Below are 57671 nucleotides of genomic sequence, written 5' to 3' on the forward strand. Positions count from 1 at the left end.
TAGCTGATGCTAAGCCTGTAGTAGCTATAGATATCACGATTAATAAAATCATTTTTTTTCATGAGATTAAAATTTGTAAGTTAATATTATTTGATTAGTTCATTGCAAATATATAAGAATCAAAACAAATATGCAACATGAAACATACTACTATCTATAATTTATAATAAAAAATATAAAATTATATTGTGTAAATGGTAAAATAAATAGCTAAATATAAGGTAATTAATAATAAAACGAAACTAAATTCATGAATAAATAGCAAATGAAAATACTTAAAAAATAAATAATAATAATTAAACTCAATACAAAAAATATTTTGAAAATTTTGTGTTTTAGTTGCTTTATTTTAGTTTTATTGTGTAAAAAATATCAATGTGTTACATTTCATAGTTGAATATACCCATTGGTTATGCTTTTGAGCATCTTATGAAGGGTATAGTTATTTTTACTACTTTTGTAGATCGAAATTTTTTATAATGCAGAACTATTTAGAGTTTAATTTTCAGATTAATCCATTGACCCCTTGGAATGAAATCTTAATGGCAGAGCTTATTACCGTAGGTTTTGATAGCTTTACGGAAACCAATGAAGGTATCCTCGGCTATATACAAAAAGAGCTTTTTCAGGAAAAAGATTTGGAGCAGTTACATATTTTCGGAATGGAAGAAGTAGAAATCTCTTATATTTTTTCCGAAATGCCTAATATCAACTGGAATGAAGAATGGGAGAAAAATTTTTCGCCTATAAATGTGGAAAATAGAGTTCAAATACGGGCAGAGTTTCACGCTTCCGAAAATTTGGATTATGAAATTATTATTCAGCCAAAGATGTCTTTTGGAACGGGGCATCACGCTACTACCTACCTTATGATTCAGCAAATGCTGGATATGGATTTCAGAGGTAAAAAAGTTTTGGATATGGGCTGCGGTACAGGGATTTTGGCTATTTTCTCAAAGATGAAAGGGGCAGGAGATACCCTTGCCATAGATATAGACGAATGGTCTGTGGAGAATGCAAAAGAAAATGCTGAGGGTAACCACACCGAATTTCGCATAGAGCAAGGAACGGCAGAAAATTTAGGCAACGAAACTTTTGACATTATTCTTGCAAATATTAATAGAAATATCCTTATGTCCGACATTTCTAAGTATGTATCGGTTTTGGAAGAGGGCGGAAGTTTGCTTCTTTCGGGGTTGTGTTTCTTTGATGTAGATGATATATTGGAGGTTTGCACGGCTCAGAAATTAACCTTGAAAAAGAAATATCAGCGTGAGGAATGGGTAAGTCTTCTTTTGCAGAAATAGGTTAGATTAACTATAAAATCATTACTTTTGGAGAAAATTTTAATGTCATTATGAAAAACAAAATCATAGTCGCTTGTTTGGGGCTTTTGCTTCTCACTTCTTGTAACAAGGATAAGGAAATCATCAGTAGTCTTCAGGATTACAATACTTCTATGGAGGTGAAAGGCTATCACCATGGAGATGCTATTGCGTTGCCAAAAGAAGTAACGGATAATGCGGAGAGTGTTGAAATTAGTTTCGGAGATACGCAGACTTCGGATTTGAAGATAGATGCCAAATATTTTCAGTTGGGGAATAACGAGATTACTTTTGTGATAAAGACCAAAGGCGGGAAAACGCTTTATCAAGACGCTACCATCAATGTTTATGCTAAAGCGCCTGAGCAAAATATGTCCTATGAGATTGTGAAAACATACCCACACGATACTAATAATTTTGTAGAAGGTTTTTTACTTGATGCCAATACCATCTATGAAAGTGATGGACAAAACGGAGCTTCTCAGATTATAAAATACGAATTGGGCAGTACTACGCCTTCGGCGGTAATCAAGCAGCCTCAGCAGATTTTTTCCGAAGGTTGTGCCATAGCGGGAGACAAAGTGTTTCAATTAACTTGGCACAGCAAAAAAGGATTTGTCTATGAAAAAGCCAATCTACAGCAGGTAGGAGATTTTGATATGCCGAGTGAAATGAAAGAAGGCTGGGGAATGACTTATGATGGTAAAAATCTCATTGCCTCAGATGGTTCCAATACTTTGTATTTTATCGACCCTGCTAATCCTTCCAAAATCGTTCGCACGATAGGTGTGGCTGGTAATAGTACGGTATACGACCAATTGAATGAACTAGAATACCACGATGGCTATATCTATTCCAATGTATGGCGTACACCTTATATTTTGAAAATAAATCCTGTAAATGGTGCAGTAGTAGGAAAATTTGATTTTTCGGATTTGGTTAAAGAAAATACACACGGAGAAGATGATGTGCTGAATGGAATAGCTTTCAAAGGGAATAATATGCTGGTAACGGGTAAAAATTGGCCTACAATCTATGAAGTTAAAATAAAATAGTAATACCCTTTCGTTGAAATCTTTTTTTGCCATATTGCTGTTTATGAGTGTCTTTTGTCCTGCACAAAAAATCATTCCTATAGAAGGGCATACTTTAGAGAATGTTACAGACGCATTTTTAGACGATTATGGCGGCGTATATCTCTATAATTCTAAGAATTTTTCTCTTACGAAATACAATGAAGAAGGGGAAGAGCGAGATGAAATTCTCGTTACCTTTCCGTTCAAAGTGCAGTCGGTGAATAACCCTCTGAGCATCATTGCTTTTTCCGAAAATATGCAGCAAATAGAGTTTTTAGACCAAAATCTTAATCAAATTCAACAGATACCTCTTTCGTCTGTTGGCTATGCTAATATGGGTTATGCTGAAAATCTTCAGAGTATCTGGGTAATCAATGAGTCCAACAAGCAGCTGTATAAGTATAATTTCCGAGACGGAAGCATTTATGCCCATTATTACTTAGATATTCCGCTTGGTAATCTAAAGGATATGTTGGTATATAGCGATAAAGTTTTTTTGTTAATAGATGATAGATTGCTTGTATATCATTATCATACGGGAAAGAAAGTCTCCGAAGCGTCTGTTCCTTTGGCAAAAAAAATAAGAAGAGAGGGGAGAGAGATCTTTGTGATTTCTCGGGAGGCTGTTTATCAATACGGTGTAATGTCTGTCAAAAAGGTTTTTGTAAAGGCTAATGCTAGAATTGTGGAAAAAAACAACAGTAATTATTTGGCTCTGATTGATAACAAGCTATATCTTTACCCAATCAAAACAAATAACAATTAAAATTATGCATATTGCAGTTACAGGAAACATAGGTGCTGGAAAAACCACGCTTACCAAAATGCTGGCAAAAAGCTATGGCTGGGAGGCGCAGTTTGAAGATGTAGATCACAACCCTTACTTAGATGACTTCTATCACGATATGTCCAAATGGTCTTTTGCATTGCAGATTTATTTTCTGGGGAGCCGTTTTAGGCAGATAAAAGAAATTCGAGAAAGCGGCAAGAACATTATCCAAGACCGTACCATCTATGAAGACGCTCATATTTTTGCTGCCAATCTCTACGAGATGGGATTGTTGGCAGAACGGGATTTTCAAAACTACAAATCATTATTTCACCTGATGACATCTTTTGTCTCTGCACCGGATTTGTTGATTTATTTAAGAGCTTCTATTTCCAAATTAGTAGGGCAGATTGCCAAAAGAGGACGGGATTACGAAGCAGAAATAAGTATAGATTATTTATCAAAACTCAATAGTAAGTACGAAGAGTGGATTAAAAATTACAAAGAAGGAAAACTGTTGATTATAGATGTAGATAATCTTGATTTTGTGGAGAAACCAGAAGATTATGGTTTTATAATGGACAGAATAAATGTAGAAATTAACGGACTTTTTTAATTAAAATATAATGATTAAACTATACCACAACAACCGCTGTTCCAAATCCAGATGTGCACTTGAGTATTTAGAAGAGCAACACAAAGATTTTGAAGTAGTAGATTTATTGAAAGAAAAATTATCAAAATCGGATTTGGAAGAATTATTGAAATTATTAGATATGAGGTCTTCGGAGTTAATCCGTAAAGAAGATGCTTTTTTCAAAGAAAACTTTGGAGGAAAAAATTATACAGAAGAAGAGTATTTAGATATAATGCTGAAAAACCCTCGTTTGATACAAAGACCGATTGTTGTGAAAAATGGAAAAGCAGTGATAGGGAGGCCTTTGGAGAATGTAGAGCAGCTGTTAGGCTAAAAAAAGCGTTATTTTCTTTGATTTTCAGTTAGATAGATCTTGTTTTACTTTTTTAGCTTAAAAAAAATAGGTTAGTAGAAAAATCTTATTGTGAAAATCATAATAATATAGCTTGTAATTTTTTATCTTTGCAAAAATATTTTTATCTTAAAAATTAGAATTATATAAACAATAATCTCGACTTTTGGTCATAGAAAGAGATGCAGACTGTCATTTTACAAAAAATTCGTTACAAACTAAAGCATTCTTTTGATAGCATTCAAAACGAGCGGTTGAAAAACAATTTATTACAGGCTATTCCTTTTTGGGTATCTGCTATACTTACGGGGTTTGCCGCTGTGATGTATGCAAAGGCTTTTGCTTATGCAGAAGATGGATTGTTTTGGGTTTTAGAGGGTAGAAAATGGATGATTTTTATTTTAGCTCCTATAGGCTTTGTTTTGTCTTGGTGGTTAGTGAAGAAATACGCACCTTATTCCAAGGGGAGCGGTATTCCTCAGATTATGGCTGCGGTAGAGCTTTCTGTGCCTAAAGAAAGACGGAAGATAAAATCTCTTTTAGGGCTCAGAATTATAGTAGTTAAAGTCATTTCTAGTGTTATTTTAGCTTTTGGAGGAGGTGCCATAGGCAGGGAAGGTCCTACTATCCAGATATCAAGTTCTATCTTTAAGTTTATTAATCAAATTCTGCCTAAGTGGTGGCCGAAGGTTTCCAATAAGAATATGATTATGACTGGTGCGGCGGCAGGGCTCTCGGCGGCATTCAATACGCCGATAGGAGGGATAGTATTCGCCATAGAGGAACTCACGAAAACACATATGAGCTATTTCAAGACAGCACTGTTTGCGGGAGTTATTATATCGGGGCTTACCGCACAATTTTTAGCAGGACCTTATCTTTATATAGACTCTCCTAGAATAGAGGGGATAGGCTATGCTGTAGTATGGCCCGTATTATTGATTTCGTTTTTTTGCGGTATCACAAGTAGTTATAGCTCTAAATTGATGTTGGGGATAAATCGTTTCAGAAAAACAAAACTTAAAAATGATTTTCAGCAAGTTTTGTTCTTGGTATGTATAGCGACATTTATTGCAAGTTGTTACTATTTTATTTACGACTGTCAGATTTTAGGTTCGGGTAAAGAAATAATGACGACTTCGCTTAATAAACATTTCTATTACGAATGGTACACGCCGTTTTTTAGAATGATAGGCTCTGCGTTATCATTTACGAGTGGCGGTGCAGGAGGGGTCTTTGCACCGGCATTAAGTGCAGGAGCCAGCAGCGGAGCAACACTTTCACAGTTGATGTATCTGAGTCCTCGTGAAGCCAATGTGGTTATTTTGGCAGGAATGGTTGCATTTCTTACAGGTATTACTAGGGCTCCGTTTACTTCTACTATGCTGGTATTGGAGATGACACACCAAGATTCGTTAATTTTCTTCTTGATGCTGGCTGGTATTTTTTCATCATTAGTAGGGCATATAGTGAGTAAACATTCCCTTTATGAAGAACTTAAAATAGGGTATATGGAAGAATTGGAAGAACAATATGAGGATAGAACACTCAAAAGGAAAGTTAATCTGTCGGATTTGGTTAAAAGCAATCAAGAAATATCAAAATGATAAAAAGATATTGCGTAAGTAAAAAATAATTTATACCTTTGCAAATCTAAATAAATAACTAATTTTTAATATTATGAACAATTACGAAACTGTTTTCATTTTAACTCCCGTTCTATCTGATTCTCAGGTGGAGGAAGCAGTGAAAAAATTCGAAGATCTTTTGAAAGATCGAAACTGTGAAATCGTTGCCAAAGAAAATTGGGGACTTAAAAAATTGGCTTACCCTATCCAATTGAAAAAAAATGGATTCTATACACTTATAGAATTTAAAGGAGAGGGAAGCGTAGTAGCAGATTTGGAACTTGCTTTCAAACGCGACGAAAGAGTAATCCGCTATCTTACTACAAAATTAGATAAGCATGGCGTAGAGTATGCAGCGCAAAGAAGAGCTAAACTAAAATCTGAAAAAAAATCTTAATTTTTAACCCTTAAAGAAAAGAAAAATGGCAATAGACGAAATGGCACAACAAGCCGCACAAGGCGGTGAATCTGAGGTGAAATTCCTTACTCCTATTGATATCAATACAAAATCTGAAAAGAAATATTGTAGATTCAAAAAATATGGAATTAAATATGTAGATTACAAAGATCCAAATTTCCTTCTTCAGTTCGTAAATGAACAAGGTAAGATTTTACCAAGAAGATATACAGGGACTTCCCTTAAATATCAAAGAAAAATTTCTGCAGCTATTAAAAGAGCTAGGCATTTAGCGTTGATTCCTTATGTGGCTGATGGGCTAAAATAAGCACTTAGGATAGCATAACAAGAATGAAATAGACTTTGTTTATTCAAATTTATTAAAAACTCTTGTTGCTGAATTATTTTAATTTAAAATTCTAACTAAAAAAGGACAACAACAAAATGGAAATTATTCTAAAAAAAGATGTAGAAAACTTAGGACTTGAGTTTGATACTGTAAATGTGAAGCCAGGCTATGCCAGAAACTTCCTTATTCCTCAGGGGTTTGCAGTTTTGGCAACACCTAAAAATAGAGCAATACTTGCAGAAACTTTAGAGGTGAGAAGAGAAGAAGAAGCGAAACTAATTGCTGAAGCTAACAAAATCGTGGAAGCTCTTAAGAAAACAACTGTTTCTATCGCGGCTAAAGTGGGTACAGGAGATAGATTATTTGGTTCTATCAACAACCACAATCTTGCTGAAGCTTTGGAAAAAGCAGGTGTGAATGTAGAAAGAAAATACATTAAAATACCGGGAAATACCATTAAAAGACTTGGTAAATTTACAGCTAAAATCCGTCTTCACAGAGAAGTGGAATACGACTATGAATTTGATGTAGTTCCAGACGCCCCGGTGGTAGAGGAACCAAAAGCAGAGAAAAAAGAAGAACCAAAAGCAGAAGCTTAAATAACTTTTTAACTCTTAATATATAAAATCCTATTCCATATGGAGTAGGATTTTTGTTTGAAATTTACCTTAAAAGAATAAGGCACGGTAGCGAATATTACGGCTTTTTTTATTATTTTTGCAATCTATCAGTATTAAAAAATGGAAAGGAAAACAATAAAAGATCTTCTTACAGATTATAAAACCATCTTGCATCACGATATTACGGTAATGGGATGGGTAAGAGCGTTTCGCTCAAAACGATTTATTGCACTCAATGACGGCTCTACTATTGATAATATTCAGGTAGTAGTAGATTTTGAGAATTTTGATGAAAATCTTATCAAAAATATCAATACAGCATCTTCGATAAAGGTAAGCGGAGAGTTAGTGGAAAGTCAAGGTGCAGGGCAGTCGGTAGAGATTATTGCTAAAAAAATAGAACTTTTAGGAGATAACTTCTTCGAAGAATTACAATCTACTATTTTGCAGCCTAAAAAACACTCTTTGGAGAAACTTCGCGAACAAGCACATTTGAGATTTCGTACGAACCTTTTTGGTGCTGTGTTCAGAGTAAGGAGTGCAATAAGTTTTGCAATTCATCAGTTCTTTAACCAAAATCAATTCTTTTATCTTAATACCCCTCTTATTACAGGAGCCGATGCAGAGGGGGCCGGAGAGATGTTTGGAGTAACAGCTTTTGATTTGGACCAAATTCCCAAAGATGAGAATGGAGATATAGACTATACACAAGATTTCTTTGGTAAAAAGACCAATCTTACGGTATCAGGTCAGTTGGAAGCAGAAACAGCAGCAATGGGATTAGGTAGGGTATATACCTTTGGGCCTACTTTCCGTGCAGAAAATTCTAATACTACAAGACACCTCGCAGAGTTTTGGATGGTAGAGCCGGAAGTGGCTTTTAATAATCTTGAAGATAATATAGATCTTGCAGAGAATTTCTTGAAATATGTTATTCAGTATGTTTTGGAGCATTGTAAAACCGATTTGCAGTTTTTAGACAAACGCTTTGCAGAAGAACAAAAACAAAAGCCTGAAAAAGATAGAGCCAAGGAAGGTTTAATAGAAAAGCTGGAAAATATTGTTAAAAAACGCTTCAAAAGGGTTAGCTATACCGAAGCTATAGAGATATTGATGAACTCTAAAGAAAATAAGAAGGGTAAATTCCAATTCCCTGTAGAAAGCTGGGGGGCAGATTTGCAATCTGAACACGAGCGTTATCTTGTAGAGAAACATTTTGGCTGCCCTGTCGTCCTTTTTGATTATCCAAAGGAAATCAAGGCTTTTTATATGAGATTAAATGATGACGGTAAAACTGTAGCAGCTATGGATGTACTGTTTTCAGGCATTGGAGAGATTATCGGTGGTTCGCAGAGAGAAGAACGCATAGATGTATTACGCCAAAAAATGAAAGAAATGAATGTAGATGAAGAGGAGCTTTGGTGGTATATAGACACGCGTAAGTTTGGTTCTGTACCACACGCCGGATTTGGTTTAGGGTTAGAAAGATTAGTATTATTTGTGACAGGAATGAGTAATATTAGAGATGTGATTCCTTTCCCAAGAACACCTAAAAATGCAGAGTTTTAGACATTATGCTTAAACAATCTCAACAATTAAAAACAGTACAAAAACTTGCACCACAGCAGATTCAGCTGATGAAACTCATTCAGCTCCACACTCTTGATTTTGAAAAAGAAGTAGAAAAAGAATTGGAGGAAAATCCTGCTTTAGAGCGTGTAGAAAATGAACAAATAAAAGAAGAGGAGTTTTCGGAATTAGATAAAATGAATGACGAGGATGCTGAAATAATTGACACAGAGTTCGATGTAGATGAATATCTCTATGATGATGAGCCTTCTTACAAAACGGTATCAAGTAATTATTCTACTGATGATGAGGATTTTGATAATGAAAGTCTGCTCACCGAAGGTCAAACGATGTATGATTATTTAATTGAGCAAATACACCTCAGAAGAATAGAAGGAGAAGCACTGAAAATAGCAGAATATATCATCGGTACATTGGATAATGATGGATATCTGCGAAGAGAAATAAAGTCTGTGGTTGATGATTTGGCATTTTCTCAAGGTATCTATACCGATGAAAAAAAGGTAGGAGAGGTTCTTGTCAATTATGTTCAAAAGCTTGATCCTGCGGGGGTGGGAGCCAGAGATTTGAGGGAGTGTTTATTGCTTCAGATTAAATACAGAAATCAAAATCATTCTGATGCTTATTCAGAGCTTGCAGAGAAAATTTTAGAGAAGTATTTTGAAGCTCTAAGCAATAAGCATTATAAAAAAATAATTCAGCGTTTAGGTTGTACAGAGGAATCACTGAAAAAGGCAGTAGATATCATTAGCCATCTTTCACCAAGATTGGGTGGAAGTTTTGATACTCAGACGATTACTATTAACCACGAGATTATCCCAGACTTTACAATACAAGTGAAGGATAAGAAGGTTATTCCATTGCTCAACGGCAGAAATGCCCCGCAACTAAGGGTTTCTGATGAATACAAAGAAGTACTCTCCACCTATTCACACGATAAAGAGTCTAAAGACCATAAACAAGCGGCTCTTTTTGTAAAGCAAAAATTAGATGCAGCGAAATGGTACATTGATGCTGTTAACCAAAGACAAAACACACTGATGGCAACAATCAAAGCCATAGTGAAAATTCAGCACGAATATTTCCTAACAGGAGATGACAAGTCGTTAAAACCAATGATTCTAAAAGATGTTTCTGAAGAAACAGGCTATGATATTTCCACAATTTCCAGAGTCGTAAAAAGTAAATATGCCGATACGCCTAATGGTATTGTCCTGCTGAAAGATTTGTTTTCTGACAGCCTTACCAATGACGATGGTGAGGAAGTGTCTACCAAAGAAGTGAAAACCTATCTGCAAGATGTCGTGGATAAAGAAAACAAAAGAAAACCATACACAGATGATGCTTTAGTGAAAATATTGAAAGACAAGGGATACAACATTGCTCGTAGAACAGTAGCTAAATACAGAGACCAGCTGAATATTCCTGTAGCAAGACTAAGGAAAGAGCTCTAATAATAATAACATAATATCATTTAATGGGAAAGTATAAAGGGAAATTTATATTAAACACACAAGGCGTTCTGATAATACTCTTTACTTATTTAGTTGTTAATTTATTTTTAACGGGGATAGGTATGGTTGTAGGAATAGAGTATATGCAGGATGCTTATTTTCAGGCAGGTTCTTATTTCCTTTTGTTTGGTTTGATTATTTGTTCGTTTGACTACTTCGTTGTTCTAAAAGAAACGGGCAAACATTTTTCTCCCGACTTAAAAAAAGTGCCGCTCAAAACCTATTTGCTTATATTCCCAATGGTGATTGGAATGATGTTAATTTCTGATTATTTTGTAGCGTTAATCCCAACTAATAAAGGTATTCTCAAAGATTGGTATAATGCAATGGTACAAGCTATTAATGTACTTCAGCAAAAAGAATACATACTCATTCTTGTTACTGTTATTTTAGCCCCAATATTAGAGGAAATACTTTTCCGAGGCATCGTGATGAAAGGGCTTATAAATAGAGGGATAAATCCAAAATCTGCTATACTGATGTCTGCACTGGCATTCGGTATTACACACGCTAATCCTTGGCAATCCGCAGGGGCTTTTCTTATGGGGCTTGCCTTAGGTTTGGTTTATTACAAAACAGAGTCTATCTACGCTTCTATACTGCTACATAGTTTTAATAATCTCATCTCTGTCCTAATGATGATTTATAGCCCAAACTCCAATACTTATTCTAAACTATTTAACATCCCGAATTGGTGGATTTTAGCAATAGGAGTACTCTTGTTCAGTGTATTTTATTATCTTTTTATGCATAGAGAATCCTCCATAAAACAAATAAAATAAAAAAATGAAATTAGAACATAGAAACTTACTATTAGGGATACACTCCGCATTAGACGATACTTTTTTTGGGGAAAACAAATACGCCGATAAAGTTTTAGAAAGACTACTGAAAACACAAAAAAAATGGGGCAGCCAAGACAGAGCTGTAGTTTCCGAAATATTTTACAATATTATCCGTTGGAAAAAGCGTTTGGAGTATTATATGGGGGAAGGTGTAAAACCCGGTAATCTTTATAAACTAATTTTAGTATATTTGATTTGGAGTGAAACCGAATATCGAAGATTTGAAGAATTTCAAGGGATAAAAATAGCAGACAGCATTGCTAAGATAAAAAAAAGGAATTTCCCTAATAAAGCTATAGAATATTCTATACCCGAATGGCTGGTTAATCAATTTCAGACAGAGCTTCCGAATGTTTGGGAGAGAGAAATGAACATACTGAACGAGCAAGCACCTTTGGTATTGCGGACCAATGCGCTGAAAACAACACCGGAAGAGCTGTGTGAAGCTCTAAGAGAAAGGAATGTGGCGTGTCATACCCTTAGGGGGTATCCAGATGCTGTGGAGCTTGAAGAAAAGAAAAATGTATTTTTGACGGAAAGTTTCAAAAATGGCTGGTTTGAAGTTCAAGATGCAAGTTCGCAGCTGATTGCGTATTATCTGGACATTCAATCAGGAATGCGTGTGGTAGATGCGTGTGCCGGTGCCGGCGGAAAAACTTTACACTTAGCGGCATTGATGCAAAACAAAGGACAAATCATAGCATTAGATATTCATCAATGGAAATTGACAGAACTAAAACGAAGAGCTAAAAGAGCCGGAGCTCATAATATTGAAACCCGTCTTATTACTGATAATAAAGTGATTAAAAGACTTTACAACTCTGCTGACAGGCTTCTGATAGATGCACCTTGTTCAGGTTTAGGGGTATTGAAAAGGAATCCGGATGCCAAATGGAAACTAAACGATGATTTTCTTTCAAGAATAAAAATAGAACAAGAAAATATCCTTCAAGATTATTCAAAAATACTGAAAAAAGGAGGGAAAATGGTCTATGCTACTTGCTCTATATTGCCATCGGAGAATCAAAACCAAGTAGAGAAATTTCTTAGCAAAAATACAAACTTTCGCCTCATTAAAGAGCAAAGCATAATGCCTTCTGAGGGCTATGATGGCTTTTATATGGCTCTTATAGAAAGAGAAAATGAATAATAATGCTAATCTTCTTTATTATTGAATACATATATAAGCATCAGCTTTTATAACTATAAAAATTGTTAATAATGATGTGTTATTTATAAATATTCTAAATTCCGTTTTCAATATTTTGCATTTTAATTTTTGTAAATTTGCGACGATTTTAAATTTTATGTGAACTAAAATTTGAGTATTTTGGTTTTTCAAAAATTTAAATTGATAAGATTTTAAAATTAGTTAGAACTTCAAAAAGTACAATTATATAAAAATAAAAAATTCTATATGAGTATTTATCAAGATTATATTAAAGAAATAGAAGAGAGAAAGGAGCAGGGACTACATCCGAAACCTATTGACGGGGCGGAGTTACTCAGCGAAATCATTTCTAATATTAGAGATGCAAATAATCCCAACAGGAAAGATCCTCTCCATTTTTTTATCTATAATACATTACCGGGTACAACGCCTGCTGCAGGTGTCAAGTCCGAGTTTTTGAAAGACATTATATTGAGCAAAGTGGTAGTGCCCGAAATTACGCTGGATTATGCTTTTGAGCTTTTGTCGCATATGAAGGGAGGACCGTCTATAAGGGTGCTTTTGGATTTGGCACTCGGCGATAATCACGATATAGCAAAAAAAGCCGCCGCTGTGCTAAAAACGCAGGTATTCTTATACGATGCTGATACTTCTCGCCTTAAAGAGGCTTACGAAAAAGGAAATGTCATAGCAAAAGAAATTTTAGAAAGCTACGCTAAAGCAGAATTCTTCACAAAACTACCCGAAGTACCCGAAGAAATAAAAGTGGTAACTTATGTAGCAGGTGAGGGTGATATCTCTACGGACTTGCTTTCACCGGGTAACCAAGCACACTCTCGTTCGGATCGCGAATTGCACGGGAAGTGTATGATTAGTTCAAAAGCACAAGAAGAAATTAGAGCTTTGCAGGCACAGCATCCAGATTGCAGCGTGATGCTGGTTGCAGAGAAAGGAACAATGGGAGTAGGGTCTTCGAGGATGTCAGGGGTGAACAATGTGGCACTTTGGACTGGAAAACAAGCCAGCCCTTATGTTCCGTTTATCAATATTGCACCGATAGTTGCGGGGACTAATGGTATTTCGCCTATATTCTTGACGACGGTAGATGTAACGGGTGGTATCGGGATAGACCTTAAAAACTGGGTGAAAAAACAAGATAAATATGGCAATGTTGTATTAAACGACAAAGGAGAACCGGTTTTGGAGGAAGTGTATTCTGTAGCTACAGGGACTATCTTGACTATTAATACGAAAAAGAAAAAACTATATAACGAAGACAGAGAATTGATAGATATTTCCAAATCTCTGACTCCTCAAAAATTAGAATTCATAAGAGCAGGCGGTTCTTATGCCGTTGTATTCGGAAAAAAAATACAGACTTTTGCCGCAGAAGTTTTGGGCGTAGAGCCAACGCCAGTATTCGCAAAATCAAAAGAAATTTCCAATGAAAATCAAGGACTTACTGCCGTAGAGAAAATATTTAACAAAAATGCAATAGGTAAAACTCCGGGCAAAGTATTGCACGCAGGATCTGATGTTCGCGTGAAAGTAAATATTGTAGGTTCGCAAGATACAACAGGTCTGATGACGGCACAAGAGCTTGAATCTATGGCTGCAACAGTGATTGCCCCTTCGGTAGATGCCGGATATCAGTCGGGCTGTCATACCGCTTCAGTTTGGGATAAAAAGGCACAGGCTAATATTCCCAAGCTGATGAAATTTATGAATGATTTTGGCTTGATTACCGGAAGAGACCCTAAGAGTGTTTATCCGCCAATGACCGATGTTATCCACAAAGTATTGAACGACCTTACCGTAGACGAATGGGCGATTATTATCGGTGGAGACTCTCACACAAGAATGTCCAAAGGGGTAGCTTTCGGTGCCGATTCGGGTACTGTAGCACTTGCTTTGGCTACGGGAGAAGCTTCTATGCCTATTCCAGAGTCTGTAAAAGTAACCTTTAAGGGGGAGATGAAAGAGTATATGGATTTCCGAGATGTGGTACACGCGACTCAAGCACAGATGCTTCATCAGTTTGACGGAGAAAATGTATTCCAAGGCAGAATCATCGAGGTTCATATCGGTACATTATTGGCCGACCAAGCCTTTACATTTACCGACTGGACTGCCGAAATGAAAGCCAAAGCGTCTATCTGTATCTCTCAAGATGATACCTTAATCCAGTCATTGGAAATTGCGAAAAGCCGTATCCAGATTATGATTGACAAGGGTATGGATAATGACAAAAAGGTACTTCACAGGTTGATAGAAAAAGCAGACAAGAGAATAGCTCAGATAAAATCGGGAGAAAAACCGGCATTGAGACCGGACGAAAATGCGAAGTATTATGCAGAAGTAGTGATAGACCTTGATGCTATAGCAGAGCCAATGATTGCCGACCCGGATGTGAATAACGAAGATGTATCCAAAAGATATACCCACGACACCATTAGAGGATTGTCTTATTATGGTGGAACCAAAAAGGTAGATTTGGGATTTGTAGGGTCTTGTATGGTTCACAAAGGTGATTTGAAGATTCTCTCCCATATGTTGAAAAATTTAGAAGAGCAGTACGGAGAAGTAAAGTTCAACGCACCTTTGGTAGTTGCTGCACCTACTTATAACATTATTGATGAATTAAAAGCAGAGGGCGACTGGGAATTGTTAGAAAAGTATTCAGGATTTGAGTTTAATGATGCGGCTCCGAAAAATGCGGCACGCACCGAATATGAGAATGTATTGTATCTGGAGCGTCCGGGATGCAATCTCTGTATGGGTAATCAAGAGAAAGCGGAAAAAGGAGATACTGTAATGTCTACATCTACGCGTCTTTTCCAAGGCAGAGTAGTAGAGGACTCTGAGCGTAAGAAAGGGGAGTCGCTATTGGCTTCTACGCCGGTGGTGGTACTTTCTGCCATCTTAGGAAGAATTCCGACTCTGGAAGAATACGAAAAAGCTGTAAAAGGCATTGAGCTTACGAAATTCAAACCATCTAATAGACAGTTGGTTCATTAGTAAATTATATATGAATTTTGAAAAGGAGCGGAAGTCTTAAATTTTTAGGCTTCCGTTTTTTAGTAATATATAAAATATGTTCTTAAAGACTTTTTGTAAGGATATGTGATAAATAGTATAAAAAAAACTATATAAAACCTAAGTTCAAATATAAAAAGCGACAAATGAGATAAAAGTTTTATTTCTATTAAGAGGATTCTTTTAAAAGAAATAGAGAAAAACAAAAAATCTTTCTCTCGTAAAGTTGAATGTTAGACCTTTATTTTCCGAACAAAAATAAAATGGGTTCATTAACGACCCCCTCCCAAAAAGTGTGTAAACTAAAAAGCAAGGGCTTGGAATTATATTCTGAGCCTTTGTTCAAAAATAAGCATAAATTGATTCAAAATCAAGCCCCAGCTTCTGATCGGCATCAACCATTTTTTTGTGGCCTCTCGTATGGCTAAATACACCGATTTTGTAACTGCTTCATCTGTAGGGAATGACATTTTATTTTTAGTGTATTTCCTAATCTTTCCGTTCAGATTTTCGATTAAATTGGTGGTGTAAATAATTTTTCTAATTTCAATAGAAAAATCAAAAAATACGATCTTTCCAAACCATATATCGGCAAGCGTTTCGTATCTGTTCATTTGTTTTTTTATGGTTTTTTAAAGGTATTCACGAATGCTCTGCATTTGATGCACCAAACAAATCTGCAGGGAAAACAGAGCGTATCATTTGGGTAAATCCGTTTAAATTATAAGTGCGGTAATGAGGATATCTTCTACACCCCAAGCCTTTAAATCGGTTAAAACATTCATCCAAAAAGCTGAGCTTTCATTCTTTTCAAGCCACATGCCGAGCACCTCTTTCTTATCCGAACGATTTAAGCCTACGACAAGATAAATGGTTTTATGAATGATTTTTTGAATTTTCTCTGACTTTAAACACCATGCGTCCATCCAAACGATTAAATATAAATCCTCTAAGGGGTGATTTTGCCAGGCAACCATCTCGGAGACCACCGCATTAGTGATGCGCGAAATGGTGGAGGCGGACACCTCAAAATCATACAAATCCTTAATTTGTTTTCATTATCCAGATGAGCGTCTAGCTCTGCTGAAAGCATGTGTTCTACTGCTTTTTTTGTACAGTTCTTTGAAGAAGGAATTAAGGTCTTCTCTATTTTTAAAGGACTTGTAGAAATCCTTGTTGTTTAATAGTTCTTTTTTGTTCATAACTATGTAAGTTTAATTAAAGTATTTTTAATCATTAAAGTTATTTCTGAAAATTTTTAGTTTATATAGTTCGTGGGATAGTACTATTTCTAAAACAATTCCCCTGGCTTAAGAGGTCTATTGATATTCAGGTGTTGGTATGCCTTTTCTGTTACCTCACGCCCTCTCGGTGTACGGATAATAAAACCTTCTTGTATCAAAAACGGTTCATAGACTTCTTCCAATGTTTCGGGATTTTCCCCTATGGAGGTTGCCAGAGCGGATATTCCCACAGGTTTACCCTTGAAATTTTCTATCATTACCCTCATTATTTTATTGTCCATATCGTCTAGCCCAAATTCATCTACATTCAGAGAATTTAAGGCGTATTTGGTAATGTTGATTTCCACTTCTCCGTTGCCTTTTATTTCTGCGAAATCTCTCACACGGCGGAGCAAGGCATTGGCTATTCTCGGCGTCCCCCTGCTTCTTCGTGCTATTTCCAATGCCGCATCTTCATATATAGGTACACCCAAAACCCTCGCACTACGCTCGATAATCATACCCAAAAGCTCTACATTGTAGTATTCCAATCTTGCTTGTATCCCAAATCTCGCCAGCATAGGTTTGGTAAGCATTCCGCTGCGGGTAGTCGCTCCTACAAGAGTAAAAGGATTAAGCCCTATCTGTACGCTTCTCGCATTGGGTCCGGTTTCCAGCATTATATCTATTTTGAAGTCTTCCATTGCAGAATAAAGATACTCTTCTACTACAGGTGAAAGTCTATGTATTTCATCGATAAAGAGGACATCGTTCTCCTCAAGATTCGTAAGCAATCCTGCCAAACTTCCGGGCTTATCAAGAACAGGCCCCGAAGTTACTTTGCAGCCAACGCCTAATTCATTTGCGATAATATGTGCCAATGTCGTTTTTCCCAGTCCAGGAGGACCGTGCAGAAGAGTATGGTCTAAAGCTCTTCCTCTGTTTTTGGCTGCTGCTACAAAAACTTCTAAATTATCAAGTGTTTTCCTCTGTCCTGCAAAATCTCTAAAACTTTGCGGGCGGATTTTTTCCTCCTGGTTTAGTTCCTCTTTGGAATAATTTTCTTTATCGGGGTGTAAAAAATCAGGCATAATTAAATTATCATCAGTGCCAAAGATAAGAGTTTTTGCCGAAATATAAAATGAAATTCGTATTTTAGCAAAATGAAATTGATAGGACCTTTCAAACAGATCGTTACCTTGGCAGGGCTTCCCCTGAGAGGTAAAATAAACGACGAGCAATTAGAAATTCTCTCGGATGCAGGGATATTGACAAACAACGGTAAAATAAAATCTGTGGCAGATTATTCTACCCTGAAAAAACAAAATCCTACCGCCGAGCTGGAAATAATACACGGAGAAAAAGTAGTGCTTCCTGCCTATACAGACAGCCATACACACATTTGTTTTGGTGGTAGCAGGGCTCAGGATTTCGCTATGAGAAATGCCGGGAAAACTTACCTTGAAATAGCAGAAAAAGGTGGCGGCATATGGAGCTCCGTAGTAGATACGAGAGAGGCTTCTGAAGAATGTTTAGTAGAAACCCTCAAAACTCGCATAGATTATCTTGTTTCATTAGGAATCACGACGATAGAAATAAAGAGCGGCTACGGACTAAACCTTGAAAGCGAACTAAAAATGCTTAGAGCTATTGATAAAGTAAAAACGTTTACAAAAGCTGTCATTGTACCTACATGCTTGTCGGCTCATACCAAACCTAAGGATTTTGAAGGGGATAACCAAGATTATTTGAACTATATATTAGAGGAAATTTTACCTGTCGTAAAGTCCGAAAACCTCGCTAAAAGGGTAGATATATTCATTGAGAAATCCGCTTTTCAGCCTGATGAAAGTAGAGATTTTTTATTAAAAGCAAAGACAATGGGCTTTGAGCTGACGGTACATGCCGACCAATTTACCCCTGGCAGTTCCCGCATTGCAGTGGAAGTAGGAGCTAAATCTGCCGACCATTTAGAAGCTACCGCAAATGAGGATATTGAATTCTTGGCACAGTCCGATACCGTAGCCACAGTGCTGCCCGGTGCCAGTTTAGGGCTTGGCGAGCCGTTTGCCCCGACACGAAAATTATTAGACGCCGGAGCCATATTGGCAATAGCCAGTGATTGGAACCCCGGCTCTGCACCTATGGGCGACCTCATTACGCAAGCCTCTGTTTTGGCGACTTTTCAAAAGCTTTCTACCGCCGAGATATTGGCAGGAATTACATTTCGCTCTGCTTACGCTCTGGGGGTAGAGGATGTGGGTATTTTGGCAGTAGGTAAAAGAGCGGACTTTGTAGTCTATGATACCAACGATTTTAGAAATATCCTCTATTATCAAGGGCGACTTAAACCCACACAAATCTACATATCTGCCGAGAAACTATGACTTTCAAATAGTATTAAATTCTGGCTGATGTTGATACTATATGACAAAAGTATTGGGGTAATATGTTAAAAGTATTGTTTATATCTTTAATACAAGATGAAGTTCATTGAAATAGATACTACAACCCTAAGATTGGTTTCTCATAACTGAAGATCCAATGAGATTAGCCGACAACAATCCTATACTATACGGATATGTGGTCGACAACGATTTGTGAATTAATCTTTTCTAGCTGAATGTTATTATAGAATCTTTAAAATCTTATTCTACGAAACAATAAGGGTATATCAAGGGATAAGTATACAAATACAGGATAAGCAAAAAAGAAAAAGACCGATGTATAGAAAATAATTTATTACTTATGTTAAAGGAAAACAAATCCTTAGAAAATAGAACTTTTTTTATATTTTAGTTTACGAAAATAAATTAGATAACGATATATGTATCATAAATTATTGTATTCTTTAAGTTATCTTTCGGTTATAGGGAGAAGGTATGATTTTATATCAACTTTATGTATCCAGAGAAGAGTTTTAATCTTGTTGAACCAGTTGTTGCAATGCTGCTAATTTGTTTGAGATTTTTTTACATCCCGAAGAATGGCAAGAATAGCTGAATGAAACAGATGTTATCATATATAGTGTATTAAAAGAGATTTTTTTGTAAAATTGATAATTATATGATAGTGTACTATATTGATATGCGAATATCTGGATAAAATTTGAATTTAATATAATTTCATTTCATGCAAATTCTTAAAATTTAATTTTTAAACAAACTCTAAAAGAAAGCGGAGGTATTTCAAATTTCGTTATCAATTTAAAAATAATTTTTATCTTTACAACATATTATTAAAGTTATATCAATGAAAAATATTTCTACGGCGCTGTTCTACGCTTCTTTGGCGTGCTGTGCAGTGTCTTGCAGTACGATGAAAACAGCAAAAGATATGGCGGAAATTCTTGTGCCTGCGGGAAATCCGTTTTTACAAAAAAGTCCGCTTCAGGATCAAGCGCCTCAGTTTGATAAGATCAAGGACTCGGACTTCAAGCCGGCTTTTGATTATGGATTGAAAGTCCAAGATTTAGAGATTAAGAAAATTGCGGATAATCCTATGCCTGCCACTTTTGAGAATACCGTTTTGGCATTGGAAAAAAGCGGAAGGGTACTGAAACGGGCGCAGATTACTTTTGATAATCTTACAAGTGCCAATACCAATGATGCTTTGCAGAAGTTACAAGAAGAATACGCCCCAATCTTTGCGGCGCATAACGATAATATTTACCTCAATTCCAAACTCTACAACCGCATCAAAAAAGTTTATGAAAACAGAGTCGGTTTAGATCCGGAAAGCAAACGCTTGGTAGAGTATTTCAAACAAGAGTTTGAGACCGCGGGAGCTAATCTCTCGGACAGCAAAAAAGACGAACTCAAGAAAATCAATGCGGAATTGGCATCGTTATCTTCTTTGTACGCTAATAAATTGCTTTTAGCCAGAAAAAATGGCGGTGTTTTGATAAAAGATGTAAAAGAATTGGACGGGCTTTCCCCTGACGAAATAGCGGCAACGGCAGCCGATGCCAAAGCGGCAGGATACCCGGGTGAATACCTTATTGCACTGCAAAATACTACGCAGCAACCATTGCTTAAAAATCTTAAGAATAGAGAAACAAGGAAAAAACTCTTTATGGCTTCCGTAGAGAGAGCCCAGAAAGGTGATGGCGGCGATACGCGTGAAACGATAGAGAAAATCATCAAACTCAGATTGAAAAAAGCGCAGCTTTTGGGTAAAGATTCTTATGCCGCTTGGTCGCTTCAAGACCAGATGGCGAGAACACCGGATGCTGTTTTCAAACTTCTTTCGGAATTGGGCAAACCAGCGATAGAACAAGCCAATCGTGAGGCGGTTGATATTCAGAAAGTCATAGATGCACAGAACGGCGGCTTCAAAGTAGAGCCGTGGGACTGGAATTACTATGCAGAGCAAGTACGCAAACAGAAGTTTAACCTTGATGAAAACGAGATTAAGCCTTACTTTGAGCTTAAAGCGGTTTTGGAAAAAGGGGTATTCTTCGCCGCCAATAAATTCTACGGAATTAGCTTTAAGCAAAGAACGGATTTGCCGGTTTACAATCTCGATGTATGGACTTACGAGATTTTCGATAAAGACGGGAAGTCTTTGGGGCTTTACTATGTAGATTATTTTACCAGAGACAATAAAAACGGAGGGGCTTGGATGACAAATTTGGTAAACCAGTCTAAGCTTTTGGGGCAAAAACCGGTGATCATCAATGTATGTAATTTCCAAAAACCGGCACCTGGGAAGCCGGCACTCATCAGCTTTGATGATGTTATTACAATGTTCCACGAGTTCGGACATATGCTTCATGGATTGTTTGCCGATGAGAAATATGAAACACTGTCCGGAACCAGCGTTCCGAGGGATTTTGTGGAGTTTCCGTCTCAGTTTAACGAGAATTTTGCACTCGTTCCAGAGGTATTGAAAAACTATGCTGTCCATTACGAAACTCACCAGCCGATACCTCAGTCTTTGGTTGATAAAATCAAAAAGGCGGTTACCTTTAATCAAGGCTATGCGACTACGGAGGTGATGTCTTCTGCCACATTGGATATGGCATTGCATTCCATCAAAAATGAAGCTCAGTTTAAGCCGGTATTAGAGCTTGAAAAAGAGGCGTTGCAGAAGTACGGATTTTTAGTGCCGCAGGTACCGCCGCGTTATCATACGCCTTATTTTGCCCATATTTTCGGAGGAGGCTATGCCGCAGGTTATTATGCATATATTTGGACGGCGCTTCTACAGGCAGATGCGTGGGACTGGGTGATGCATCACGGCGGAATGACAAGAGAAAACGGAGACCGATACCGAAAATATATTTTGTCAATCGGTAATACCAAAGACCTCAACGAAGCCTACCGCGAGTTTTCGGGTAGAAATCCTGAGATCACCTCACTTCTTAGAAAAAAAGGTTTTGTAAAATAATTAAATTAAAATCCTCTTTTTAGGGGATTTTTTTATTCAAAAAAATGATGAGCAAGAAAATTTACGGACTGATAGGGAGGAATATAGCTTACTCTTTCTCTCAAAAATATTTTGAACAAAAATTTCAAAAATTATTTCTAAAAGAATGTCAATATCATATTTTTGATATAGAAGAAATTTCGGAAGTAGATCGGGTTTTCCAAAGAGAAGGCTTAGCAGGATTTAATGTTACAATTCCTTACAAAGTACAGATAATGGATTACTTAGACCTTGTAAACGAAGAGGCTGAAGCGGTAGGTGCTGTAAATACCGTAGCCCTAAAAAGAGATAAGAGAATAGGTTATAATACGGATGTTTTCGGTTTTTCCAGAACTTTGGATGTTCATCTGAAACCTTCGCATAAGAGTGCTGTCATATTAGGAGACGGCGGTGCGGCAAAGGCAGTAAGATACGTGTTAGAGCAAAGAAATATTCCTTATCTTGTGGTTTCTAGAGGTGGAGATTTTCGTTTTGAAGATTTGACGAAAGAGGAAGTCGCCATGCATTCCTTGATAATTCAATGTACGCCTGTGGGCACTTTCCCTAAGGTGGACGATTGTCTCGACTTTCCGTTTGAAGGTTTGTCGGATAAGCATTTGGTAGTGGATTTGGTGTATAATCCGGAGCAGACGGCATTTATGAAAAAATCGATAAAACAGAATGCCAAGATGGTCAATGGTTTTTTTATGCTGGAACAGCAAGCAGAGAAATCTTGGCAAATTTGGAATGACGAATAAAAAGAATCTTCTCATTATTAAATATTTATTTGATGGGAATATTGTTTTATAAAACAAACTTGTGTATATTTGCAAGGCGGTGCATCAGGACGATGCTTTTTTCAAAAATATAGAAATAAATAGAGGGGATTCCTTATAATTAAACTCATTTAGTGATGATTAAAGATTCAGAAAACTTAGAAAAAAAAGATTTAGACGTTGCACATCAGAATTTTGATGCCTCCGGAGCAGAGGCTGCCGGCGATGATTCTATAGAAGTTCAGGAAGAGCATGACGAGGAGGAGCAGGAAGAAAATGAAAAACTTTCCGTAGAACAGCTTGTAGATAAAATGGAAAAGCTGGTCAATCAAGCCAATGCCGGAGAACTTTACAAAAAAATCAACGCTCTGAGAGAGCACATTGAGGCAAAATTAAAAGATATTTTCCAGACTAAAGAAGAAGAGTACGAAGCAGAAAATGAAGATGCTTCGGCATTTAATTACGAGCATCCTTTGCAGTCTAAGTTTTCGTTTTTGGTTAATCATTTCAAAGAAAAACAAGACGAGTTTCACAAAAAACAAGATGAGGAACACGCAGAAAACCTTGTAAAAAGACAAGATATCATAGAACGCCTAAAAGGGCTTTATATCAACCCTGAGCCGGGGATAGATTTGTTTAAAGCTATTCGCAGAATAAAAGAAGAATGGGCTAATGCCGGCTTTGTGGCAAAATCGGAATTCAAGAACCTGTATAATAATTACTATTATCACCTCAATGGGTTCTACAAAATGCTTGATCTTAACAAGGAATATAGAGAGCAAGAGTACGCATATAACCTTGCAAAAAGGCAGCATATCATAGCCCGTGCCAAGGAACTTTTGGAAGAACCGAAAATCCAAAAGGCACTCAATGAGTTACAATTTTTACATAAACTTTGGAAAGAAGAGGGTGAGCCTGTGGCAGAGGAATTTAGAGATTCTACTTGGGACGAGTTCAAGGAAGTGTCTGATAAAATTCACGGGCGTAAAGCCGAACTTCTGGTGCAAGTAGAGGCACAGCAAAAAGAAAATCTGGAGAAGAAAAATGCAATTATAGAACAAATCAAAAAACTGACTTCTCCCGATAAATCGCCTAATCACAATTATTGGCAGCAATCCATCAAAAAAGTAGAGACACTGAGAGAGGATTTTTTGAAATTGGGAAGTGTTCCCAAAAAATTATCCAACCAGAATTGGACAGAATTTAAGCAAGTATTGAGAGCCTTTAATTCCACTAAAAATAATTTCTACAAGAGCCTTAAAAATATTCAAATAAAAAATTTGGAGGAAAAGCAGAAGTTGATAAAAATCGCTCAAGATAACCAAAACTCAGAAGATTGGGAAACTATGGTGCCGTTTTTCAAAAAACTGCAAAATGATTGGAAAGCGATTGGGCATGTGCCGAGAAATCAGACTAATACTATCTGGGATCAATTCCGTGAGGCGTGTAACCACTTTTTTGATAATTATCGCGAAAAAGGAGATGCGGCAGGAGATGATTGGAATGACAACTACAAGAACAAAAAATCACTCTTGGATGAGCTGAAAGCCGTAGAACAAGGGGAAGACAGCGTTAAAATAATTGAAGATATTAAGAATAAATGGAATACCATCGGGAAAGTGCCAAAGAATAAAATTGGTATCAATAACGAATTTAATAGAACTCTAAAAGAGAAACTCAGACTGAACAACCTGAATGAATTTGATTTGAAAGAGGAGGGATTGTCTGAATCTCAAATAACGGATAGAGCAAGAAAACTGAAAAATCAAATAATGGATTTGGAAGCAGAGATTGTGAAATTGGAAAACAACCTTTCGTTCTTTAACAATCCTACCAGAGACAATCCGCTTCTTAAGGACTCTTATGATAAGATAGACGACAAGAAAGCGCAGCTGGAAAGCCTCAAATCTACACTTCATCAGATGATTTCCAAATCTTAAGATGAATAGAACTATATTCGAAATGATTTTATAATTACAAGGCTTTGTTAAAGTTTGTTTTTAAGAATAATAATGAATATAGACGAAAAATACATATACCGCTGTATAGAGCTTGCTTCTAAAGCCAAAGGAGATACTTATCCTAATCCTATGGTGGGAGCAGTTATTGTACATTGCGGAAAAATTATAGGAGAGGGCTATCATAAAAAAGCCGGACAGCCACACGCAGAAATCAATGCCATCGCTTCTGTACAAGATAAATCTTTGCTTTCGGAGAGTACTATTTATGTTTCTTTGGAGCCGTGTTCGCATTTTGGGAAGACACCGCCTTGTGCTTTGGAACTTAGAGTGTTGAATTTCAAAAAAGTAGTGATAGGAACTATGGATACCAACGAGAAAGTAAGCGGCAGAGGAAAAAGGATTTTGGAAGAAGCCGGTATAGAAGTAGTTTCGGATATATTAGGGAAAGAATGCCGAGAGCTGAACAAACGCTTTTTTACTTTTCATGAGAAAAAAAGACCTTATATTATTCTGAAATGGACAGAGTCCGCAGACGGATTTTTGGATAAAGATTTTCAGCCTACGCAGATTTCCAATGCTTTGGCAAGCCAATGGGTGCACAAGATGAGAAGTGAGGAACACGCTATTTTGGTAGGGACAAAGACGGCTCTTAATGATAATCCAAGCCTTACGACGAGACATTATAAAGGAAGAAATCCCATTCGTATTTTGGTAGATTATGATTTGAAAGTACCGGTGGATTTTAATATTTATGATGATGCCTCGGATACCATTATTATCAATAGCCATAAAGACGATATTCAGAATTTGGGAAGGGTTAAAAATGTGTTTGTTCGAGCATATCGTGACAGTGGTGTGCTGGGAATGATGGAGGTATTGTATAAGCAGCAGATACAATCGCTCATTGTAGAAGGGGGACGTTTTACATTGCAGGAGTTCTTGGCTGCCGGATTGTGGGATGAGATGGTCGTCATCAGAAATAAAAATTTGATGCTCGGTAGCGGAACACCGGTACCTCGTATTGAGGCTGTGCCTCAGGAGATTAAAACCATTGGAGACAACGAAATCGCTTTTTATTATCAATAAAAATGATTTACGAATACCAGACCATAAAAGCACCGGTAGAAGGCATTTTGCTAAAAGAAAAAGGGAGCAAGTTTTTGGGCTATGCCTATCCTATAAAAGATGAAGATGAGCTGAAAGAATGCTTGGAAAAAATAAAAGAAGAGCATCCGAAGGCGACGCATCATTGCTATGCATACAGATTAGGATTAAAGGGCGAAATGTATCGTGCAAATGATGACGGAGAGCCGAGTGGTAGCGCAGGATTGCCTATTTATAATCAGCTTATATCAAAGGATTTGACTAATGTTCTTTTGTTGGTAGTAAGGTATTACGGAGGTGTAAAGCTGGGCGTAGGAAATCTCGTGAGAGTATATAAAGAAACGGCTAAAAGTACCTTGGAGGAAGCGGAATTTGTAGTAAAAGAATTAGAGTCTAAGATAAAGATCAATTTTCCTTTTAGTTTGCAAAATATCGTATTTGCTATTTTGAATAAATATGATGCTAAAATCTTGGATTTTAAGGCACAGACGCAATGCGAAATTTCGGCGGTGATAAAGACTTCACAGAAAGAAAATTTTTTAGAAGCCCTTTCGGAAATTCATCAGGTGGTATATTCTGTAGTTGAATAGGGGCTTTGGCTGAGGTTTGAGACTCTGTGTTTGTTGGGTTGGGAGATATTTTGAAAATTCCATTGGATTTTCTTTACGAAAGGCTTTTTCCTCATTGGGCAGTCTATTTGGCAGAGTTCGCAGGAGAAAGGTTTGCAGTCATCCATATGGAAGTTAAACTCTATATTTCTATCGCTGTGTTCTACAATTATTTTTATTACTTTTTCCATTTCGCTATGAGCGGCTTTTAGCTCGTAATAGTAGGGAAGTGTGATATGGGCATCTATGTGGAGATTAGCACCGAACTGTTGTACTTTCATATTGTGAATATCTATCCACTCTTTTTGCCGATGGGTTTCCAGTACATTGACAATGTCTATAAGAAGGTTTTCATCTTTTTCGTCCATTATGCCGCTCAGGGCTTTTCTTACAATTTTGTAGCCTGTAAAAATAATATAACCACCGAATAGTAGAGCCACCAAAGTATCTATCCAAAACATTTGGGTAAGGTGAACCAAAATCAAACTCAACACAACCCCAAAAGTGGTAATCGTATCGCTCTGGAGGTGTTTTCCGGAGCTTATCATCACCAAGGAATTTTCTCTTTTTCCCTTGATAAGGGAGATGGTTCCCATCAAGTAATTGGCAATCGCCGTAAGGGCTACGATGATAATCCCCCAATCTATTTGCTCTATTTTTTTATGATGAATAAATGATAATCCGGACTGTATAATAATGATAATTCCGGCAAAAATGATTAGAGCGCCCTCTATGCCAGCTGTGATGAATTCTACTTTTCCGTGTCCGTAGGGGTGGTCGTAGTCTTTTGGTTTAGCAGCAAGAAATAACGCATAAAGCCCCATAAATGCGGAGATGATATTGACAATGCTTTCCATAGCATCGGAAAAAATGGCATCGGAATCCGTAATCTGCCACGCATAGATTTTTCCAATAAACAGCAATACGCCTATAATAGCAATGTTCCTTTGGAACAAAAATTTATTCTGCTTATCAGCCATTTTCAAAGATTAGTTATCAAGGGGCAAAATTAAGAAAATTTAATATTAAGAAAATATTAAATTAAGATGCTGATAAGAAGAAATAAGTTTATTTTTATTAAATTTGAGGCAGTAATCTTACGAAAAAATAAAAATGAAAAATAAAAAAATACTTTTGATAGATGATGAGCCGGATATTTTGGAAATTTTACAGTATAATCTTGAGAAAGAAGGTTATACGGTTTATAAGGCTTCTGATTCTGATTCGGGAATAGAGATGGCAAAAGAAATTATTCCGGATTTAATACTCTTGGATGTGATGATGCCCAATAGAGACGGTATAGAGACTTGTCAGGAATTAAGAAAAATAACGGAACTCAAGCGTACTCTTATCGTATTTTTATCGGCAAGAGGGGAAGAATTTTCACAACTGGCAGGCTATGAGGCGGGTGGAAATGATTATATAGTGAAAGTCATCAAACCGAAAATTCTTATCTCTAAAATCAATGCTTTGATACAGCTTACTAACCAAGTGGAAGATATGGGTAAATGTATACAAGTAGGAAATCTAAAAATAGACAGAGATTCTTTTCGGGTATCCAAAGGCGAGCAGCAATTTTTATTACCAAAGAAAGAGTTTGATTTACTCCATCTATTGGCATCTAATACCGATAAAGTATTCAAAAGAGAGGAAATACTGGAGAAAGTTTGGGGTAATGATGTAGTCGTGGGAGAGCGTACTATAGATGTACATATTCGGAGGCTGAGAGAAAAATTAGGAATAAATAGTATAGAAACCATAAAAGGCGTAGGATACAAATTGATGGTTTGATTGTCTGAATATGAAAATGAGTAAGCTAACTGCTATTGCAGCTTTTCTGTTAACAATTTCTATGGGGGGGATTGTATTGTCTTTCAATTATCTGGCAGATGTTTATCTTGTTGAAAACGATTTTTTCTATGTATTCACAGTAGCCAGTCTGCTGATTGCTTTTGGAATAAACTATATTGTGATAGAGCGGTTGTTCAGTTATTATGGCAAAAGAAAAATCAGGCAGATTTCAGATAAATTATCAAATGAGATTGTTTCTGATAACGAGGAGATTAACTTTAGACAATTAGGGGAAAGAATACAAAAAACCACTTCCGAAATCGATATGATGAAAGAAATGGAAACCTACCGAAAAGAATACATTGGGAATATATCCCACGAGCTTAAAACACCACTTTTTACTATACAGGGTTATGTGGAAACGCTTCAAGACGGAGGTGTGGAGGACCTTAGTATTAGAGATAAATATTTAGAGCGAATAAGTAAATCATTAGACCGTTTGCTCAATATTGTAAAGGATTTGGATATGATAAACCGTTTCGAGAGCGGTGAAATTACATTGGCATATTCCAGATTTGACATTAATGCCTTAATTAAGGAGATTTTTGATTTTATGGACTTAGAAGTCCAAAAGAAAGGAGCCAAGTTATTATTCAAAGGAACGGGAGCATTGTATGTATTGGCAGATAAACAGAAAATTTCTCAAGTCCTTATAAATTTGATATCCAATTCTATACATTACTCTAATAGGACAGAGGCTACTATTACGGTTACCACCAAAGATTTAGAAAATAGAATTTCTGTGGAAGTGCAAGATAATGGAATGGGAATAAAACCTGAAATTTTGCCTCGTATTTTCGAGCGTTTCTACCGTGTAGAGAGCAGCCGGAGTAGGAGAGAGGGTGGTTCAGGGCTGGGGCTTGCTATTGTAAAACACATTATGGAGGCCCATTATCAAAGTGTTGAAGTATATAGCGAATACCTCGAAGGAGCTTGTTTTACTTTCTATTTGGATAAGGGCTGAGGACCACGGGTTCTCAAAAAAATGGCTTAAATTTGTTACCTTTGTGTTCTATAGCTTAAAAATATGAAAAATATGAGTTCAAAAATAAAATTATTTTTGTTGCCGATAGGGATAGTCACTCTTTATACATTTTTTTTATTATACAACTTTAAGAGCCTTCCGGATAAGATCTCTGTATATGGGTACGGAGATAAAGTGAAATTTGGAAGGAAAATATTTGTTTTTTTTCCGATATTGCTGAATTATCTGTTTTTAATATTTATTGGTTTTTTAATCAAAAATCCAAACAAGCTGAATTTACCAATAAAAATAGATGATGATAAAGAGCGTATTTATGCAAAAGTACAAATAAGCTTAGTTGTTTTGTGTTTGTTGTTTGTAGATGTTTTGTGTGTTTCTCTCTAAATATTTTATGGGACAAAATTATCTTGTTTTTTAATTTTTTATTACTTTTGCATTCAGTTTTTAGAGCAAATGAAGTAACAAGATGAGTAATGTTTATGATAATATTCTCGATTTGATAGGGAATACACCTTTGATAAAATTAAATCGAGTAACAGAAAGTATTCCGGCTAGTGTCTATGCTAAGATAGAGTCGGTAAATCCGGGACACTCAACTAAAGATAGAATAGCTCTTCATATTATAGAACAAGCTGAAAAAAAAGGTATTCTGAAACCTGGTGCGACCATAGTAGAAACAACTTCCGGAAATACAGGGTTTTCAATAGCAATGGTCAGTATAATCAAGGGGTATAAATGTATTTTGTCTGTTAGTGATAAGACAAAACCGGAAAAAATTGCTTATCTAAAAGCCTTGGGGGCTACGGTATTCGTTTGTCCTGCCAGTGTGCCGGCAGACGATCCCCGCTCTTACTACGAAGTGGCTAAACGAATTGCGAGGGAAACGCCTAATTCTATTTATATAAATCAGTATTTCAATGAATTGAATATTGATGCTCACTACAATACTACAGGTCCTGAAATTTGGGAGCAAACACAAGGTAAGATTACTCATTTAATAGCTTGTACAGGGACTGGAGGAACGCTCTCCGGATCTGCTAAATTCTTAAAAGAAAAGAATCCAAATATAAAAATTATTGGTGTAGATGCCGATGGTTCTATCCTAAAAACTTATCATGAGACAAAAAGTATTAACGAAGAAGAAATCCATTCTTATCAGATAGAGGGCTTGGGCAAAAATTTGATTCCATCTGCACTTTTATTTGATTTAATCGATGAGTTTGTAAGAGTGGATGATGAAAATAGTGCTTATAGAACAAGAGAAATAGCATTAAAAGAAGGGATTATGGCAGGATATACTTCAGGGGCTGCTACACAAGCTCTTTTACAGTATGCTAGAGAATATGCTTTTAAGGAGAGTGATGTTGTAGTTGTTATTTTTCCGGATCATGGTTCTCGTTATATATCCAAAGTTTATAGTGATGAATGGATGAAGGAACAAGGATTTGTAAATGAACCTTTGCATAGCTATGATGATGTTTGTAAAACAGAGTATATTAAGTAATTCGGTGAAAAATTTTATATTTGGTTGCTTTTTTTTGAGTAGCTTTTTTGTTTAGGGTATCTAATGTTTATTTTAGAATTTATTAAAAAAACTAATAAATTAATTGGTATTTAATTAATGTAGTAGCAATAAATTCGAAAGAAAATAACAGGTTTTTATTTTTATTTGATGATATGGCAATTAAATTACATTATATAAATTTGATTTTTTTTGTTTTAATAGTATAAGTATTTAATATTATTTTATTGTTTTCTGTAAAATTTTATATCCTGCAAACAAAAGTATAAGATTTTTTATTACACAGAACGATTTTTAACGGCACAAAAAAAGGAGTACTCAGAAGAGTACTCCTTTTTTATCATAGATATATTATTAATTATTTAGATAAGGTTCATTAGCTACACGTCCTGCCTGTAACTTTCTCCAGTTATAGCTTCCATCTTGAGAAGCATCACCACCTGTGAAAACACAAGCTTCAAAAAATCCTCCTCGGCTTGTTGTTACATAAATAATAGTCCCTTGGTTTACTCTACCACATTGATTCTCCCGTGGAGTAGTATTCCCCTGCAATCTAATCCCTTCAGGATTCACATGAAACTTAGCGGTTGCTGAAGCTGCATTAATATCAGGATCTGCTTCCAAATTATCAATACCTACCCCTACTTTTCCACTCGCTACAACAGTAAAAGCATCCTTTTTATTAGTAGGCAACCCAGCACCTACAGTAAATAAACGATTTGAACCCGTTGTATTATACTTACCGACTGCCACAGAGTAACTACTACCTTGGGTTGAAGTACCTTGCCCCATGGCTACTGAAAATGATCCCGCAGATGTTGTTCCAAAGCCCATAGCAACTGAATTATTCCCAGTTGCCCCAGTTCCTGGAGTAATAGCTCTACTTAAATCTACGGCATTTTCACCTAAAACACCATGTTCAACACTGCTATCACTTCTTCCAATGATAGATAATCCGTTTGAGCCACTTGCTTTTTCCAAACCTGTTCTAGAGATAACATTCCCTGCTATCGTGATACCAGTGCCTGCTGTATAGCTGGTGCCTCCGGCTGTTTTTACCCATTTTGTACCATTATAGAAATAATAGCCTTTTTCTGTAATGTCTGCAACAGTAGCTCCTGATCCGGCAGAAACGTCATTAACATAGACCAATGTACCCTCTACTGGAGTGCTTATATTAGCAACTCTCTGTTTGGTAAGTATAGGAACGATTATCCCCTCGTTGGTAGTTCCGTTGGAATCTTTTGCTTCTACTTGCAAAGTTGCTTTTGGGCTTTCTGTATTTATCCCTACTTTTCCCTGCTGTGCAGAAACTGACGCTGCAACAAATAAACCAATAGCCATTAAACCTGGCTTCAAAAATGTTTTCTTCATTTAATTAAAATTTTTGTATAATATGTCCTTGTTAATTCAATTACATTACTAATGGAAACTTAGCAAACTAAAGACTCAATCACCTAAAATTTGATGCAATGACATCTAATTGAGTCTTTATAATTTTCAATTCCAATCTGCAAATATATTAAAAATATTTTATTTCACTATTTTTTTTCAATTTTTAATGTAGTGTATTTAAGATCATTATTAAATATATAATCACAAGTATTTGTTTCTTGAAGGCAATAAATTATTTTAAAAAAGTTTTACATGAAGTCTTATTTTTTTCTTATATTCGCAGACTATTTTAATTCAAATTATTAATAGATGAAAAATTTCAATGAATATAACGGTCTGGATTTAATAAGTATAGCCCAAGATGTAGAGAGGTTTTGGAAAAAGAATGACACTTTCAAAAAATCTATGGAGATCAGGAAAGGAAATCCTGAATTTGTATTCTATGAAGGACCACCTTCCGCTAATGGTATGCCCGGAATCCACCATGTGATGGCAAGAACTATAAAAGATATCTTCTGCCGTTACCAAACCCAAAATGGGAAATTGGTGTTTAGAAAAGCTGGCTGGGATACGCACGGCCTGCCGGTAGAATTGGGGGTGGAGAAAGAACTGGGTATTGTGAAAGAGGATATTGGTAAAAAAATTTCTGTAGAAGATTATAACCAAGCTTGCCGTGATGCCGTGATGCGTTATACTGATGTTTGGAATAATCTTACCGAGAAGATAGGTTATTGGGTAGATTTGGAAAACCCTTATATCACCTACAAATCCAAATATATGGAAAGCGTGTGGTGGTTGCTGAAAGAGCTATATAAAAAAGGATTGATTTATAAAGGCTATACGATACAGCCTTATTCTCCAAAAGCAGGAACAGGGCTGTCTTCCCACGAGCTTAATCAGCCTGGTACTTATAGAGATGTTTCGGATACGACGATTGTAGCACAGTTCAAGGTAGAAAAAGAATCTACGGCATTGTTCAATGATGTGGACGGCGATGTACATATCTTAGCATGGACAACTACCCCTTGGACGCTACCTTCCAATACAGCTTTGACCATAGGAAAACACATTGACTATGTCTTAGTGAAAACCTTCAACCAATATACAGGTGAGCCTGTGAATGTGGTTTTGGCAAAAGTCTTATTGAATAAAAACTTTGGTAAAAAATACTTTGAGGGCAGCGATGAGCAACTGAGCCAATACAAGCTGGAGGACAAAACCATTCCGTATAAAATTTTTAAAGAATTTAGAGGAGCAGAATTAGTAGGAACTAAGTACGAGCAGCTTGTGCCTTGGTTTACTCCTGATGAGGGTGCAGAAAAAGCATTCCGCGTGATACCGGGAGACTTTGTAACCACCGAAGACGGAACGGGTGTCGTACATACTGCTCCTACTTTTGGTGCAGATGATGCCAGAGTAGCGAAAGAGAACGGAATCCCGCCAATGCTTGTAAGAGATGAAAGAGATAATTTGGTTCCGCTGGTGGATTTGCAGGGTAAATTTATTTCGGGAGAACGAGTACCGGAGCTTTTTGCCAATAAATATATTAAAAACGAATATTATACAGAAAACGCACCCGAAAAATCTTGGGATGTGGAGCTTGCCATATTGCTGAAAACAGAAAATAAAGCCTTTAAGGTAGAGAAATATACCCACTCTTATCCTCACTGTTGGCGTACGGATAAGCCTATTCTTTATTATCCGATGGACTCGTGGTTTGTAAAAATGACCACCGTAAAAGAGCGTTTGGTAGAGCTTAACAGAGAGGTGAATTGGAAGCCTAAGGCGACAGGAGAAGGGCGTTTTGCCAATTGGCTGGAGAATGTAAATGATTGGAATTTATCGCGTTCCAGATACTGGGGTATCCCTCTTCCGATATGGAGAACCGAAGATTTGAAAGAAGAAAAAATCATCGGCTCGGTAGAGGAATTTATTCAAGAAATAGATAAAGCCGTAGAGGCAGGCGTAATGGCAGAAAATCCTTATAAAGGTTTCCAAGTAGGAGATATGTCGGAGGAGAATTACGACAAAATAGACCTTCACAAAAATATAGTGGACGAGGTTATTTTAGTCTCTGATAGCGGAAAACCGATGAAACGCGAAACAGACCTTATAGATGTGTGGTTTGACTCTGGCTCTATGCCTTATGCCCAGCTGCATTATCCGTTTGAAAACAAATCTCTAATAGATGAGGGGGAAGCTTTTCCTGCGGATTTTATAGCGGAGGGCGTAGACCAGACAAGAGGATGGTTCTACACGCTTCATGCTATTGCCACTACGGTATTTGACTCTGTGGCTTACAAAAATGTAGTGTCAAACGGCTTGGTATTGGATAAGAACGGACAAAAAATGTCCAAGCGTCTTGGTAATGCAGTAGATCCTTTTGCCACATTAGAAAAATACGGTCCGGATGCTACCCGCTGGTATATGATTTCTAATGCCAATCCTTGGGAAAACTTAAAATTTGATATAGACGGAATAGACGAGATTAGGCGTAAATTCTTTGGGACATTGTACAATACTTACTCGTTCTTCGCCCTTTATGCCAATGTAGACGGTTTCCGATACGAAGAAAAAGAAGTAGAAAACCGCCCTGAGATAGACCGTTGGATTTTGTCGGAGCTTAATCTTCTTATCAAAGAAGTAAAAACGTTTTATGAAGATTATGAACCAACTAAGGCTACGCGTATTATCAATACTTTTGTTAATGACAATCTTAGTAATTGGTATGTAAGACTTTGCCGTCGTCGTTTCTGGAAAGGCGATTATACGGAAGATAAAATCTCTGCATACCAAACGCTTTATACTTGCTTAGAAACGGTGGCAAAACTATCTGCACCGGTAGCACCGTTTTTTATGGACAGACTTTATCAAGATTTGAATGATGTTACAAGCAGAGACCATGCAGAGAGCGTACACCTTACGGATTTTCCTATCGCAAATGATGCCCTGATAGACCAAGAATTGGTGGATAAAACGCATCTCGCACAGCAGATTACTTCTATGGTATTTTCGCTAAGAAAAAAAGAAAATCTAAAAGTAAGACAGCCATTGCAAAAAGTGATGATTCCTATTCTTGACAAGAAAATAGAATCTCAGATTTTAGATATTGCAGACCTTATAAAACAAGAGGTGAATGTGAAAGAGATAGAGCTTATAAATGCAGATGAGGCAAAAGACCTTATTGTGAAGCAAGTGAAACCAAACTTTAAGGCTCTTGGTCCTAAGCTCGGAAAAGATATGAAGATGGTGGGCAGTGCGATACAGAATCTATCTGCCGAGGCTATCGCACAGCTTGAAAATGAAGGGAAAATAAGCGTAGAAGGCTACGAAATAGGAATAGAAGATGTGGAAATATCGGCTAAAGACATTCCGGGCTGGACGATCGCTTCCGAGGGTAAAATTACTGTAGCTTTGGACTTGACTCTTACCGATGAATTAAGGGCAGAAGGTGTAGCGAGAGAGTTTATCAATAGAATCCAAAATTTGAGAAAAGAAAGCGATTTTGAGCTTACGGATAAAATTAAAATTCAGTTAACAAAAAATTGTCCATATTTGACCGCAATTTTGAACAATGAAAATTATATCTCATCTGAAGTGCTTTCATCTAAGATCGAAACAGTAGAAAACTTAGCCCAAGCCCACGAGATAGAAATAGACGAACAAAAATTTAGTGTAAATATAGAAGTAGTTTAACCCCTGTGGATACGCTGTGAAAGTAGCGTATCCAATTACAAAAAGCACACAAATATGAAAACAGAAAGACAACGATACAGTGATGAAGAATTACAGGAGTTTAAGGAGCTTATAGAAAATAAAATAGAAAAAGCAGAGAAAGATTTGGCACTCATTAAACAAAATTTTATTAATGACCAAAATAATGGTACAGACGACACTTCGCCTACTTTCAAAGCGTTTGAAGAAGGAGCAGAGACGCTTAGCAAAGAGCAAAATGCTATACTTGCGGGGCGTCAGGAAAAATTTATCAGAGATCTGAAATTGGCCTTAGTGAGAATAGAAAACAAAACCTATGGTGTATGCCGCGTAACAGGAAAGCTAATCAATAAAGAACGCTTGAAAGCAGTGCCTCACGCTACGCTGAGCATAGAAGCAAAAAATAAACAGAGATAGTTTGAAGAGGTGTCCTATGTAGAATATAGGATATCTTCTTTTTTAATTATGATTTTTTATAAATAAGAATGAAAAAAATAGCATTCATTACACTTTTGATATTATTCATAGATCAGGTAACTAAAATTTATGTCAAAACTCATTTTACTCTGGGGGAAAGTATTGAAGTTTTTGGACTGAAATGGTGGCGTTTTACTTTCGTAGAAAATCCGGGAATGGCTTACGGTGTCCATTTTGGAGGACTTTTAGGTAAATATTTACTTGTGATTATTCGTGTGGTAGTGATTGCCGTTATGTTGGTTTATTTTCGGAAGTGGCTTAGAGAAGGTGCTTCTAATTATTTTATTGTACCGATGGCAATGATTTTTGCGGGAGCTGTCGGAAATCTTATTGACGGAATGTTTTACGGAATGATTTTCAATAGTGGTACTACTTTTTCGGAAAGTATAAATCACTGGATTTCCTACGACGGGGTTTCTCGTCTTGTTCCTCTTGGACAAGGTTATTCCTCGTTTATGAAAGGCTGTGTGGTAGATATGTTCCATTTTCCGTTATTCAATTTTGATTTTGCAGGGCGGCATTTTGAGTTTTTTAGTTATATTTTTAATGTTGCAGATTCTTCCATTACTATAGGATTTCTTTTTCTTATTTTGTTCAAAAATAAGGCATTCCCTAATGGGTTTGATTTTTAGATGTGTTATTCTTGCAGATAACGCTCTTTCGGAATTTTGTTCTTGTACTCAAAATTTAGCTGAATGTGTTGTAACTTTGCAATCTTCACATTTGTAATGCTTTGGTATTTAGTCCTAAAAATATAATCTTGTGGTTTTCCCTTTTTATCTTTAATTGGGGAAGCGGACAGGTGTTTTCATGGAAAAATCCCAACTTAAAAAAAGACAGTACCCTTATAGACAGCCTCGTTGCTGAGAAGATTAATAAAGATTTCTTTACCAAAGATACTTTGGACTTTATAAAAAAACAGAACAAGCTCTATATAGACGAAGCGGTATTGGTAAAGAAAAATCCCGCACAAATGCTTTCGGACCTGAACGCAAAAGGAGCCATCATCCGAGGGGTAAATTTCGGTAATACGCAGGGGTCTTCTGTGCAGAGTTCTATGGATCTTCAGATTGCAGGCAAAGTGAGCAAAGATGTCTCGGTAACGGCAAGTATCTCGGATCACAATCTTCCTATACAGGCAGACGGCTATACACAGACTTTAGATGAGTTTGATAAAATTTTCATTCGCTTAAATATAAAAAAGAATACCATTATAAAAGCAGGGAATATAGAGCCGGAGAACCATACGGGCTATTTCTCCAAATACCAAAGAAGAAGTATGGGACTGGCTCTGGATACAAAATTGGGAACGGAAAATAGTACAAGGCTTAACCTCTCTGCAGGCGTATCCCGAAGTGAGTTCCACCGCATCAGATTTCAGGGAATAGAAGGCAGCCAAGGACCGTATAGGCTGACAGGAAAGAATGGCGAAACTTTCATTACCGTAATTTCCGGCTCTGAGCAGGTTTTCTTAGATGGTGTTCTGATGAAGCGGGGAAAAAGCCAAGATTACACGATAAATTATAATACCGGAGAAATTACTTTTACGAGTTTTAGACCTATTTATCAGCAAAATTTTATTACTGTATCTTACAATTATACCAATAGAAATTATACACGGTACCTCTTTACGGGTGGAGTGCAGCGGGATTTTGACAAGTTGAAATTAGGAGTGAGCTGGTTTTCGGAGAGTGATAATAAATTTGCCCCTTTATCTCTTGACCTTAGCGAGAGAGATGAGGAAATATTGGCAAAAGCAGGCAGCAATCCGGCACTAATGTATGCCCCTTCCGCTGCGGAAACAAACTACGACCCCAATAAAATTCTTTATAGGAAGGTAAGCCATCCCAATGGCGATTATTACGAATTTTCTACGGATTCCAGCCTTACTCTTTATCAGGTAGCGTTTACTTATTTTGGAGAGAACAAAGGGGATTATAAAATAAAACAAACCACCAACAATGGGCAGGTTTTTGAGTATGTAGGGGCAAATAATGGAGACTACTCTCCGCTGAGGAAACTTCCTGCACCACAAAAATCACAGATGATTTCTGCTCATTCGGTATATGAGATGGATAGAGGGAGAGTCGTTACGGATTTTTCATTGAGCAACTTTGATGCGAATACATTTTCTACTTTGGACAACCATCAAAATATAGGATATGCCGGACATATCTTAGCGGAGAAAACTTTTTCTAAAAATAATTGGACAGCTACCCCTAAGGTAGAATTTAGGCATATCAGCAGTCGTTACCATATTTTAGATAGAATTAATGATGTGGAGTTTGCACGAAATTTTAACCTCTCGCAGGAATTTAATCAACGGACGCAGAACCAATTGGTATTAGGAATAGATAATCACTGGGCAAAGCAGGGAAATCTCAGTTATCAATTTAATTTACTCAATGAAAGGTCGTCTTACAGAGGTGTGAAAAATGATTTTCAGTTTGACTGGAATACGCGGAGAACTTCTACTACGGCTTATTTTTCGCATTTGGGGACGCGTTCGCCGCTTCAGCATACCCGTGTAAAAGGTGGTACAGAATATAGACTATTGGGAGCAAAGGGCTTTTGGGCAGCAGGGGGAAGTATGGAATATAATGCTAAGCATCTGGATAACCTCAATACACTTGAGACCGACAGCTACAGCTGGAAAGAGCTTTTCGTACAAAAGAAAATAGGGGACAGCACCCGCACAAAACTTTTGGCAAAACTTTATTACAGAACAAATGATTCGGTGCAAAGCCGTCAGCTGAAAAAGGTAAATGATATTTTAGGTCTAATGGCAGAGAGTCAGATTATTAAAACAGAAAAATCTACGCTGAATGCCCAAGTCCATTATCGCAGATTTTTTATAAAAGATTCTTTAATAAAACAACGAACGGAAGATTTTATCTTGGGTAATATTCTCTACAGCCAACAGTTGTTTCGTAATGGGATGAGGCTCCAGGCATTCTATGAGCTGGGGAACGGCAGAGAGATTCTGAGAGATTTCCAATACATAAAAGTGCCGGCAGGGCAAGGGTTTTACAAATGGACGGATTATAGTGGCGACGGCATACAGCAAATAGACGAGTTCGAGATAGCAGAATACTCGGATTTGGCTCAGTATATCAGGGTTTATACCAATGCGATTAAGTATGTTCCGTCTAATAAAAACAAGTTGCAGCTGGCTCTGTTCGTCAATCCTGCCGTTATTTTTAATTCTGAAAATGACTTCCTCAAACGCTGGAACTTCAATCTTTCTATCTTCTCTCAAAACTCTTATTACAAAGGGAAAAGAACACTGGTGCTAAGCCCTTTTGAGAGGAATGCTTCGCAGATTCTTAAAAATCAAAATATATTGGGGAGCATACAGTTTAGTAATAATGAAAAATCAGGCTGGAACGGCAGCTATCAATTCATTAACAATAATAATATCATCAATGCCAACCAAAGTAACGAAGTGCAAAAAATGACTTCTAATACCCTGACGATAGGCTATTGGTTTAGCCGTCAGTTTCGTATAGATTGGGAAAACCGCTACCAAAATTCGGCTCATTTTTCGGAAGTTTTCAAGACACGGGATTATAAAATCAGACAAGCGGAAACCAAACCAAAACTCATCTATTCCCCTACGGATGCCATACAAGTAGAATTTTCTTCTTCGTATAAAGTGAAAAACCGCTTAGAGGCTTCGGATTTCCTCAAAGCTTATAATATCACTGGCTCTTTGCAGTGGTCTTTCAGCAGGACGGTGATTAGAGGTATGTTTTCTTTTATTAATAATGATTTCAGCGGCAACAGCAACAGTATCGTGGGCAATGTAATGCTGGACGGACTGAAACCGGGTAAAAACAAAGTCTGGACATTATATTTCCAACAGCCTCTCACAAGGCTCATTCAGATGAACCTCAACTATGAGGGGCGGAACTCAGGGGACAGGACGATACATATAGGCAGCGTCCAAGTCAGTGCCAATTTTTAACAATAAAACCGAAGCAAACCTCTTAAACTAAATATTATTTCTGAAGTTTCTCGCCGTAGCTTAAATCTCCGGCATCGCCCAATCCCGGTGTGATATAGCCCTTTGAGGTAAGGTTTTTGTCCATTGCACCTACCCAAATTTTTGCATTGGGATAAGCCTTTTGAACATTCTCTACGCCCTCTGTACTTGCTATGGCTGCCACTATGTGTAGTTGTATCGGGGTGCCGTGTGTCAATAAATCTTTAAGGGCTTCTATAAGAGAGGCACCAGTGGCAAGCATAGGGTCTGCTACAATTAGCGGACGCCCTTCTATACTTGGGCAAGTGAGGTAGTCTTGTTTAATGCTGAAATAGTCGTTGGTATCGTGTTTTCTATAAGCAGCTACAAAACCACAATCTGCCTTGTCAAAGTAATTAAGGACTCCTTGGAATAGGGGCACGCCAGCTCTTAGAATAGTGGTAATGACAGGCTGTACCGATATTGTTTTTGAAGTTATTTTATCCAAAGGTGTGGTGATTTCTACCTCCTCGTAGGGAAGCACTTTGCTGATTTCGTAGGCTGCGATTTCCCCTATCCTTTCCATGTTTCTGCGGAATTTCATTCGGTCCGTTTGTACGGCAGTGTTTCGGAGGTCGTTTATCCATTCGGTGATGAGAGAGCATTCTTTTGATAATATTGTAGCCATTTTTTTGTTGTGTTTAATAGTTTAATTTTTATAGTTGAACATTAGTTTTTCAATGTGGTATTTTAGTTTTAATCCTTTTTGCAGGATTTTGAATTTTCTCGGGGATTGTTCTTTGTAATATTTTTCTATAAAAAGTTCCATTGCACCGTAGAAATTATTGAGATAGGTGTGGTCTTTTTTAGTACTTTGCCCTTTATGGTGGAGGATGGAGAATGCCCCGTAGTAATAATTTTCAAATCCCATTCTGAGGAGTGTATAGCAGATATCTATGTCTTCTCCGTACATAAAATAACGCTCGTCCAGCCCACCGATTTCTTGGTAGGTTTTATTCTTAATCAGCATAAAAGCCCCTGTGATGACTTCCACCGGTGCTATGGTGTTTTCCTTTATGTCGTTTCTGTAATAGTTTTTTCGCTGGCTATGATTAGAAGAGAATGGAGAGAATATTTTTTCAAAAGAATTGATGACATTGGGTACAGAGCGTTTGCTTTCCGGTAAGAAAGAGCCTTTGGCATTATGCATTCGTACGCCTAAGCAACCGAAGTTTTGGCATTGGTCTGCAAACTTTATAATTTCGCTCATTCCTTCTTGCTCAAATTCCGTATCGGGGTTTAGAAGGAGTAAATATTCGCCCTTGGCGTGGCTGACGGCCTTGTTGTTGGCTTTGGAGAAACCCAAGTTGGAAGAAAACCCGATGAACTGTACTTTTGGGAACTCGTTGATGAGATTTTTCCAAGATTGGTCCGAGGAGTGGTTATCCGCTACTATTACTTCGTATTCTATGCCGTTTATAAATTTTTCAATAGACTTAAGGCAAGCCCTTAGCAGAGCCGTTACATTATAATTAACAATGATGATGCTTAGCTTCATACTTTAGCTTTCTTTGTAAGGAATTCTATTGATAATGGAACGCCCGAGAGAGATTTCGTCTGCGTATTCGAGCTCGTCTCCCACAGATATGCCTCTTGCAATATTTGTAAATGCGATAGGCAGGTGCTTGAATTTTTTGTAAAGATAATACGCTGTGGTATCTCCTTCCATAGTGGCAGGGAGGGCAAAGATAAGTTCTTCTATTTCTCTGGTATTAAGTTTTTCTTCCAAACTTGCAATATTGAGTTGATGCGGGCCGATGCCTTCCATAGGAGATATTACACCACCTAAAACCAAGTAGCGTCCCTTATACTTTCCTGTGTTTTCTATTGCTATTACATCTCTTACATCTTCTACCACACATAGTAGTTTGGTGTTTCGGGATTCATCTGCACAAATATCGCAGATATCGGCATCGGAAAAGTTGTGGCACTCTTTGCAATATTTAATGTCTGTAACCAAATGTTTAATAGCTTCTCCTAATGCGAGACCCTGTCTTTCTGGTTGTTTCAGAATGTGTAATGCCAAGCGTATAGCCGATTTTCTGCCAATACCCGGTAATCCGGATATTTCATCTACTACATTTTCTAAAACCTTACTCGGAAATTTCATACGGTTATCTATAATATTTACAAAAGTAATATTTTTTACGGACTATACCAATTGCTTGATGGAAAATAGACTAAATTAAGGTAATTTTATTTGATGGTAATTGACAAAAAGTTTTTGCATTAAGAAAATAATATGAAAAAATTCATAAATCTTGTATAACAGTATAAAAAAATATAATTTTGCAATATTAGCAGTGTAAGTATGGCAGGCATAGTTTGCATTTGTAGTTATGTTTTGTGCCGCATATGACTGATATGGCTAAAATGAAATAAACTTAATAAAATTATCAAATATGAAAACAAAATCATTACTTACGATGTTAATCACCTTGGTTTCATTCCTTACAATGCAGGCTCACAATATTTGGATAGAGACTTCTGCGGATGCTCAGATTGGAAAATCTCAAGAAGTGAAAGTGTTTTTTGGCGAATCGGATAGCGTAACGCCTACGGACCGCTGGTTCTCAAACATTAAAGATTTTGAAATATATGTAACCTCACCATCAGGAAAAAAAATCAAAATTGAAAATAAAACCAAAAATGTTAAATACTACAGTGTGAGCTTTGTACCGAAAGAAAAAGGAGTGTATGTCATCAGTTTGAAGCATATCGTAAAAGATATTTTCAGAAAAATGAAAATCACCTATCAGGCAGTGGCACTATGCTCTACCGATGCAGATGACGATTCGAAGAAAATATTGGGTGAAGCACCGCTGCAGCTGGAAATAGATGCTAAAAAATTAGAAATAGATGAAGAAAAAACATTTAATCTAGTACATGATGGCAAGAAAGAAAAGAGACAAAAAGCTGTAGTGGAAGCAGCGAATACTTGGACTAAGAATTTGTATAGTGACCAAGATGGGGAAGTACGATTTGTGCCGCTTTGGGAAGGAGGTTATCTTATAGAATATAGCTCTCAAAAAGACGAGAAAGGACTTTACAATGGACAGCCTTATGAAATAAATTATGAGATAATTACACTAAAATTAAATACGAAGTAGTGTTTTATATATTTTAGAGGGTAGTATATCATATTTATCCTCTTTTTATAGTGCTAAATTTATGTAAGACGAATATTAATGTGCAATTTGTATATTGAAATAAAAATATCTACTTTTGTAGTTGGATATTAAATGTTAATACTTATGATTTTTGAAAAATTAAACTTCCCACTGAATTTTACATTTAAAATTTCTACATTAGCAAATGATTTTACTATTGAAGATAGTTTGGGGAATTCTATAGGATATGTGCGACAAAAAATGTTTAAACTGAAAGAAGATGTCATAATATACGATAGTGATAAAAAAAATAAAGAACTTGTTAGAATAAAGGCAGACCGCTGGTTGGATTTCAATGCATCTTATTCTATTTCAGATGCAAAAATGGAAAATAAATATGGAAGGTTGGCTCGAAAAGGAATGAAATCTATATGGAAAGCACATTATGATATTATAGATGATAGTGAACAACTAAAATTTCATATAACAGAGAATAATCCTTTTGTAAGAATATTAGATGGCTTAGTGGGGGAAATACCTATTGTAGGATATTTTACAGGATATATTTTTAATCCAACTTACTCCGTTAAAGATAAATCAGGAAAGGAGTATTTCAAGTTGAAAAAAATGCCTTCTTTTTTTGGACGGAAATTCAGATTAGAAAAAATTTCTGATATAGACAGTAGAAATGAAACTTTAGTTGTATTATCTCTATTTATGATGATGTTATTAGAAAGAATGAGAGGATAAATAAAAAAATGGATATAAAAAAATTAGAACCAAAGATTATTTGGAAGAACTTTGAGGCACTTAATTCCGTACCTCGTCCTTCCAAAAAAGAGGAGAAAATCATTGCATTTATCAAAGATTTTGGAGAAAGCTTAGACTTGGAAACTTCTGTGGATGAAATAGGCAATGTGCTTATCAAAAAACCAGCTACCCAAGGAATGGAAGACCGGGAAACCATTGTGATGCAAGCGCATTTAGATATGGTATGCCAGAAGAATAATGATGTGGATTTTGACTTTGATACTCAGGGGATTCAGATGTACGTAGATGGAGATTGGGTAAAGGCGAAAGGGACTACACTCGGTGCAGATAACGGATTAGGTGTAGCGTCTATTATGAGTGTTTTGGAAAGTAGTGATATCCCTCATCCTGCCATTGAAGCCTTGTTTACTGTAGATGAAGAAACGGGAATGACAGGAGCCTTTGGATTAAAACCGGGTATGCTTACAGGTAATATTTTACTTAATCTTGACACCGAGGAAGACGACGAGATAGACATAGGCTGTGCAGGAGGAGTAGATGTAACGGCTAATCAAAGCTATGAAACACACAATGTAAGTGGGGAGCTGGTGGAGATTCAGGTGAAAGGGCTTAAAGGAGGGCATTCTGGTATGGATATTATTAAAGGATTGGGCAATGCCAATAAAATCCTTGCGAGGCTTTTGTTGTTAGGTGTGAACAAAGGACTGGAACTTGTGGAGATAGACGGAGGCGGACTAAGGAATGCTATTCCGAGAGAAGCTAAGGCAGTTATAAAAATTCAAAATCAAGAGGCGTTTTTACAAGAGCTGGAACATTTGAAATCCGAAATTAAAGAAGAATTTCAGACTTTGGAAAAAGACCTTGATATTGTTACAGAAAAAATAGATGCAGAAGGGCAGGCACTTTCGTACGAGAATTCCGTGAAAATAGTACGGGCTATCAATGCTGCTCACAATGGAGTGTTCCGTATGTCACCGGATGTAGATGGATTGGTAGAGGCTTCTAATAATGTGGCAAGAGTAAAATTGAAGGAAGGTAAGTTCCAAGTGCAAAATCTTACGCGTTCATCTGTGGAATCCAGTAAGTTTGATTGTGCCAATCAATTAAAATCTGTATTTGAATTAGCAGGGGTAGATGTAGAGTTCAGTGGTTCTTATCCGGGGTGGAAGCCAAAACCCGGTGCAGAAATCATTAAAATAATGGAGAAAATTTATGAAAAAGATTTTGGCGAAAAACCTCAAATTGTGGCTTGCCATGCCGGATTGGAGTGCGGTATAATAGGTGCCAACTATCCTAAAATGGAAATGGTAAGTTTCGGCCCTACCATTAGAGGGGCACATTCGCCTGATGAGCGTGCGAGTATAAAATCTACTCAGAAATTTTGGAAGTATCTAAAAGAAATTTTAGCAAATATTCCTCACAAAAAATAAGTTAAACATTAGATTTGCGGAAGAGGTTGTTCTTCCGTATTTTTTTATCTAATAATTATGGAATACCAATTTAGAAAAGCAAAAACCGACGATGAGGCTGCTGTTTGGGAGATTTTAAAATCAGCAATCCACCGGCGTAGATTAGACGGTAGTTCCCAGTGGCAAGATGGCTATCCCAACATGGAAATTTTAAAAAATGATATTAGGCAGGAAGCAGGTTGGGTACTCGTCGGCGGTGAGATGGTTTGTGGCTATGTAGCCATATACGGCGAAGAACCGGCCTATGATGATTTGAAACAAGGGAACTGGCTTTCCAATGGAGTATTTATAGTGATACACCGCTTGGCGGTATCAGAGGGTTTAATAGGTAGAGGTTTAGCCCAAAAGATTTTTGAAAAAGTAGAAGAATTTGCACGGCAGAAAGGCATAAAAAGTATAAAAGCAGATACTAATTTTGACAACTACGCGATGCTCCATATTTTCAAAAAAATGGGGTACAGCTATTGTGGTAAAGTCTATTTCAGAGGAAGTGAACGCCTTGCTTATGAAAAATTAATCTAAACTTCATATAAAATAAATACATTACTAAATAAAGAAATAAAGATCTTTTTATTTTTTTTATAATGTAGTGCATGGTTTTTTTTATTTTGTTTTGTTTTTTTGGGGGGTGTTAAATTTGCAATCTTCAATTAAAAATTAAAAATATGAAGAAGATTTTTATTTTGCCTTTGGTGGTAATTTCAAGCTTTATGTTTTCTCAGACTGGGAATGTAGGGATTAACACCGATACACCTACTAATGCACTACATGTAAAAGCACCCCAAGATCCATTGAAATTAGAAGGGCTTCAAACTCTTGCAAACCCAGATAGGTCTTACAACTTAGTAGCAGTGGTGAAAAAATCATCTACGAGCCGTACGGTAACTAGAGGTGTAGAAGTTCCTTATGAAAATGCTGCAAATGTTTGGATATGGGATTTGTCTAACCAAGTCCCTGATGGGGGCTATATGGTAGACGGAAACTCTTCGTGTATTATTACTTTGCCGAAAGCAAAAGAAGGCTCTCGTATTTTCTTCTTTCCTTGGGGAGGTCCAGGGGTAACGGGAAGTGCCGGAAAAAATACAACATCTCAATACGCTGGCTCTTCAGATGAAAATGTTAGAGAGAATGTTACTTATAAATTTAAAGGTAGTGATAATGGTTCTTTATCTGAGCCCAGCTACGATGGACTTTTCCAGCAAACACAGAATGGTTAAACCGTACTCCAGATGGTTCAAATAAAAATCTTACATTAGTATTGGCCCAGCCGAGAAATAGAGTTCGTTTCCGTTATAATCTTATAGAATTCATTGTAATTGCTGGAAAATAGTAGTATGTTTATAAATGATACGAATATAATCTAAAATAAAAAGCGGTAATAACAGCCGCTTTTTATTGTTTTTGTAAGGGTGTTCTCATTTTATCATATCTAGAAATTCTTGTTCGTCTATAATTTTTACAGTGCCTAAGGCTTGAGCTTTTTTTAGTTTGCTACCGGCTTTTTCTCCTACTACTAAATAATTTAAATTTTTGGATACGGCAGAGATGTTTTTTCCGCTGTGCCGCTCTACCATTTCTTCTGCCTGCTCTCTGGTAAAGAGGGAAAGCTTTCCTGTAAAAAGAAATGTCTTTCCCTGCAATATGTTACTCTGTGTATTGGTCTTTTGTGTGTCTTTTGCCAGCTGTACGCCGTAGTTTTTCAGGCGTTCTATCATCATTAGATTTTCACTATTGCCAAAGAATGAGGCGATACTGTCGGCTATCTTTTCGCCAATGTCTTCTACCTCTACGAGTTCTTCTTTGGAAGCTGCCCTTAGCGTGTCTATGTTAGGGAAAGTTTTTACCAGTTTTTTAGCGACTGTTTCCCCAATGTGTTTAATGCCTATTCCGTATAAAACCTTTTCGTAGGGAATGCTTTTGGATTTCTCTATGCCGTCTAAAATATTTTGGACAGATTTTTCTGCCATTCTCTCCAATGGAAGCAGTTGCTCTTTGGTAAGGGTATAAAAGTCTGCAGGATTTTCTATTAAACCTTCTCTAAAAAGCTGTGCTATGGTCTCTGCTCCAAGACTCTCTATATTGAGCGCTTTCCGAGAGACATAGTGTATCATTTTTCCCATTATCTGGGGCGGACAGTGCATCTCATTAGGGCAAAAATGTTGTGCTTCTCCATTTTTTCTTACAAGAGGCGTGCTGCACTCTGGGCAGTGGGTAATGTACTCTACTTCGTTAGCATCAGATTTTCTTTTTTCTTTGTTTACACCCACGATTTTTGGGATAATCTCGCCTCCTTTCTCTACATAGATAAAGTCACCATTGTGTAGGTTGAACTTTCGGATAATATCTTCGTTGTGTAGAGAGGCTCTTTTTACAATTGTTCCGGCTAAAAGCACAGGTTCTAAGTTTGCCACTGGGGTAACCGCTCCCGTACGTCCTACTTGGTAGTCAATGCTTTTTAGCCGTGTTTCTACTTTCTCTGCCTTGAATTTGTAAGCCATAGCCCACCTTGGTGATTTGGCAGTGTAGCCCAGTTCCTGCTGTTGTTTCAGGCTGTTTACTTTAATTACAATCCCGTCTATGTCAAAGTCTAAATGGTGTCTTGCTTGTTCCCAATGGTCGATGAATGCCTTTACCTCTCCCATAGATTTGCAGAGGCAGGCTTCTTTGGACACTCGGAATCCCCATTCTTTGGCTTTTTGCAGCAGTTCCCAGTGAGTGCTTGCAGGGGTGTTGTCGGAGACATATTGATAGAGTACTGCCGAAAGCCCTCTTTTTCTTACCTCTGCACTATCTTGTATTTTGAGACTTCCACTGGCGGTATTTCTCGGATTCATAAAGGGGTCTAAACCTTCTTCTTCGCGGGCTTTGTTTATTTTGTCAAAATTCTTTCTATTGAGGTAAATCTCTCCCCGCATATAGAATTGAGGCGGAAAATCTCCTTTGAGTCTTAGCGGAATATCCAAAATAGTTTTTACATTATTGGTGATTTCATCTCCCTGAAAGCCGTCTCCGCGTGTAACGGCTTGTTTGTAAATACCGTTTTCGTAAAGTATTGATATAGAGGCTCCATCGTATTTTAGTTCTGCTACAAACTCTATGTCTTCATCTATCGTTTTGGTAAGTCTATTTTCCCAGTCGGCAAGGTCTTGGAGGCTGTAAGAGTTATCCAAAGAATACATTCTGAAACGATGCTGTACGGTAGGAAAATTTTTCGTAATGCCTCCACCCACTCTTTGTGTAGGGGAGGTTTCGTCATAATATTCAGGGTGTGCGGATTCCAATTCCTGTAACCTTTTCAGCATTTCATCAAACTCAAAGTCTGAAATGGTGGGGTTATCAAGGATATAGTAATTGTAATTATGCCGCTGCAAAGTTTCCCTAAGCAGCTCTATTTCTTTTTGGATGCTGTCTTCTGCCATTTTCGTAGTATTAGAATACAAATTTAATTATTTTTCGCAGAGATTAAGCGTTTAAGAGAAGGCTTCTTTCTTACTTAGACGCATGGCTGTACGCCGAATGATGAGATGTAATGGTTTTCTACAGTGTATAATTTGTGATAATTACCACTAATTTTTATAAATTTTTAAAATAGGTTAATATTCATATAAATTATATATTTTTTATCAATCAAGCTTTTATAGCATGGGCATACAGATAGTGATATATAAAGGGAGAAGCTAAAATCCAAATATTTATAATCCTAAAGATTATCGCTTATAATTTATTTTACTAAATTTGCAGTTATCAATTAAACCTTTATATTAAAATCAAATGGATATATTCGAACGCATAAAAGAAAACCCAGGTCCACTGGGGCAGTTTGCAGACTATGGAGAGGGGTATTTTGTATTTCCAAAATTAGAAGGTCCCGTAGGACCGAGAATGAAATTCCAAGGAAAGGAAGTTATTTTCTGGAGTGCTAATGACTACTTGGGGCTTTGTAATCATCCAGAGGTAAAAGCTGCCGATGCCAAAGCGGCAGAAGAATATGGAATGTTTTACCCAATGGGAGCCAGAGCAATGTCGGGAGAAACACCGTACCACCAGCAGCTGGAAAAAGAATTGGCAGAATTTGTAAAAAAAGAATCGGCTTATTTGTTAAATTTCGGCTACCAAGGTATGCTGTCCATTATAGATGCTTTGGTCTCCAAAAATGATGTTATCGTATATGATGTAGATTCTCACGCGTGTATAGTAGATGGGGTAAGGCTTCATATGGGAAAGAGATTTACCTTTAAACATAATGATATAGAAAGCGTAGAGAAAAATCTGCAAAGAGCTACAAAAGTAGCAAATGAAACAGGTGGAGGTATTCTGCTCATTACAGAAGGCGTTTTCGGAATGAGAGGTCAGCAGGGCAAGCTGAAAGAGATTGCCGCACTTAAGAAAAAATATAACTTCCGAATGCTGGTAGATGATGCCCATGGTTTTGGTACATTAGGTAAAACAGGAGCCGGAGCCGGAGAGGAGCAGGGATGCCAAGATGATATAGATGTATACTTCTCCACTTTTGCAAAATCAATGGCTGGTTTTGGAGCTTTTGTCGCAGGGAATAAAGAAGTTATCAGATATTTGAAATATAATATGCGTTCGCAGATATTTGCGAAATCTCTCACTATGCCGATGGTGATAGGAGGACTGAAGCGTTTGGAACTTCTGAGAAGCCGTCCCGAAATAAAAGCAAAACTTTGGGAAAATGTCCGCAAACTACAAAACGGACTGAGAGAAAAAGGATTTAATTTAGGAGATACCAATACTTGCGTAACACCGGTATTTATAGAAGGAACGCCGGTAGAGGCTACTTTATTAGTAAAAGATTTGCGAGAAGAATACGGTGTATTTACTTCGGTAGTAGTCTATCCTGTGATTCCTAAGGGAATGATTTTGTTAAGGCTTATTCCTACTGCATCTCATACAGATAAGGAAATAGATGAGACCATTGCAGCTTTTGAAGCAATACACGATAAGCTGGTAAGTGGTTACTACAAAAAACAGGCGGAAAAATTATTAAATGAGAAAGGATTGGAATTTAAGCCTATATAGATAAAGGAAAGTTTCATAAAAAAGCAGTACTCTAATGGTTTGAGGTACTGCTTTTTTTTGTTTTTATTGTTTATTGCAAATTTTGAAAAAGTATATTTACTGAAAAAAATACTATACTTTATCAGTTTGTAAAATTCAAAAAATATATTACCTTTGTAAGCAATCAAAAAAAATAATTAAATGATTATACAAAAAACTACACAGCCCCGAATACATAATTTTGATCCTAAAAATTTTACTTTCGGCAATGATTTTATAGACCATATGCTCATTTGCGAATACGAAAATGGAAAGTGGGGAGAACCTAAAATTATGCCTTATGGTCCGCTAGGATTTACCCCTGCTATGATGGGTATCAACTACGGACAGGCTTGTTTCGAGGGAATGAAAGCATATAAAGATAAAAATGGAGATGTGTTTTTGTTCCGTCCAGAAAAAAATTTCAAAAGAATAAACAAATCGGCAAAACGACTTGCGATGCCGGAAATTTCGGAAGAAATATTTATGGAAGGGCTTAAAGCATTAGTAGATATTGACAGAGATTGGGTGCCCTATGGAGAAGGAACTTCTCTATATCTTCGCCCCTTGATTTTTGCTACAGAAGAAGCCCTAAAAGCGAGAATAGCCACTAAATATATGTTCGCCATCGTTGCAACACCGGTAAAAAACTATTATTCAGAGCCTATAAGTGTGAAAATAGCAGATTATTATTCCCGTTCAGCAAGTGGAGGGGTAGGCTCTGCCAAAGCTGCAGGTAATTATGCCGCTGCATTTTATCCTACTAAACTGGCTAATGAAGAGGGCTACGAGCAGATAATATGGACAGATGATAATACGCACGAATATTTTGAGGAAAGCGGTACGATGAATGTCTTCGTAAGAATAAACGATACTATCTATACCCCGCCTGTGTCGGAGAAAATACTTGATGGAGTTACAAGAGATAGCTTTATACAGCTGGCAAAGCATAACAATATAGAGGTAAAAGATGAGCCTATAAGCGTAAAATTAGTATTAGAAGCTCATAGCAAAGGAGAATTAAAAGAAGTATGGGGGGTAGGAACAGCTGTGGTAACAAATGTATTCAAAGCATTGGGCTACAAAGATAAGAAATATAACTTGCCGGATTTGAAAGAAGAGGAGTCTTTCTCATTAAAACTAAAAAAACAATTAGTGGGAATTCAGACAAATGAAGCAGAAGATCCTTTTGGATGGAGGATAAAAGTGGAAAAGAAATATTAAATGATAAAATAAATAAGAGCGTTCGGAAATACCGGACGCTTTTTTATATTTTTCAAGATGGGAGTAAAATGGGAAATGGAGTGTAAATAAAAAAACGCCCTATTTAAGGGCGTTTTGTGGTCCCACCTGGGCTCGAACCAGGGACCACCTGATTATGAGTCAGGTGCTCTAACCAACTGAGCTATAGGACCAATGAATTTAGGTTATTAGTAAATGACCATTGGTTCATTGTTTTGAGTTGCAAATATAGGCTTTTTTATTTAATTTCAAAAATATTTTAAGATTTTTTTTAGAGTATTTTAGTTATCTAATGCGATATATTGATATAAAGGATGTTTGGATATTGTAAAGTTTAAGCTTTTTATTTAGTTTTTGGTTGATTTTATATTGAATTTATTTGAAATACTCTTTAATAAACTTGTTAAATTTAATAATAATAAAATGTGTTGTTTAGCTAATTTATTGCTGTATTTACTTAATCTTTCTTTTTAAGAATGGTGTAACTGAGTAAAATACATTCTGTTTGTGTATTTTTGTAATCATTTGAAAATATTATTTAAATTCAATTAAAATAGAAAACATCTTAAATTTATTATTTTTGAAGGTTAAAAAATCGGGAATTTTATTCGGATTTTATTTATAAAACCACCTCAATACTGAAGTGGTTTTATGATATTGAATTTTATCCTAAATAAGGATATTTGTAATCTGTAGGTGGTACAAAGGTTTCTTTAATACTTCTTACAGATACCCAGCGGAGAAGATTCATTTTAGAACCGGCTTTGTCGTTAGTTCCTGAGGCTCTTGAGCCGCCGAACGGCTGTTGTCCCACTACTGCACCTGTCGGTTTGTCATTGATGTAGAAGTTTCCGGAAGCATTCTCTAATGCCTTGTAAGCCTCGTCTATCGCATAGCGGCATTGTGCAAAGATAGAACCTGTAAGCGAGTAAGGAGAAGTTTCATTTACGAGTTTTAGTGTTTCTGCCCACTTCTCATCTTCATAGACATAAACAGTAAGTATAGGTCCGAAAATTTCTTCTATCATACTTTCGTACTGAGGATTTTTAGCTTCAATGACAGTAGGGTGTACAAACCAGCCCTTAGAGTCGTCATACTGTCCGCCAATGATTACTTCTGCATCCGCAGATGCTTTTGCTCTCTCGATATAACCTTTGCATTTCTCGAAAGAGTTTTGGTCAATTACAGCATTTACAAAATTAGAAGGATCTTCTGGAGAGCCTACTTTTATGGTGTTTATTTGGCTTTCCATAGAAGCTTTTACCTCGTTCCAAAGAGATTTAGGAACATAAGCTCTGGAAGCTGCCGAACATTTTTGACCTTGATATTCAAAAGCACCTCTTACAAGTGCCGTAGCTACAGCTTTTATATCAGCGGAAGGGTGAACCATTACGAAGTCTTTACCGCCTGTTTCACCTACGATTCTTGGATAGGATTTGTAGTTGTGGATATTGTCGCCTATCATTTTCCACATTCCTTGAAATACTTTTGTAGAACCTGTGAAATGTAGTCCGGCAAAATCAGGGTGGGCTAACACTTTCTCTGCGGTTTCTTTGCCATCTGTAAAAATCATATTGATGACACCGTCCGGCAACCCTGCTTCTTTGAATACTTCCATAATGACTTTGGCAGAGTAAATCTGTTTGTCTGAAGGCTTCCATACCACTACATTACCCATCATAGCCATACAAGAAGGTAAGTTTCCGGATATTGCTGTAAAGTTGAATGGCGTAACCGCAAAGCAGAATCCTTCCAACGGACGGTACTCCACTCTGTTCCAGATGCCATTGTCAGACACAGGTTGTTCCGAATACATTTCTGTCATAAACTCTACATTGAAACGCAAAAAGTCTATAAACTCGCACGCGGAGTCTATCTCTGCCTGATGAACATTTTTGGATTGTCCGATCATTGTCGCGGCATTCAGTTTGTTTCTGTAAGGTCCGGCGATGAGGTCTGCAGCCTTTAAGAAAATAGAAGCTCTCTGTTCCCAGCCTAAAGCATTCCATTTTGCTTTAGCTACCAAAGCCGCATTTATAGCATCATCTACATGGCTCATATCACCTTTGTGATAAAAACCAAGATTGTGATGATGGTCTTGGGGCGAATTGATCTCTACTTTGTTATCTGTTTTTACTTCTTTACCACCTATAATCATAGGTACTTCTACTTGTTTGCCCCACATCTCTTTGTAGGTAGCGATGAGCGCCTCGGCTTCATTAGAACCCTTAGCATAGGCTTTTACAGGTTCGTTGATTGCAATAGGCACTTGTGAAATTGCTTTTGACATATTGTTTTATTTTTGTTGATTATTATAAATTTATTTTTAGGTTAAGATTTACTTGTGTGGTAATAGGCCAACATTTTGTAATACAATTTTGCAGCTAAAAAAGCAGTAGGCTTAGCCATAGGAGAGTCCATCAGTTCTACAATATCAAAGGCTACGACATTGCATTTCTCAAAAACGCGTTTTAATAATTCAAGGGTAGGATACCACTGCAATCCGCCTGGCTCGGGAGTTCCGGTAGAAGGAGCTATCGCCGGATCAAAGGCATCTAAATCTATGGTAATATAAACATTACCGGACACTTTCTCAAGGACGTCATCTATCCAATCTTCTTTTTTGGCAATTTGGTGCGCCCAGAAACAACGCCCTTCCGGCACATACTGCATTTCCTCTTTATCCATAGAGCGGATACCTACTTGTACAAGATTATGCTTTTGGTTAGCTTCAAACACAGCACAAGCGTGGTTGCTTGTAGAGCCGTGGAATTCTGGTCTTAAATCTGTATGAGCATCTAATTGCAAAACAGTAAGGTTTTCATATTTTTCTCCCACAGCTCGTATAGACCCAATAGACACAGAATGCTCGCCTCCGAAAAGCGTAAAGAGTTTATTTTCATATTTTAGGAGTTCTTTGGTTTTTTGATAAACTGCTTCCGTCATTGCTTCGGGAGAAGAGTCTTCGGTAACTTCACCAGCCAAATACACACCTTCTAAGTATGGTTCTGTAGCGGTTTCTATATCATAAAGTTCCATATTTTCCGAAGCGTCTAAAAAGAGCTCCGGACCTTTATCAGCTCCTTTCCCCCAAGTAGAGGTGCCGTCATAAGGGACGGTAAGAAGCATTACTTTGGAAAATTCCAAAGTCGCATTTTCTTCAGGAATACCGGCGTATGTTTTCATCGTTTATTAAGGATTAAAAATATTTTTCAGTCCTCAAAGATACAAAAAAAACTTGTTTAGGATTTGTTGAGCCTAAATTGTATATAAAAATAGAATCATTAAATGCATTTATAAGAATAGAATTTAGCGGATATTTGTGAGTTATAAACTCTCTATTTGGACAACAAGGAGAGAAAAGGATTAAAATGAAGAACGCTGAAATCACTTATTGGAGTTTATTTTAAAAAAAAAGTATAGGGGAGGGGAATTAAAACAATTGTATTAGAATCGTTTCAAATGATAAAATTAGATTGTCTTTTAATGTTCAGTTAAATTTCTTGCAGGTATTCAAAAGCGGCTAAAGAGGTGTTTTTAGAATTAAGTTTATGGTAGTAAAAATCGGTAAGTCGAGAAAAATCATTATCTTTGCAAAAATTTTACAATACTTAATGAATTTATTTAGCGAAACCAACCTTAGCCCTGAGCTTCTCAAGGCTGTTGGTGAATTGGGCTTCGAAAGCCCTACGGAAATCCAAAAACAAACCATTCCTTTTATTTCTTCAGACATCCGAGACCTTATTGCGCTGGCACAGACGGGAACAGGCAAAACTGCTGCTTTTTCCTTGCCTATTTTGGATATGATAGACGATAAAAGCCGAGTGATACAGCTTTTGGTGCTTTGCCCTACTCGAGAGCTTTGTTTGCAGATTTCAAAAGATATTGCGAACTACTCCAAATTTTTGCCAAAGATTAAAAGCGTGGCAGTATATGGAGGGAGCAGCATTACGGATCAAATCAGAAAACTGAGGGAAAAACCTCAGATTATAGTGGGGACGCCGGGTAGAGTGATAGACCTTATCAATAGAAAAGCACTTGATTTTTCAAAGATAAATTGGCTCGTTCTGGATGAGGCTGATGAAATGCTTTCAATGGGTTTCAAAGACGATTTGGAAACGATTCTCAGCGAAACGCCGGATACTAAACAAACGCTTCTTTTTTCTGCAACAATGAATAAAGAAGTGGAGCGGATTTCTAAAAATTATCTTACCAATCCTCACCGTATTTCGGTAGGCTCTATCAACGAGGTGAAAAAAAACATTTCACACGAATACTATGTCGTAAACTACCGCCAAAAGAAAGAAGCCCTGAAAAGACTTATAGATGCTAATCCTAATCAGTACTCCATTATCTTCTGCCGTACCAGAATGGAAACGCAAGATGTGGCAGATTTTTTGATGCAAAACGGCTATGCAGCAGATGCTTTGCACGGAGATTTGTCCCAAGCACAGCGTGATACGGTGATGAAAAAGTTTAGACTGAAAAATATTGATATTTTGGTAGCTACCGATGTGGCGGCTCGTGGTCTTGATGTGGATTCTCTTACCCATGTGGTACATTATTCTCTGCCAGACGATCCGGAGGTATTCGTGCATAGAAGCGGAAGAACAGGGCGTGCCGGTAAAGACGGGATTTCTATGGCACTTATCAAGCCGGAGGAAACACGAAAATTGAAACAAATAAAATCTCAGACTAAGATAGAGATTAAAGAAAACAAAATCCCGAAGGGAGAGGATATTATCAAGGCCCAAGTGAAAGGCGTTTTTGAAAAACTGTTTACAGAGCACGAAGATTTTTTTGAATTTGATGACTGTCTTATTCCGGATTTGTCGGAATTTAGCAAAGAAGAATTAGCCCATCGTTTATTACAGCTTCAGCTGAGGGAATTGGCACTTTATTACCAACATAGAAATGACCTGTCCGAGCAAAAGCTACACAGAGAAGAGGATATTAAAGAAAGCCGAAGAGAGCGGGGAAGAAGAGATAGAGGAGGTGATAGAAGAATGAGAAAATCCAGAAACACAAGCTCGAATATGGTTCGTTTCTTTTTCAATCTTGGTAAAAAAGACAAACTGAAAAAGACCGATATGCTGGACATCATCAATAAAGCAACTAAAAAAGCTAAAAAAAGACCGGACATTGGAGATATAGAGATATTGGATAAATTTACTTTCTTTGAAGTGGAAAAGCCTTTTAGGCAAGAGATTTTGAATAATATATCTTCTATGAAATTCAAAGGTAAAGAAATGCGCGCAGAAGTAGCAAATTAAGTCCTTTCTATCAGAATTATAGCGTGTTGTCTCGCAGTCTTGTGTTGTGAGACATTTTTTTTGGTCGTGATATTTCTCATATGTTAATAAAAGTTAATATTAAATTTAACTTTGGATTAAGTTTATTTTTGATATTTGCATCTTGAATTAAAACAAAATAATAAAATGGGAATAGGTAATATTTTTAAGGCATTCCAACCTAAAGATAAAGTATTTTTCACATTATTCGAAGAGGTAGCAGATACCTTAGTAGAAATGTCTAATACCTTCCACGAAGGGTTGAAAGATTTTGATATCAATGATGATTCTCTTCTGAAGAAAATGAGTGAGTATGAACATAAAAACGACAATACTACTCATAAAATTTATACAGAGCTGAGTAAAAAT

48 protein-coding genes and 1 tRNA gene (1 of these 49 only partly in view) are annotated in these 57671 nt (G+C 36.9%); 36 read left to right on the forward strand and 13 right to left on the reverse strand.

Features of this window, described 5'->3' with window-relative positions; genetic code table 11:
* Positions 1 to 479 precede the first annotated feature (479 nt).
* The 14 genes from prmA (at position 480) to BLS89_RS03510 (ending at position 15291) form a co-directional block, all read left to right on the forward strand.
* A complete protein-coding gene (prmA, locus tag BLS89_RS03445; protein WP_092736115.1) occupies positions 480 to 1307 on the forward strand; it encodes a 50S ribosomal protein L11 methyltransferase in 828 nt (275 codons plus the stop codon).
* A 50-nt stretch (positions 1308 to 1357) separates the two neighbouring features.
* A complete protein-coding gene (locus BLS89_RS03450; RefSeq protein ID WP_092736116.1) occupies positions 1358 to 2380 on the forward strand; it encodes a glutaminyl-peptide cyclotransferase in 1023 nt (340 codons plus the stop codon).
* A 43-nt stretch (positions 2381 to 2423) separates the two neighbouring features.
* Positions 2424 to 3167, forward strand: coding sequence for a hypothetical protein (locus BLS89_RS03455; protein ID WP_092736117.1), 744 nt, complete (start codon positions 2424 to 2426; stop codon positions 3165 to 3167).
* A gap of 4 nt (positions 3168 to 3171) precedes the next feature.
* A complete protein-coding gene (locus BLS89_RS03460) occupies positions 3172 to 3786 on the forward strand; it encodes a deoxynucleoside kinase (RefSeq protein ID WP_092736118.1) in 615 nt (204 codons plus the stop codon).
* Positions 3787 to 3796: 10 nt separating this feature from the next.
* Complete coding sequence (gene arsC, locus BLS89_RS03465) at positions 3797 to 4141, forward strand: arsenate reductase (glutaredoxin) (RefSeq protein ID WP_092736119.1); 345 nt, start codon at positions 3797 to 3799, stop codon at positions 4139 to 4141.
* 200 nt (positions 4142 to 4341) lie between these two features.
* Positions 4342 to 5766: a chloride channel protein gene (locus BLS89_RS03470; protein ID WP_092736120.1), complete on the forward strand. Its 1425-nt coding sequence runs from the start codon at positions 4342 to 4344 to the stop codon at positions 5764 to 5766.
* Positions 5767 to 5839: 73 nt separating this feature from the next.
* On the forward strand, positions 5840 to 6184 hold the full coding sequence (gene rpsF, locus BLS89_RS03475; protein ID WP_092736121.1) for a 30S ribosomal protein S6: 345 nt from the start codon (positions 5840 to 5842) through the stop codon (positions 6182 to 6184).
* Positions 6185 to 6209: 25 nt separating this feature from the next.
* The gene (gene rpsR, locus BLS89_RS03480; protein WP_092736122.1) at positions 6210 to 6512 is read left to right on the forward strand and encodes a 30S ribosomal protein S18; all 303 of its coding nucleotides are present in this window, start codon (positions 6210 to 6212) and stop codon (positions 6510 to 6512) included.
* A gap of 116 nt (positions 6513 to 6628) precedes the next feature.
* Complete coding sequence (rplI, locus tag BLS89_RS03485; RefSeq protein WP_092736123.1) at positions 6629 to 7132, forward strand: 50S ribosomal protein L9; 504 nt, start codon at positions 6629 to 6631, stop codon at positions 7130 to 7132.
* 141 nt (positions 7133 to 7273) lie between these two features.
* Positions 7274 to 8722: an asparagine--tRNA ligase gene (asnS, locus tag BLS89_RS03490; protein WP_092736124.1), complete on the forward strand. Its 1449-nt coding sequence runs from the start codon at positions 7274 to 7276 to the stop codon at positions 8720 to 8722.
* Positions 8723 to 8727: 5 nt separating this feature from the next.
* Positions 8728 to 10197: an RNA polymerase factor sigma-54 gene (gene rpoN / locus BLS89_RS03495; protein WP_092736125.1), complete on the forward strand. Its 1470-nt coding sequence runs from the start codon at positions 8728 to 8730 to the stop codon at positions 10195 to 10197.
* 23 nt (positions 10198 to 10220) lie between these two features.
* The gene (locus BLS89_RS03500) at positions 10221 to 11039 is read left to right on the forward strand and encodes a CPBP family intramembrane glutamic endopeptidase (RefSeq protein ID WP_092736126.1); all 819 of its coding nucleotides are present in this window, start codon (positions 10221 to 10223) and stop codon (positions 11037 to 11039) included.
* A gap of 4 nt (positions 11040 to 11043) precedes the next feature.
* Positions 11044 to 12252: an RsmB/NOP family class I SAM-dependent RNA methyltransferase gene (locus BLS89_RS03505; RefSeq protein WP_092736127.1), complete on the forward strand. Its 1209-nt coding sequence runs from the start codon at positions 11044 to 11046 to the stop codon at positions 12250 to 12252.
* A 267-nt stretch (positions 12253 to 12519) separates the two neighbouring features.
* Positions 12520 to 15291: a bifunctional aconitate hydratase 2/2-methylisocitrate dehydratase gene (locus tag BLS89_RS03510; RefSeq protein ID WP_092736128.1), complete on the forward strand. Its 2772-nt coding sequence runs from the start codon at positions 12520 to 12522 to the stop codon at positions 15289 to 15291.
* 341 nt (positions 15292 to 15632) lie between these two features.
* Here BLS89_RS03510 and BLS89_RS10985 read toward each other — a convergent pair whose 3' ends face one another.
* The 4 genes from BLS89_RS10985 to ruvB form a co-directional block, all read right to left on the reverse strand.
* Positions 15633 to 15935, reverse strand: a complete 303-nt coding sequence (locus BLS89_RS10985) for a transposase (protein WP_449421137.1) — start codon at positions 15933 to 15935, stop codon at positions 15633 to 15635.
* Positions 15936 to 16025: 90 nt separating this feature from the next.
* Positions 16026 to 16349 carry a transposase gene (locus BLS89_RS10990; RefSeq protein ID WP_245688828.1) on the reverse strand — a complete coding sequence of 108 codons (324 nt, stop codon included), beginning with the start codon at positions 16347 to 16349 and terminating at the stop codon, positions 16026 to 16028.
* A gap of 18 nt (positions 16350 to 16367) precedes the next feature.
* Entirely contained in the window at positions 16368 to 16511 is a 144-nt protein-coding gene (locus BLS89_RS10995) for a hypothetical protein (RefSeq protein WP_245688829.1), read from the reverse strand.
* Between the two features lie 89 nt (positions 16512 to 16600).
* The gene (gene ruvB, locus BLS89_RS03520) at positions 16601 to 17623 is read right to left on the reverse strand and encodes a Holliday junction branch migration DNA helicase RuvB (protein ID WP_092736129.1); all 1023 of its coding nucleotides are present in this window, start codon (positions 17621 to 17623) and stop codon (positions 16601 to 16603) included.
* A 72-nt stretch (positions 17624 to 17695) separates the two neighbouring features.
* Between ruvB and hutI the strand changes: the two genes are divergently transcribed.
* The 6 genes from hutI (at position 17696) to BLS89_RS03550 (ending at position 26372) form a co-directional block, all read left to right on the forward strand.
* Positions 17696 to 18919: an imidazolonepropionase gene (gene hutI / locus BLS89_RS03525; protein ID WP_092736130.1), complete on the forward strand. Its 1224-nt coding sequence runs from the start codon at positions 17696 to 17698 to the stop codon at positions 18917 to 18919.
* Between the two features lie 865 nt (positions 18920 to 19784).
* Positions 19785 to 21923 carry a M3 family metallopeptidase gene (locus BLS89_RS03530; RefSeq protein ID WP_092736131.1) on the forward strand — a complete coding sequence of 713 codons (2139 nt, stop codon included), beginning with the start codon at positions 19785 to 19787 and terminating at the stop codon, positions 21921 to 21923.
* Between the two features lie 47 nt (positions 21924 to 21970).
* Positions 21971 to 22699 (forward strand): shikimate dehydrogenase family protein, encoded by a 729-nt coding sequence (locus BLS89_RS03535; RefSeq protein WP_092736132.1) that lies wholly within the window; start codon positions 21971 to 21973, stop codon positions 22697 to 22699.
* 155 nt (positions 22700 to 22854) lie between these two features.
* Complete coding sequence (locus tag BLS89_RS03540) at positions 22855 to 24657, forward strand: DUF349 domain-containing protein (RefSeq protein ID WP_092736133.1); 1803 nt, start codon at positions 22855 to 22857, stop codon at positions 24655 to 24657.
* A 72-nt stretch (positions 24658 to 24729) separates the two neighbouring features.
* The gene (ribD, locus tag BLS89_RS03545; protein WP_092736134.1) at positions 24730 to 25764 is read left to right on the forward strand and encodes a bifunctional diaminohydroxyphosphoribosylaminopyrimidine deaminase/5-amino-6-(5-phosphoribosylamino)uracil reductase RibD; all 1035 of its coding nucleotides are present in this window, start codon (positions 24730 to 24732) and stop codon (positions 25762 to 25764) included.
* 2 nt (positions 25765 to 25766) lie between these two features.
* Positions 25767 to 26372 (forward strand): IMPACT family protein, encoded by a 606-nt coding sequence (locus BLS89_RS03550; RefSeq protein ID WP_092736135.1) that lies wholly within the window; start codon positions 25767 to 25769, stop codon positions 26370 to 26372.
* Here the strand turns inward: BLS89_RS03550 and BLS89_RS03555 are convergent.
* The gene (locus tag BLS89_RS03555; RefSeq protein ID WP_092736136.1) at positions 26345 to 27370 is read right to left on the reverse strand and encodes a cation diffusion facilitator family transporter; all 1026 of its coding nucleotides are present in this window, start codon (positions 27368 to 27370) and stop codon (positions 26345 to 26347) included. The genes BLS89_RS03550 and BLS89_RS03555 overlap by 28 nt on opposite strands.
* Before the next feature lie 133 nt (positions 27371 to 27503).
* On the opposite strand from BLS89_RS03555, the gene BLS89_RS03560 reads away from it, so the two are divergent.
* The 3 genes from BLS89_RS03560 (at position 27504) to BLS89_RS03575 (ending at position 30730) form a co-directional block, all read left to right on the forward strand.
* Complete coding sequence (locus tag BLS89_RS03560) at positions 27504 to 28181, forward strand: response regulator (RefSeq protein WP_092736137.1); 678 nt, start codon at positions 27504 to 27506, stop codon at positions 28179 to 28181.
* Positions 28182 to 28191: 10 nt separating this feature from the next.
* Positions 28192 to 29205, forward strand: a complete 1014-nt coding sequence (locus tag BLS89_RS03565) for a sensor histidine kinase (protein ID WP_092736138.1) — start codon at positions 28192 to 28194, stop codon at positions 29203 to 29205.
* A gap of 487 nt (positions 29206 to 29692) precedes the next feature.
* Positions 29693 to 30730 (forward strand): PLP-dependent cysteine synthase family protein, encoded by a 1038-nt coding sequence (locus BLS89_RS03575; RefSeq protein WP_092736140.1) that lies wholly within the window; start codon positions 29693 to 29695, stop codon positions 30728 to 30730.
* A 372-nt stretch (positions 30731 to 31102) separates the two neighbouring features.
* On the opposite strand, the gene BLS89_RS03580 is transcribed toward BLS89_RS03575, so the two are convergent.
* The gene (locus BLS89_RS03580; RefSeq protein WP_092736141.1) at positions 31103 to 32122 is read right to left on the reverse strand and encodes a hypothetical protein; all 1020 of its coding nucleotides are present in this window, start codon (positions 32120 to 32122) and stop codon (positions 31103 to 31105) included.
* 330 nt (positions 32123 to 32452) lie between these two features.
* Between BLS89_RS03580 and ileS the strand changes: the two genes are divergently transcribed.
* The 4 genes from ileS to BLS89_RS03600 all read left to right on the forward strand — a co-directional run bounded on the left by ileS (position 32453) and on the right by BLS89_RS03600 (position 40301).
* On the forward strand, positions 32453 to 35839 hold the full coding sequence (ileS, locus tag BLS89_RS03585; RefSeq protein WP_092736142.1) for an isoleucine--tRNA ligase: 3387 nt from the start codon (positions 32453 to 32455) through the stop codon (positions 35837 to 35839).
* A 54-nt stretch (positions 35840 to 35893) separates the two neighbouring features.
* Positions 35894 to 36274 (forward strand): TraR/DksA family transcriptional regulator, encoded by a 381-nt coding sequence (locus BLS89_RS03590; RefSeq protein WP_092736143.1) that lies wholly within the window; start codon positions 35894 to 35896, stop codon positions 36272 to 36274.
* Positions 36275 to 36342: 68 nt separating this feature from the next.
* Positions 36343 to 36966, forward strand: coding sequence for a lipoprotein signal peptidase (locus BLS89_RS03595; RefSeq protein WP_092736144.1), 624 nt, complete (start codon positions 36343 to 36345; stop codon positions 36964 to 36966).
* A gap of 341 nt (positions 36967 to 37307) precedes the next feature.
* Positions 37308 to 40301: a hypothetical protein gene (locus tag BLS89_RS03600; RefSeq protein WP_245688837.1), complete on the forward strand. Its 2994-nt coding sequence runs from the start codon at positions 37308 to 37310 to the stop codon at positions 40299 to 40301.
* A gap of 34 nt (positions 40302 to 40335) precedes the next feature.
* Here BLS89_RS03600 and upp read toward each other — a convergent pair whose 3' ends face one another.
* Genes upp through recR form a run of 3 tightly spaced genes read right to left on the reverse strand, consistent with a single transcriptional unit; the run spans position 40336 to position 42468 of the window.
* Positions 40336 to 40986 (reverse strand): uracil phosphoribosyltransferase, encoded by a 651-nt coding sequence (gene upp / locus BLS89_RS03605; RefSeq protein ID WP_092736145.1) that lies wholly within the window; start codon positions 40984 to 40986, stop codon positions 40336 to 40338.
* A 21-nt stretch (positions 40987 to 41007) separates the two neighbouring features.
* Entirely contained in the window at positions 41008 to 41856 is an 849-nt protein-coding gene (locus BLS89_RS03610) for a glycosyltransferase family 2 protein (protein WP_092736146.1), read from the reverse strand.
* A 3-nt stretch (positions 41857 to 41859) separates the two neighbouring features.
* Positions 41860 to 42468, reverse strand: a complete 609-nt coding sequence (gene recR / locus BLS89_RS03615) for a recombination mediator RecR (protein WP_092736147.1) — start codon at positions 42466 to 42468, stop codon at positions 41860 to 41862.
* A gap of 292 nt (positions 42469 to 42760) precedes the next feature.
* On the opposite strand from recR, the gene BLS89_RS03620 reads away from it, so the two are divergent.
* From BLS89_RS03620 to BLS89_RS03640, 5 genes are all read left to right on the forward strand, one after another.
* Positions 42761 to 43468, forward strand: coding sequence for a DUF4198 domain-containing protein (locus tag BLS89_RS03620; protein WP_143017719.1), 708 nt, complete (start codon positions 42761 to 42763; stop codon positions 43466 to 43468).
* A gap of 144 nt (positions 43469 to 43612) precedes the next feature.
* Positions 43613 to 44218, forward strand: a complete 606-nt coding sequence (locus BLS89_RS03625) for an LURP-one-related/scramblase family protein (RefSeq protein WP_092736149.1) — start codon at positions 43613 to 43615, stop codon at positions 44216 to 44218.
* A gap of 8 nt (positions 44219 to 44226) precedes the next feature.
* A complete protein-coding gene (locus tag BLS89_RS03630) occupies positions 44227 to 45669 on the forward strand; it encodes an aminoacyl-histidine dipeptidase (protein WP_092736150.1) in 1443 nt (480 codons plus the stop codon).
* Between the two features lie 57 nt (positions 45670 to 45726).
* On the forward strand, positions 45727 to 46230 hold the full coding sequence (locus BLS89_RS03635) for a GNAT family N-acetyltransferase (RefSeq protein WP_092736151.1): 504 nt from the start codon (positions 45727 to 45729) through the stop codon (positions 46228 to 46230).
* A 143-nt stretch (positions 46231 to 46373) separates the two neighbouring features.
* A complete protein-coding gene (locus BLS89_RS03640) occupies positions 46374 to 46925 on the forward strand; it encodes a hypothetical protein (protein ID WP_092736152.1) in 552 nt (183 codons plus the stop codon).
* Between the two features lie 198 nt (positions 46926 to 47123).
* Here BLS89_RS03640 and ligA read toward each other — a convergent pair whose 3' ends face one another.
* Entirely contained in the window at positions 47124 to 49127 is a 2004-nt protein-coding gene (gene ligA, locus BLS89_RS03645; RefSeq protein WP_092736153.1) for an NAD-dependent DNA ligase LigA, read from the reverse strand.
* 352 nt (positions 49128 to 49479) lie between these two features.
* On the opposite strand from ligA, the gene BLS89_RS03650 reads away from it, so the two are divergent.
* Both BLS89_RS03650 and BLS89_RS03655 read left to right on the forward strand, forming a co-directional pair.
* Positions 49480 to 50751 (forward strand): aminotransferase class I/II-fold pyridoxal phosphate-dependent enzyme, encoded by a 1272-nt coding sequence (locus tag BLS89_RS03650; protein ID WP_092736154.1) that lies wholly within the window; start codon positions 49480 to 49482, stop codon positions 50749 to 50751.
* Between the two features lie 180 nt (positions 50752 to 50931).
* Positions 50932 to 51993, forward strand: a complete 1062-nt coding sequence (locus tag BLS89_RS03655) for a branched-chain amino acid aminotransferase (protein WP_092736155.1) — start codon at positions 50932 to 50934, stop codon at positions 51991 to 51993.
* Positions 51994 to 52110: 117 nt separating this feature from the next.
* Here BLS89_RS03655 and BLS89_RS03660 read toward each other — a convergent pair.
* The 3 genes from BLS89_RS03660 to speB all read right to left on the reverse strand — a co-directional run bounded on the left by BLS89_RS03660 (position 52111) and on the right by speB (position 55197).
* Positions 52111 to 52184 (reverse strand) — tRNA-Ile (locus BLS89_RS03660).
* A 491-nt stretch (positions 52185 to 52675) separates the two neighbouring features.
* Positions 52676 to 54301, reverse strand: a complete 1626-nt coding sequence (pruA, locus tag BLS89_RS03665; protein ID WP_092736156.1) for an L-glutamate gamma-semialdehyde dehydrogenase — start codon at positions 54299 to 54301, stop codon at positions 52676 to 52678.
* Positions 54302 to 54342: 41 nt separating this feature from the next.
* On the reverse strand, positions 54343 to 55197 hold the full coding sequence (gene speB, locus BLS89_RS03670; protein ID WP_092736157.1) for an agmatinase: 855 nt from the start codon (positions 55195 to 55197) through the stop codon (positions 54343 to 54345).
* A 428-nt stretch (positions 55198 to 55625) separates the two neighbouring features.
* Between speB and BLS89_RS03675 the strand changes: the two genes are divergently transcribed.
* Together BLS89_RS03675 and BLS89_RS03680 are read left to right on the forward strand one after the other, a co-directional pair.
* Entirely contained in the window at positions 55626 to 57284 is a 1659-nt protein-coding gene (locus tag BLS89_RS03675) for a DEAD/DEAH box helicase (RefSeq protein WP_092736158.1), read from the forward strand.
* A 165-nt stretch (positions 57285 to 57449) separates the two neighbouring features.
* Positions 57450 to 57671 carry the 5' portion of a DUF47 domain-containing protein gene (locus BLS89_RS03680; RefSeq protein WP_092736159.1) on the forward strand. The gene runs 417 nt beyond the window's last position, so the window shows 222 of its 639 coding nt (coding positions 1-222); it begins with the start codon at positions 57450 to 57452; its stop codon lies off the right edge, out of view.

Origin of the sequence: Riemerella columbipharyngis, from assembly GCF_900101995.1 — a bacterium.
Classification (GTDB): Bacteria; Bacteroidota; Bacteroidia; order Flavobacteriales; family Weeksellaceae; genus Riemerella; species Riemerella columbipharyngis.

Bases quoted from the DNA above. Each gene is read 5' to 3' on its own strand.
- BLS89_RS03610 (WP_092736146.1), bottom strand. From the start codon at position 41,856: ATGAAGCTAAGCATCATCATTGTTAATTATAATGTAACGGCTCTGCTA.
- BLS89_RS03625 (WP_092736149.1), top strand. From the start codon at position 43,613: ATGATTTTTGAAAAATTAAACTTCCCACTGAATTTTACATTTAAAATT.
- BLS89_RS03460 (WP_092736118.1), top strand. From the start codon at position 3,172: ATGCATATTGCAGTTACAGGAAACATAGGTGCTGGAAAAACCACGCTT.
- BLS89_RS03590 (WP_092736143.1), top strand. From the start codon at position 35,894: ATGAAAACAGAAAGACAACGATACAGTGATGAAGAATTACAGGAGTTT.
- BLS89_RS03505 (WP_092736127.1), top strand. From the start codon at position 11,044: ATGAAATTAGAACATAGAAACTTACTATTAGGGATACACTCCGCATTA.
- ruvB (WP_092736129.1), bottom strand. From the start codon at position 17,623: ATGCCTGATTTTTTACACCCCGATAAAGAAAATTATTCCAAAGAGGAA.
- BLS89_RS03510 (WP_092736128.1), top strand. From the start codon at position 12,520: ATGAGTATTTATCAAGATTATATTAAAGAAATAGAAGAGAGAAAGGAG.
- rpoN (WP_092736125.1), top strand. From the start codon at position 8,728: ATGCTTAAACAATCTCAACAATTAAAAACAGTACAAAAACTTGCACCA.
- BLS89_RS03640 (WP_092736152.1), top strand. From the start codon at position 46,374: ATGAAGAAGATTTTTATTTTGCCTTTGGTGGTAATTTCAAGCTTTATG.
- BLS89_RS03540 (WP_092736133.1), top strand. From the start codon at position 22,855: ATGATTAAAGATTCAGAAAACTTAGAAAAAAAAGATTTAGACGTTGCA.
- BLS89_RS03565 (WP_092736138.1), top strand. From the start codon at position 28,192: ATGAAAATGAGTAAGCTAACTGCTATTGCAGCTTTTCTGTTAACAATT.
- arsC (WP_092736119.1), top strand. From the start codon at position 3,797: ATGATTAAACTATACCACAACAACCGCTGTTCCAAATCCAGATGTGCA.
- rplI (WP_092736123.1), top strand. From the start codon at position 6,629: ATGGAAATTATTCTAAAAAAAGATGTAGAAAACTTAGGACTTGAGTTT.
- BLS89_RS03470 (WP_092736120.1), top strand. From the start codon at position 4,342: ATGCAGACTGTCATTTTACAAAAAATTCGTTACAAACTAAAGCATTCT.
- hutI (WP_092736130.1), top strand. From the start codon at position 17,696: ATGAAATTGATAGGACCTTTCAAACAGATCGTTACCTTGGCAGGGCTT.
- BLS89_RS03675 (WP_092736158.1), top strand. From the start codon at position 55,626: ATGAATTTATTTAGCGAAACCAACCTTAGCCCTGAGCTTCTCAAGGCT.
- BLS89_RS03560 (WP_092736137.1), top strand. From the start codon at position 27,504: ATGAAAAATAAAAAAATACTTTTGATAGATGATGAGCCGGATATTTTG.
- BLS89_RS03530 (WP_092736131.1), top strand. From the start codon at position 19,785: ATGAAAAATATTTCTACGGCGCTGTTCTACGCTTCTTTGGCGTGCTGT.
- BLS89_RS03555 (WP_092736136.1), bottom strand. From the start codon at position 27,370: ATGGCTGATAAGCAGAATAAATTTTTGTTCCAAAGGAACATTGCTATT.
- BLS89_RS03650 (WP_092736154.1), top strand. From the start codon at position 49,480: ATGGATATATTCGAACGCATAAAAGAAAACCCAGGTCCACTGGGGCAG.
- ileS (WP_092736142.1), top strand. From the start codon at position 32,453: ATGAAAAATTTCAATGAATATAACGGTCTGGATTTAATAAGTATAGCC.
- rpsF (WP_092736121.1), top strand. From the start codon at position 5,840: ATGAACAATTACGAAACTGTTTTCATTTTAACTCCCGTTCTATCTGAT.
- ribD (WP_092736134.1), top strand. From the start codon at position 24,730: ATGAATATAGACGAAAAATACATATACCGCTGTATAGAGCTTGCTTCT.
- BLS89_RS03535 (WP_092736132.1), top strand. From the start codon at position 21,971: ATGAGCAAGAAAATTTACGGACTGATAGGGAGGAATATAGCTTACTCT.
- BLS89_RS03595 (WP_092736144.1), top strand. From the start codon at position 36,343: ATGAAAAAAATAGCATTCATTACACTTTTGATATTATTCATAGATCAG.
- BLS89_RS03575 (WP_092736140.1), top strand. From the start codon at position 29,693: ATGAGTAATGTTTATGATAATATTCTCGATTTGATAGGGAATACACCT.
- recR (WP_092736147.1), bottom strand. From the start codon at position 42,468: ATGAAATTTCCGAGTAAGGTTTTAGAAAATGTAGTAGATGAAATATCC.
- BLS89_RS10995 (WP_245688829.1), bottom strand. From the start codon at position 16,511: ATGAACAAAAAAGAACTATTAAACAACAAGGATTTCTACAAGTCCTTT.
- BLS89_RS03630 (WP_092736150.1), top strand. From the start codon at position 44,227: ATGGATATAAAAAAATTAGAACCAAAGATTATTTGGAAGAACTTTGAG.
- rpsR (WP_092736122.1), top strand. From the start codon at position 6,210: ATGGCAATAGACGAAATGGCACAACAAGCCGCACAAGGCGGTGAATCT.
- BLS89_RS03580 (WP_092736141.1), bottom strand. From the start codon at position 32,122: ATGAAGAAAACATTTTTGAAGCCAGGTTTAATGGCTATTGGTTTATTT.
- BLS89_RS03620 (WP_143017719.1), top strand. From the start codon at position 42,761: ATGAAAACAAAATCATTACTTACGATGTTAATCACCTTGGTTTCATTC.
- BLS89_RS03455 (WP_092736117.1), top strand. From the start codon at position 2,424: ATGAGTGTCTTTTGTCCTGCACAAAAAATCATTCCTATAGAAGGGCAT.
- BLS89_RS03500 (WP_092736126.1), top strand. From the start codon at position 10,221: ATGGGAAAGTATAAAGGGAAATTTATATTAAACACACAAGGCGTTCTG.
- BLS89_RS03635 (WP_092736151.1), top strand. From the start codon at position 45,727: ATGGAATACCAATTTAGAAAAGCAAAAACCGACGATGAGGCTGCTGTT.
- BLS89_RS03550 (WP_092736135.1), top strand. From the start codon at position 25,767: ATGATTTACGAATACCAGACCATAAAAGCACCGGTAGAAGGCATTTTG.
- BLS89_RS03655 (WP_092736155.1), top strand. From the start codon at position 50,932: ATGATTATACAAAAAACTACACAGCCCCGAATACATAATTTTGATCCT.
- BLS89_RS03450 (WP_092736116.1), top strand. From the start codon at position 1,358: ATGAAAAACAAAATCATAGTCGCTTGTTTGGGGCTTTTGCTTCTCACT.
- ligA (WP_092736153.1), bottom strand. From the start codon at position 49,127: ATGGCAGAAGACAGCATCCAAAAAGAAATAGAGCTGCTTAGGGAAACT.
- upp (WP_092736145.1), bottom strand. From the start codon at position 40,986: ATGGCTACAATATTATCAAAAGAATGCTCTCTCATCACCGAATGGATA.
- asnS (WP_092736124.1), top strand. From the start codon at position 7,274: ATGGAAAGGAAAACAATAAAAGATCTTCTTACAGATTATAAAACCATC.
- speB (WP_092736157.1), bottom strand. From the start codon at position 55,197: ATGAAAACATACGCCGGTATTCCTGAAGAAAATGCGACTTTGGAATTT.
- prmA (WP_092736115.1), top strand. From the start codon at position 480: ATGCAGAACTATTTAGAGTTTAATTTTCAGATTAATCCATTGACCCCT.
- pruA (WP_092736156.1), bottom strand. From the start codon at position 54,301: ATGTCAAAAGCAATTTCACAAGTGCCTATTGCAATCAACGAACCTGTA.
- BLS89_RS03600 (WP_245688837.1), top strand. From the start codon at position 37,308: ATGCTTTCGGACCTGAACGCAAAAGGAGCCATCATCCGAGGGGTAAAT.